Annotated in this window: 47 protein-coding genes (1 of these 47 running past the window's edge); 28 read left to right on the top strand and 19 right to left on the bottom strand. The window is 63.7% G+C overall.

The genetic code is table 11. The features are described 5' to 3' along the window. Positions 1-881, bottom strand: the 5' portion of a protein-coding gene (locus tag THIDRDRAFT_RS02625) for a chloride channel protein (protein WP_007039242.1). Its footprint begins 865 nt before the window's first position; only the first 881 of its 1746 coding nucleotides appear in the window; it begins with the start codon at positions 879-881; the stop codon falls past the left edge of the window. Between the two features lie 914 nt (positions 882-1795). Between THIDRDRAFT_RS02625 and THIDRDRAFT_RS26640 the strand changes: the two genes are divergently transcribed. The 7 genes from THIDRDRAFT_RS26640 to THIDRDRAFT_RS02590 all read left to right on the top strand — a co-directional run bounded on the left by THIDRDRAFT_RS26640 (position 1796) and on the right by THIDRDRAFT_RS02590 (position 9685). Further along, on the top strand, positions 1796-3751 hold the full coding sequence (locus tag THIDRDRAFT_RS26640) for a methanol/ethanol family PQQ-dependent dehydrogenase (protein WP_007039241.1): 1956 nt from the start codon (positions 1796-1798) through the stop codon (positions 3749-3751). Between the two features lie 71 nt (positions 3752-3822). Continuing rightward, a complete protein-coding gene (locus tag THIDRDRAFT_RS02615; protein WP_007039240.1) occupies positions 3823-4302 on the top strand; it encodes a cytochrome c family protein in 480 nt (159 codons plus the stop codon). Beyond that, positions 4280-5125 (top strand): quinoprotein dehydrogenase-associated putative ABC transporter substrate-binding protein, encoded by an 846-nt coding sequence (locus tag THIDRDRAFT_RS02610; RefSeq protein WP_007039239.1) that lies wholly within the window; start codon positions 4280-4282, stop codon positions 5123-5125. Before THIDRDRAFT_RS02615 ends, THIDRDRAFT_RS02610 begins: the two co-directional genes overlap by 23 nt. 3 nt (positions 5126-5128) lie before the next feature. Continuing rightward, positions 5129-5743 carry a PQQ-dependent catabolism-associated CXXCW motif protein gene (locus THIDRDRAFT_RS02605; protein WP_216725604.1) on the top strand — a complete coding sequence of 205 codons (615 nt, stop codon included), beginning with the start codon at positions 5129-5131 and terminating at the stop codon, positions 5741-5743. 71 nt (positions 5744-5814) lie between these two features. Beyond that, entirely contained in the window at positions 5815-7047 is a 1233-nt protein-coding gene (locus THIDRDRAFT_RS02600) for a phosphatase PAP2 family protein (RefSeq protein ID WP_007039237.1), read from the top strand. Between the two features lie 19 nt (positions 7048-7066). Then, positions 7067-8884, top strand: a complete 1818-nt coding sequence (gene asnB / locus THIDRDRAFT_RS02595; RefSeq protein ID WP_007039236.1) for an asparagine synthase (glutamine-hydrolyzing) — start codon at positions 7067-7069, stop codon at positions 8882-8884. Positions 8885-9061: 177 nt separating this feature from the next. Beyond that, positions 9062-9685 (top strand): toll/interleukin-1 receptor domain-containing protein, encoded by a 624-nt coding sequence (locus tag THIDRDRAFT_RS02590; protein WP_007039235.1) that lies wholly within the window; start codon positions 9062-9064, stop codon positions 9683-9685. A gap of 106 nt (positions 9686-9791) precedes the next feature. On the opposite strand, the gene THIDRDRAFT_RS02585 is transcribed toward THIDRDRAFT_RS02590, so the two are convergent. Further along, a complete protein-coding gene (locus THIDRDRAFT_RS02585; protein ID WP_007039234.1) occupies positions 9792-11363 on the bottom strand; it encodes a methyl-accepting chemotaxis protein in 1572 nt (523 codons plus the stop codon). A gap of 485 nt (positions 11364-11848) precedes the next feature. On the opposite strand from THIDRDRAFT_RS02585, the gene THIDRDRAFT_RS02580 reads away from it, so the two are divergent. From THIDRDRAFT_RS02580 to ubiB, 10 genes are all read left to right on the top strand, one after another. After that, positions 11849-13072, top strand: a complete 1224-nt coding sequence (locus THIDRDRAFT_RS02580; protein ID WP_007039233.1) for a quaternary amine ABC transporter ATP-binding protein — start codon at positions 11849-11851, stop codon at positions 13070-13072. Continuing rightward, positions 13069-13914 carry an ABC transporter permease gene (locus THIDRDRAFT_RS02575; protein ID WP_007039232.1) on the top strand — a complete coding sequence of 282 codons (846 nt, stop codon included), beginning with the start codon at positions 13069-13071 and terminating at the stop codon, positions 13912-13914. The genes THIDRDRAFT_RS02580 and THIDRDRAFT_RS02575 overlap by 4 nt, the downstream gene beginning before the upstream one ends. 151 nt (positions 13915-14065) lie before the next feature. Next, entirely contained in the window at positions 14066-14914 is an 849-nt protein-coding gene (locus THIDRDRAFT_RS02570; protein WP_007039231.1) for a glycine betaine ABC transporter substrate-binding protein, read from the top strand. Between the two features lie 38 nt (positions 14915-14952). Further along, positions 14953-16395, top strand: a complete 1443-nt coding sequence (locus tag THIDRDRAFT_RS02565) for a carbohydrate porin (RefSeq protein ID WP_007039230.1) — start codon at positions 14953-14955, stop codon at positions 16393-16395. Positions 16396-16579: 184 nt separating this feature from the next. Continuing rightward, entirely contained in the window at positions 16580-17125 is a 546-nt protein-coding gene (gene hslV, locus THIDRDRAFT_RS02560) for an ATP-dependent protease subunit HslV (RefSeq protein ID WP_007039229.1), read from the top strand. Positions 17126-17253: 128 nt separating this feature from the next. Continuing rightward, a complete protein-coding gene (hslU, locus tag THIDRDRAFT_RS02555; protein ID WP_007039228.1) occupies positions 17254-18585 on the top strand; it encodes an ATP-dependent protease ATPase subunit HslU in 1332 nt (443 codons plus the stop codon). 227 nt (positions 18586-18812) lie between these two features. Beyond that, entirely contained in the window at positions 18813-19178 is a 366-nt protein-coding gene (locus THIDRDRAFT_RS02550) for a gamma-butyrobetaine hydroxylase family protein (RefSeq protein WP_007039227.1), read from the top strand. Positions 19179-19257: 79 nt separating this feature from the next. Continuing rightward, on the top strand, positions 19258-20007 hold the full coding sequence (ubiE, locus tag THIDRDRAFT_RS02545) for a bifunctional demethylmenaquinone methyltransferase/2-methoxy-6-polyprenyl-1,4-benzoquinol methylase UbiE (RefSeq protein WP_007039226.1): 750 nt from the start codon (positions 19258-19260) through the stop codon (positions 20005-20007). Next, the gene (locus THIDRDRAFT_RS02540; RefSeq protein WP_007039225.1) at positions 20004-20645 is read left to right on the top strand and encodes a ubiquinone biosynthesis accessory factor UbiJ; all 642 of its coding nucleotides are present in this window, start codon (positions 20004-20006) and stop codon (positions 20643-20645) included. Before ubiE ends, THIDRDRAFT_RS02540 begins: the two co-directional genes overlap by 4 nt. Continuing rightward, positions 20642-22297, top strand: a complete 1656-nt coding sequence (gene ubiB, locus THIDRDRAFT_RS02535; RefSeq protein ID WP_007039224.1) for a ubiquinone biosynthesis regulatory protein kinase UbiB — start codon at positions 20642-20644, stop codon at positions 22295-22297. The genes THIDRDRAFT_RS02540 and ubiB overlap by 4 nt, the downstream gene beginning before the upstream one ends. Positions 22298-22432: 135 nt before the next feature. On the opposite strand, the gene THIDRDRAFT_RS02530 is transcribed toward ubiB, so the two are convergent. From THIDRDRAFT_RS02530 to THIDRDRAFT_RS02520, 3 genes are read right to left on the bottom strand one after another with little or no spacing between them, the layout of a single operon-like run. Further along, positions 22433-23485: a cyclic nucleotide-binding domain-containing protein gene (locus THIDRDRAFT_RS02530; RefSeq protein ID WP_007039223.1), complete on the bottom strand. Its 1053-nt coding sequence runs from the start codon at positions 23483-23485 to the stop codon at positions 22433-22435. A gap of 40 nt (positions 23486-23525) precedes the next feature. Further along, positions 23526-24311, bottom strand: a complete 786-nt coding sequence (locus THIDRDRAFT_RS02525) for an ABC transporter ATP-binding protein (RefSeq protein ID WP_007039222.1) — start codon at positions 24309-24311, stop codon at positions 23526-23528. Between the two features lie 11 nt (positions 24312-24322). Beyond that, on the bottom strand, positions 24323-25177 hold the full coding sequence (locus THIDRDRAFT_RS02520) for an ABC transporter permease (protein WP_007039221.1): 855 nt from the start codon (positions 25175-25177) through the stop codon (positions 24323-24325). Positions 25178-25477: 300 nt separating this feature from the next. Between THIDRDRAFT_RS02520 and THIDRDRAFT_RS02515 the strand changes: the two genes are divergently transcribed. Beyond that, entirely contained in the window at positions 25478-26848 is a 1371-nt protein-coding gene (locus THIDRDRAFT_RS02515) for a glycosyltransferase WbsX family protein (protein WP_007039220.1), read from the top strand. On the opposite strand, the gene THIDRDRAFT_RS02510 is transcribed toward THIDRDRAFT_RS02515, so the two are convergent. Together THIDRDRAFT_RS02510 and THIDRDRAFT_RS24355 are read right to left on the bottom strand one after the other, a co-directional pair. After that, a complete protein-coding gene (locus THIDRDRAFT_RS02510; protein WP_007039219.1) occupies positions 26812-28167 on the bottom strand; it encodes a glycosyltransferase in 1356 nt (451 codons plus the stop codon). The two genes, THIDRDRAFT_RS02515 and THIDRDRAFT_RS02510, sit on opposite strands and share 37 nt — an antisense overlap. 59 nt (positions 28168-28226) lie before the next feature. Beyond that, the gene (locus THIDRDRAFT_RS24355; protein ID WP_007039218.1) at positions 28227-32090 is read right to left on the bottom strand and encodes a glycoside hydrolase family 99-like domain-containing protein; all 3864 of its coding nucleotides are present in this window, start codon (positions 32088-32090) and stop codon (positions 28227-28229) included. A gap of 509 nt (positions 32091-32599) precedes the next feature. On the opposite strand from THIDRDRAFT_RS24355, the gene THIDRDRAFT_RS23515 reads away from it, so the two are divergent. Beyond that, positions 32600-34825 (top strand): glycosyltransferase, encoded by a 2226-nt coding sequence (locus THIDRDRAFT_RS23515; protein ID WP_007039217.1) that lies wholly within the window; start codon positions 32600-32602, stop codon positions 34823-34825. A 43-nt stretch (positions 34826-34868) separates the two neighbouring features. Here the strand turns inward: THIDRDRAFT_RS23515 and THIDRDRAFT_RS02495 are convergent, their stop codons facing one another. Both THIDRDRAFT_RS02495 and THIDRDRAFT_RS02490 read right to left on the bottom strand, forming a co-directional pair. Beyond that, complete coding sequence (locus THIDRDRAFT_RS02495; RefSeq protein WP_007039216.1) at positions 34869-37418, bottom strand: DNA topoisomerase 3; 2550 nt, start codon at positions 37416-37418, stop codon at positions 34869-34871. A gap of 22 nt (positions 37419-37440) precedes the next feature. Then, a complete protein-coding gene (locus THIDRDRAFT_RS02490; protein ID WP_040843738.1) occupies positions 37441-37764 on the bottom strand; it encodes a sel1 repeat family protein in 324 nt (107 codons plus the stop codon). 200 nt (positions 37765-37964) lie between these two features. On the opposite strand from THIDRDRAFT_RS02490, the gene THIDRDRAFT_RS02485 reads away from it, so the two are divergent. From THIDRDRAFT_RS02485 to THIDRDRAFT_RS02475, 3 genes are all read left to right on the top strand, one after another. Further along, positions 37965-39176, top strand: a complete 1212-nt coding sequence (locus THIDRDRAFT_RS02485) for a DUF1015 domain-containing protein (RefSeq protein WP_007039214.1) — start codon at positions 37965-37967, stop codon at positions 39174-39176. A 79-nt stretch (positions 39177-39255) separates the two neighbouring features. Continuing rightward, complete coding sequence (locus THIDRDRAFT_RS02480) at positions 39256-41472, top strand: RelA/SpoT family protein (RefSeq protein ID WP_007039213.1); 2217 nt, start codon at positions 39256-39258, stop codon at positions 41470-41472. Positions 41473-41533: 61 nt separating this feature from the next. Further along, complete coding sequence (locus THIDRDRAFT_RS02475; protein WP_007039212.1) at positions 41534-42649, top strand: phosphotransferase enzyme family protein; 1116 nt, start codon at positions 41534-41536, stop codon at positions 42647-42649. A gap of 6 nt (positions 42650-42655) precedes the next feature. On the opposite strand, the gene THIDRDRAFT_RS02470 is transcribed toward THIDRDRAFT_RS02475, so the two are convergent. After that, complete coding sequence (locus THIDRDRAFT_RS02470) at positions 42656-43309, bottom strand: PilZ domain-containing protein (protein ID WP_007039211.1); 654 nt, start codon at positions 43307-43309, stop codon at positions 42656-42658. A 289-nt stretch (positions 43310-43598) separates the two neighbouring features. Here THIDRDRAFT_RS02470 and THIDRDRAFT_RS02465 point away from each other — a divergent pair, with 289 nt between their 5' ends. The 3 genes from THIDRDRAFT_RS02465 to sdhB are packed head-to-tail and all read left to right on the top strand — an operon-like array spanning position 43599 to position 46875. Beyond that, complete coding sequence (locus tag THIDRDRAFT_RS02465; protein ID WP_007039210.1) at positions 43599-44231, top strand: succinate dehydrogenase/fumarate reductase transmembrane subunit; 633 nt, start codon at positions 43599-43601, stop codon at positions 44229-44231. Beyond that, complete coding sequence (gene sdhA, locus THIDRDRAFT_RS02460; protein WP_007039209.1) at positions 44228-46114, top strand: succinate dehydrogenase (quinone) flavoprotein subunit; 1887 nt, start codon at positions 44228-44230, stop codon at positions 46112-46114. Before THIDRDRAFT_RS02465 ends, sdhA begins: the two co-directional genes overlap by 4 nt. An 8-nt stretch (positions 46115-46122) precedes the next feature. After that, complete coding sequence (gene sdhB, locus THIDRDRAFT_RS02455) at positions 46123-46875, top strand: succinate dehydrogenase iron-sulfur subunit (RefSeq protein WP_007039208.1); 753 nt, start codon at positions 46123-46125, stop codon at positions 46873-46875. On the opposite strand, the gene THIDRDRAFT_RS02450 is transcribed toward sdhB, so the two are convergent. The 3 genes from THIDRDRAFT_RS02450 to THIDRDRAFT_RS02440 form a co-directional block, all read right to left on the bottom strand. Beyond that, positions 46858-47373 carry a bacteriohemerythrin gene (locus THIDRDRAFT_RS02450; protein WP_007039207.1) on the bottom strand — a complete coding sequence of 172 codons (516 nt, stop codon included), beginning with the start codon at positions 47371-47373 and terminating at the stop codon, positions 46858-46860. The genes sdhB and THIDRDRAFT_RS02450 overlap by 18 nt on opposite strands. Before the next feature lie 141 nt (positions 47374-47514). Further along, positions 47515-47970 (bottom strand): hypothetical protein, encoded by a 456-nt coding sequence (locus tag THIDRDRAFT_RS02445; protein ID WP_007039206.1) that lies wholly within the window; start codon positions 47968-47970, stop codon positions 47515-47517. A gap of 31 nt (positions 47971-48001) precedes the next feature. Continuing rightward, positions 48002-48304 (bottom strand): hypothetical protein, encoded by a 303-nt coding sequence (locus THIDRDRAFT_RS02440; protein ID WP_007039205.1) that lies wholly within the window; start codon positions 48302-48304, stop codon positions 48002-48004. A gap of 95 nt (positions 48305-48399) precedes the next feature. Here THIDRDRAFT_RS02440 and THIDRDRAFT_RS02435 point away from each other — a divergent pair, with 95 nt between their 5' ends. The 3 genes from THIDRDRAFT_RS02435 to THIDRDRAFT_RS02425 all read left to right on the top strand — a co-directional run bounded on the left by THIDRDRAFT_RS02435 (position 48400) and on the right by THIDRDRAFT_RS02425 (position 50725). Then, positions 48400-48996: a histidine phosphatase family protein gene (locus THIDRDRAFT_RS02435; RefSeq protein ID WP_007039204.1), complete on the top strand. Its 597-nt coding sequence runs from the start codon at positions 48400-48402 to the stop codon at positions 48994-48996. A 110-nt stretch (positions 48997-49106) separates the two neighbouring features. Next, positions 49107-50162 carry a 3-deoxy-7-phosphoheptulonate synthase gene (locus THIDRDRAFT_RS02430; RefSeq protein ID WP_007039203.1) on the top strand — a complete coding sequence of 352 codons (1056 nt, stop codon included), beginning with the start codon at positions 49107-49109 and terminating at the stop codon, positions 50160-50162. A gap of 89 nt (positions 50163-50251) precedes the next feature. Further along, positions 50252-50725, top strand: a complete 474-nt coding sequence (locus tag THIDRDRAFT_RS02425) for a DUF4124 domain-containing protein (protein WP_007039202.1) — start codon at positions 50252-50254, stop codon at positions 50723-50725. A gap of 94 nt (positions 50726-50819) precedes the next feature. On the opposite strand, the gene mtgA is transcribed toward THIDRDRAFT_RS02425, so the two are convergent. The 6 genes from mtgA to THIDRDRAFT_RS02395 form a co-directional block, all read right to left on the bottom strand. Beyond that, positions 50820-51665 (bottom strand): monofunctional biosynthetic peptidoglycan transglycosylase, encoded by an 846-nt coding sequence (gene mtgA, locus THIDRDRAFT_RS02420; RefSeq protein WP_281054753.1) that lies wholly within the window; start codon positions 51663-51665, stop codon positions 50820-50822. Positions 51666-51862: 197 nt separating this feature from the next. Beyond that, a complete protein-coding gene (locus THIDRDRAFT_RS02415; RefSeq protein ID WP_007039200.1) occupies positions 51863-53620 on the bottom strand; it encodes a BatD family protein in 1758 nt (585 codons plus the stop codon). Beyond that, entirely contained in the window at positions 53614-55254 is a 1641-nt protein-coding gene (locus THIDRDRAFT_RS02410) for a tetratricopeptide repeat protein (protein WP_007039199.1), read from the bottom strand. Before THIDRDRAFT_RS02410 ends, THIDRDRAFT_RS02415 begins: the two co-directional genes overlap by 7 nt. A gap of 56 nt (positions 55255-55310) precedes the next feature. Further along, positions 55311-56372, bottom strand: a complete 1062-nt coding sequence (locus THIDRDRAFT_RS02405) for a vWA domain-containing protein (RefSeq protein WP_007039198.1) — start codon at positions 56370-56372, stop codon at positions 55311-55313. Then, a complete protein-coding gene (locus tag THIDRDRAFT_RS02400) occupies positions 56365-57405 on the bottom strand; it encodes a VWA domain-containing protein (protein WP_007039197.1) in 1041 nt (346 codons plus the stop codon). The genes THIDRDRAFT_RS02405 and THIDRDRAFT_RS02400 overlap by 8 nt, the downstream gene beginning before the upstream one ends. Next, on the bottom strand, positions 57398-57671 hold a 274-nt coding region (locus tag THIDRDRAFT_RS02395), incomplete at its 5' end, for a DUF4381 domain-containing protein (protein WP_007039196.1). The genes THIDRDRAFT_RS02395 and THIDRDRAFT_RS02400, both read right to left, overlap by 8 nt.

The raw sequence follows: 57671 nt of genomic DNA, 5'->3' as shown, positions 1-57671 counted from the left end.
ACCAGCATCCCGCACAGCCCGGCGGCCAACCCGGCGAGAGCGATTCGCCAGAAATAGGGGAACCGCTTGCCGAATTGCGCGCAGCTCTGCAACGCCTGAATGTAGGCGGCGGACATCGCGCCCGCAGCCAACCCCAGCACCGCCACCGGCAGCAGATCGGAGAGCGACGTCAGCAGAAAGGGATGCACCCGAAAGACGGGCGCGCTGCCGAACACGGCGACCGACACCGCGTTGGCACTGACTGCGGCCAGGATGATGGGGATGAAACCGGCGATGCTGTATTCCAGCGCCAGCACCTCGAGCGCGAAGATGACGCCGGCCAGCGGGGTGTTGAAGGAGGCCGCGATCCCAGCCGCCGTGCCACAGGCCGCCATGTTGCGGATACTGTTGTTGGGCAGGGTGAGCCCCTGTCCGATCAGACTGCCGCTGGCCGCGCCCAGATAGACGTGCGGTCCCTCGCGCCCGACCGAGTGACCGCTGACGATGGCGATCGCCGCTCCGACGAACTGGAGCACCAGCCCGCGCGCTCTGAGATGCCCCTGGTGATATTCCATGCGCTCCATGACGCGCGCCACGCCGAGCACCGGGATCCCCTGGGCGAAGCGAACGAAGATCACACCGATGGCCAGCGCCCCGGCCAGGGGCAGCAGCAGACGCATCCCGAGCGACAACGCCTCGTAGTTCTCGCCATGCAGCGGCAGCATGACCGCCTGGAGCCCTTCGACCGAGAGCCGGAAACCGACGATCAGGACCCCGGTCGCCAACCCCGCGATCAGTCCCAGCAGGGCATGCCAGAAGAGCGCGTCCGGCCGCGAGAGACGCAGCCGAAGCGCCTCCAGATTCAGGCGCGGCCGATGGTGGAAAAATCTGCGAAACAGCATGGCGCGCCATCTTGCGCACCAAACAGACACTTGGCAACCGCCAAGCCCACCCAAGCACCAAAGCCGCCTGGGGGAAGCGCAGCGCGACCCAGGAACGACACCAGAATTCAGCGCCGAACCAATCCGCAAGGGGAGCAGATTGCGCTCGCGCTCCATCCGAATGACAAGCGCGGGGGATCTGCGTCGAGACACTGAAGAGGCGGTCAACAACCGTCCGACAGGCCGCACGCCTCAACAGCAAGCAGATGACCGCCACCAACCGCCAGATACTGTGTCCGAAAGGGCTCGATCGGAGGATCGAGTGAAGGCATCGAACCACCTCGCCTGAGTCGTGACCGAGGCATGGGCGGTGGCCGAAGCCACTCTCGGCATCCCCCGAAACGACGCACGGAATCACAGACGACGTCTGTAACGGGCGGACTGTCCCTCGTCTGACACATGACGGGCAGCCCAGGTACAGAACATCGCAAGCGCATCGCCCCTTTAACCGCTCGCAATCCAACACCGCCCCTTCACCACCAGCAACCGAGCCGGCGAACACGCAGGTTGACCGCAAAGGCATCGCGGCCACCCTCCTGCCGGAGCGGCGTGGCAGACCGAAACAACTCCCGCCATCTGACGCCCCTACGCCGTGCATCTCCCCCCGCAGGCACCGCAAACAGCGTATCGACGCCTCACACCGGTATGTGGTGCCCCATGGCACAGGGTTTGCTGATGGGGTTTGCCAGCATTTGCAAAATCGAGGCGACAACAGAGCGCAGAAGCAGAACTCAGGCAACGTCGCGTGCTGGCGGACATCCCTCAGACACGCCGAGTGAGTCTGCTTCATGAGCTGCGGGGCAAGCAGGTAACGCACATGACACGCCTGTTCCTTGGGCTCATCTTCATATTCCATCGAGGAGGTTCCGAGAACGATGCCAACCCCAAAGAACTCATTGCTGATCGCCTGCGCATCCGCCGCGCTCGCCTTCAGCGCTAGCAGCTTTTCGAACGAAGAGCTCTTGGAACTGCAGCAGGACCCGAATCTCTGGGTCATGCAGAACGGCGACTACGCCAGCACCCGATACAGCGAGCTCGATCAGATCAACGCCGACAACGTCAAGAATCTGCGTGTCGCCTGGACCTTCTCGACCGGAGTGCTGCGCGGTCACGAGGGTGGCCCGCTGGTGATCGGCGACATCATGTACATCCACACCCCCTTCCCCAACAAGGTGTTCGCGCTCGACCTCAACGACCAGGGTCGAATCATCTGGAAGTACGAGCCGCGCCAGGACACCAGCGTCATCCCGGTGATGTGTTGCGATACGGTCAACCGTGGCGTGGCCTACGGGGACGGCAAGATCTTCCTCTATCAGGCCGACACCACGCTGGTCGCGCTCGACGCCAAGACCGGCGAAAAGCTCTGGTCGGTGGTCAACGGCGACCCCTCCAAGGGAGGCACCGGCACCTCGGCCCCCATGGTCGTCAAGGACAAGGTCTATGTCGGCATCAGTGGCGGCGAGTTCGGTGTGCGCGGTTATCTGACCGCCTACGACACCAAGACTGGCAAGCAGGTGTGGCGCGCCTATTCGATGGGGCCTGACGCCGACACCCTGATCGATCCCGAAAAGACCACCCATCTCGGCAAACCGGTCGGCAAGGACTCGGGCATCGCCACCTGGGAAGGCGACCAGTGGAAGATCGGCGGCGGCACCACCTGGGGCTGGTATTCCTACGATCCCGAGCTGAACCTCATCTATTACGGCACCGGTAACCCGAGCACCTGGAACCCCTCGCAGCGTCCAGGCGACAACCGCTGGTCCATGACCATCTTCGCACGCGACGCCGACACGGGCGTCGCCAAATGGCTGTTCCAGATGACCCCGCACGACGAATGGGACTACGACGGCGTCAACGAGATGATCCTGGTCGACCTCCCCTTCCCCGGCTCGGCTGCGGGGTCGACCGCCCAGACCACGGCGGCAACGGCGGACACGACAGAGGCCAAGCCCGAAAAGGGCTTCAAATGGCGCTCGCTCATCCCAGGCAAGCCGGCGGCGGCCGATCCGGCTGAGGCACAGACTGCAGCGGCCGAGGAACCCGCGAACAACGTCCGCAAACTCCTGGTCCACATGGACCGCAACGGATTCGGCTACACGCTCGACCGCGTCACGGGCGAGCTGCTGGTCGCGGAGAAGTTCGACCCCGCCGTCAACTGGGCAACCCATATCGACATGAAGACCGGACGTCCGCAGGTCGTCTCCAAGTATTCCACCGACCAGAACGGCGAGGACGTCAACACCACCGGCGTCTGTCCCGCCGCCCTCGGCACCAAGGATCAGCAACCCTCATCCTTCTCGCCACGCACCGGCCTCTTCTACGTGCCGACCAATCACGTCTGCATGGACTACGAGCCCTTCCAGATCGCCTATGCGGCCGGCCAACCCTATGTCGGCGCCACGGTCAGCATGTATCCGGCGCCAGGCGGCACCAATCTGGGCAACTTCATCGCCTGGGACGCGCAGGAGGGCAAGATCGTCTGGTCCGTCCCCGAGCAGTTCTCGGTGTGGAGCGGCGCGCTGGCGACGGCCGGAGACGTGGTTTTCTACGGCACCCTGGAGGGTTATCTCAAGGCAGTCGACGCCAAGACGGGCAAGGAGCTGTACCGCTTCAAGACGCCCTCCGGGATCATCGGCAACGTCAACACCTACACCCACAAGGGTAAGCAGTACATCGCCGTCCTCTCGGGTCTCGGCGGCTGGGCCGGCATCGGCATGGCGGCGGGTCTGACCGAACCGAACGCCGGTCTCGGCGCGGTCGGCGCCTACGCCTCGCTCAGCGACTACTCCCAGCTGGGCGGACAGTTGACCGTCTTCGAACTGCCCGACTGATCCCGGCCGGGGCACGCGGACATCTGGGTCCGCGTGCCCCATCGCAACGCCCACCGAACACGAGAGACGCCATGCGCAACAGCAAGCCACTCGGTCCGCACCTGCTCGCGGCCACCCTGCTGATCGGAACCGCCCTGCCCGGATTCGCCGCCACCACAGCGGACGGCTACCTCAGCTTCAAGTTCTCGCCCGAGACACCCTATTATTTTGAAGACGGCAAGGTCGACTTCGGCACCTACAACGGATTCCGCCGTTATCACTCGGAGTGCCACGTCTGCCATGGCCCGGCGGGACTGGGCAGCTCCTACGCCCCCGCACTGATGAAATCGATGCAGGTCCTGACCTTCAACCAGTTCGTCGACGTGGTCATCCACGGACGCACCGGACTCGACGAACGCGTCATGCCCTCCTTCGCCTCGAACATGAACGTGCTGCCCTACATCAGCGACATCTACGCCTATCTCAAGGCGCGCGCCGACGGGGTCATCGGCACGGCCAGACCGGACAAATTCCCCAAGGTTACGAAAAATGCCCAAGCCGCGACGAACTAAAGGGGCGCTGATCGCCCTCTGTCTCCTGACGTTCGGCGGCAGCGGCGCGGCCCTGGCGGAACAGGGCCATGAGGCGCGCAGCGGTCGCTACCTGACCGTCTGCGCGGATCCCAATAGCCTGCCCTTCTCCAACGACCGAGGCGAGGGCTTCGAGAACCGGATTGCCGAGCTGATCGCTCAGGATCTCGGGCGCCCCATCCACTATCGCTGGTGGCCGCAGACCATCGGGTTTGTCCGCAACACGCTGCGCACCCGACTCTGCGACCTGATCACCGGAATCAGCTCGGTCAGCGAACTGGTACAGAACACCAATCCCTATTACCGATCGGTCTACAGCCTCGTCTACCGTGCCGATTCGAACCTGAAGCTCAAGACCCTCACGGCGGGAGACCCGACCCTGTCCGGTCTGCGGATCGGCGTGGTGGCCGGCACACCACCGGTCACGCTGCTGACCCGGCTCGGCCTGCTCGACCACATGCACTCCTACGAACGCACGGTCGACACCCGTCTCTATGCCCCGGCTCGCGACGCGGTGCGTGACGTGGCTCGGGGCGAGACGGATCTCGCCATCATCTGGGGACCCATCGCCGGCTATTACGCCGAGCGCCAGGAGACGCCGCTGACCCTGATGCCACTGCCGGCCCAGATCGACGGGGTTACCATGGCCTTCAACGTCTCCATGGGCATCCGTCATCGCGAAACGACCTGGAAGCACCAGATCAACCAGACGCTCGACCATCTGCAACCCCAGATCCAGGAGATTCTGCTGAGCTATGGCGTGCCGCTCTTGGACCAATCCGACCGTCCGATCCAGGCCGACTGAACCATGCGCCGAGCACCGAAACGCATGGGCCTCGGGCTCTGCGCACTGCTGCTGACCGCAACGGCCTTGGCCGATCCAGGTGGCCAGGACAATCCGAGCACCCAGGATCTCTTCGACGCGGACGGATACCGCATCGCCCGATTCCAGGCCCCGGTTCCCGAGACACCACCCGGCGCCACACGGCTCACCACGGAAGCGGCCGCGCGGATGCTCTCGACCGGCCGGGCGGTTGCGATCGACGTCCTGCCGAGTCCCGAGCGACCGGCGAACCTGCCGGATGATGCGCTCTGGCTGCCGCCGCCCCACTCCAATATTCCGGGCTCCGTCTGGCTCGCCAACGTCGGCTACGGTCGACTCTCGCCGCGCCTGGAGACCTATTTCAGAGAGCAGCTCGACCGTCTCACCGAGGAAAATCCCGACCGGGCGCTCATCTTCTACTGCAAGGCGGACTGCTGGATGTCCTGGAACGCCGCCAAACGGGCCGCCGCCTACGGCTATCGACAGGTACGCTGGTATCCACGCGGCACCGACGGCTGGACCGCGCTCGGTCTACCGCTCAGACCCAGCCAGCCCGTTCCATTAGCCCCCCCACCCGAAGGCAATCGCCCGCTCGAATAGACATCGATTGAGATCGGCGTCACGAATCGTTACCCTCACGCCTCCCTGAATCCGCCCGCAGAGCCCACCTGGTGCAAACCGCTCCAACCAATCGCCGCTACTGGCTTCCGCAGCTCATCGCCCTGATTCTGCTCGCCCTGCTCGGAACCCTGCCATTCTGGTTGAGCGACCTGGACACCCGCACTGCGGCGCTCTTCTTCCATCCAAACGCAAACGACCCCTGGCCCGAATCGCGTCAAGACATCTGGCTGTTCTTCTATCAGATCGCGCCCTTGCTGGTTGGTCTGGTAGCCCTGATCAGCCTGGCGGTGCTGGGCGCCGGCAGCCTCTGGCCGCGCTACAGACGATTCCGGCTCTACGCGGTGTTTCTGATCGCGACCGCCGTGATCGGACCCGGACTCATCGTCAACGGACTGCTCAAGGACCATTGGGGCCGGCCACGTCCGCACCAAACGGTCGAACTCGGCGGCACCCAACAGTATCTGCCACCGCTGGTCATGGGAGAGGCCGGCAAAGGCAAATCCTTCCCCTGCGGACACAGCTCGGCCGGCTTCCTGTTCAGCGCCTTCTTCATCATCTGGCTGAGACGCCGGCCACGCCTCGCCGCCCTGGCGCTGGCGGGATCCGTCGCCTTGGGGATCATGCTCGGGATCGGACGCATGACGGCCGGCGATCATTTCCTCTCGGACATCATCTGGTCGGCGGTCATCGTCCACGGCACCTCGCTCCTGCTCTATTACGGCCTATTGCGCATCCCCCAACGCGAGGACGCCGAAAACGCAGCGCCGAAGACGCCGAGCGTCCAGCAGGACAGTCCGATCCGACGTCACCCGATCGCCATTGGAACCGCCTATTGCGTGACCGCCACCGGCCTGCTCGCCGGTGTGCTGCTGTCGACTCCGGTCCATCAGAACCATTCGCAGATGGTCGTGCCGGGCGATTACGACCCGCCGCCACGCACGCTGCGGCTGATCGCCGATACGGCACAGATCCAGATCACCTGGCACCACTGGTCGGACCATTCGGCGCTCATCCTGCTGAAGGGACGCGGGTTCGGTCTACCCGGCACGCAGGTGCAGGATCGAATGACCGAGAAGGACGGCGTTCTGACCTTCAAGGTCGAACACCAGGGCGTCTTCACCGAGAAGGACACCAGACTAATCGTCGGTCTGGTAGCAAAGGACTGGGATCGCGTCGAGGTCCAAACGAAAGCCGGAAATATCCGCATCTATCCGCAGCCCCCAGACGCACCCAAGCTCGATCTACAGACCAGGGACGGGCAGATCAGACGCGATGCAGACTGATTTCACGGAGAACTGAGCCATGTGCGGCATCGCCGGATTCATCCTGCGCGAGGGGCGACGCCCGGAGCCCGAGACGCTCGCCCTCATGGGCGAACGTCTGTCCCATCGCGGCCCCGACGACCAGGGCATTCATTGCGCCGGCCCGGTCGGACTGGCCCAGACGCGGCTCTCCATCATCGGTCTAGCCACCGGGCATCAACCCATGGTGTCGGCGGACGGTCGGCTCGCGCTCGCCGCCAACGGCGAGGTCTACAACTACATCGAACTGAACGCCGAGCTGCGCGCCCAGGGTCGAACGCTCCAAACCGACTCCGACTCCGAGACCATTCTCCACGCCTATGCGATGCATGGACTCGGATTCCTACCCCGACTACGCGGCATGTACGCCTTCGCCCTGCACGACGCCGAGCGCGGTCGTCTCATCCTCGGACGCGACCGGCTCGGCATCAAGCCGCTCTTCTACGTGCGCCTACCCGACCGCATCGCCTTCGCCTCCGAGATCAAGGCCCTGCTACCCCTGCTGCCGGGGCGACCCCAACTGGTCCCAAGCGCGCTGCGCCAGTTCCTGCAAAACCAGTTCGCGAGCGGCGAGCAGACGCCGATCGCGGGCATCCAGCGCGTGCTCCCGGGCGAGGCGCTGGTGATCGACGCCCAGCTGCGGATCGAGCGCCATCGCTACTGGTCCGCGCTCGACGTAACCCCGCGCGCCATCGGATTCGAGGAGGCCCGCGCCGAACTCGACGCACTGATGCACGAGGCCATGCGCGAGCACATGCGCGCCGACGTCCCCTTCGGTCTCTTTCTCTCCGGCGGGGTCGATTCGGCGGTCCTCGCCGCCATGCTCCATGAGCAGGGTGCGGGCCGAATCAAAAGCTTCTCGGTCGGCTATCGCGGCACGCGCATGGCCCACGAGCTGGACGAGGCCGCGCGGGTTGCCGAGCACTTCGGATTCGACCACCAGCCGCTGGAGCTGGAACTGGATCAGGTCTTCGGCCGCATCCCGCACAGCATCTGGTGCGCCGACGAGCTGATGCGCGATTACGCTTGCCTGCCGACCTCCATCCTGGCCGAAACCGCCGGCCACGCGCTGAAGGTGGTGTTCTCCGGCGAGGGTGGCGACGAGGTCTTCGCCGGCTATGGCCGCTATCGGCCTCCGCCGGCCGAACGCTGGATCAAATCCATCCTCCATCCCGGCAGCGGCGGATTCCGCACCCGTGGGCAATGGTCGAGACACTGGACGAAGGCGCTCCTCGGCCCCGAGCTACGGGCGGTTGAGGCACTCGACCGTGCGCCCTTCCTGCGCGCCTGGCGCGAGACCCCGAAGCACTGGTCCGACATGCAGCGCCGCCAGTACACCGACCTGGTCACAGCCCTGCCCGACAATCTGCTGGTCAAAACCGACCGTATGCTGATGGGATTCGCACTGGAGGGACGGGTGCCGTTCCTGGATCACCGCATCGTCGAATTCGGTCTTTCCCTGCCGGACGCACTCAAGGTGCAGGGACACCAGGGCAAATGGCTGCTCAAACGCTGGGCCGAGCCGCGCCTGCCGCCGGGTCATCTGGACAGGCGCAAGCGCGGCTTCCACGTCCCGGTCGGCGACTGGCTCACCCGAGATGTCGCGGCCCAAGTCGGCGAACGCCTGGTTCGCAACCAGGGCGTGCGCGACTGGTTCCGCACCGAGTCGATCCCCGCGCTGGTCGCAGCACGCCAACGCGGACAGGGCGGCAGCCGCGAACTCTTCGGGCTCATGCAGTTCGCCATCTGGCACCGGCTCTTCATCGAACAACCAGGCGCACGTCCCACCCCGAACGAGAATCCGTTGGACTGGATCTGAGGCGCTGAGGCAACCTGTCCTCTTAAATGGACGCAAGGATCCTTGATATCAAAAGGACGGACCGCTGTGCGCTGCATAGCGCATGAGAGGCCAAGCAGCGGCACCAGACAGGTATAATGAGCGCATCGACGCATTCGACTCAACACGCTGCATTTTCCGGAACGCCAACCAAACCATATGAAAAAGAGCAAGCCGTTAAAGGCGATCGACTCGATCATCACCCTGATGATCTTGATGGCGTTCTTCTACGCGGCACTCGTTTTTCTTTCCGGGACCAATTATGCGGACCTCATCCAAGGCGTTATCGGAATACTGGCCGCATTGATTGGACTGATTATCCTATCGGCATTCTCCGACACAAGACGCAGGAAAAAACCTCGTCGAGTCTTTATTCTCTATTCTGAAGAAGACCTGGATTTTGTTTCAAAGCTATACAAAGCGCTCAAGGTGACGCCATACAGGATTCTTTGGGACAGAAAGGAAATCAAGGTCGGAGATAACGTCATCGAAACGCTGGAGCAAATGCAGAATGAAAGCGACGATTTCATATTCGTCATTTCCAAGCACAGCGTGGACTCAGAGGAGACCAAGATGTCGCTAGAAACGGCCCGCAATCAGAACAAGCGAATCCTTCCGGTCCTAATCGATGACTCAGAGCTTCCGGAAGAACTCCAGGAGATCATGTTCGCCGATTTCAGAGAGTCTTTCGACGATGGCTATTTCAGCCTCCGAGACGCGCTCAAGACCACCAATCAGCAGAACAAACCGGTCGCACCACCACGCCGCAAGGCTGCATCCTAATGCGGCTCCCGCTCATCCCGGAACGTGCACCTGAATTCTGTCGCATTCGATCGCCCGAAGACGCGGCCCGACGTCCGGGAAATATCCCGCACGCCGGGCACTCGACTCAAACCTTGTACTGATTCACCAGCCCCATCAGTCGACCGGCCAGATCCTCCAGATGGCCCGTCGCACCCACCACGTCATCCGTGCTCTGCAGGGTCTGCATCGAGAGCCCGCGAATGCTCTCGATGTTGCGGTTCATCTCCTCGACCACAGCGGTTTGCTCTTCCGCAGCCGTCGCGATCTGGGCGTTCATGTCGTTGATCCGCTCGACCGAGTGTGAGATGGAATCGAGCGAACGATCGGTCTCGTTGGCCGTCTCGACGCTCTGATCGGCCTGTTCGCGGCCCAGCTGCATGGTGGCTACGGCGCTGCGCGCACCCTCTTGCAGCCGCGAGATCATCCCCTGGATCTCCTGGGTCGACTCCTGGGTGCGTTGGGCCAACGCCCGTACCTCGTCGGCAACCACGGCGAAACCGCGTCCCTGCTCTCCGGCCCGGGCTGCCTCAATGGCGGCATTGAGCGCGAGCAGATTGGTCTGGCCGGCGATGCCTCGAATGACGTCGAGGATCTTGCCGATGTTCTCCGAATCGGCCTCCAACCGCGCGATGGTCTCGGCCGCCTCGCCGACCTGATCGGCCAGCTGATGGATCCCCGTCATGCTGGCCTGCACGACCATCCGCCCCTCGCGTGCATTGCGACTCGCTTGATCGGCTGCACCGGCTGCGGCTGCCGTATTGCCCGCGACCTCGGTCACCGTCGCGGACATCTCGTTCATGGCGGTGGCCACCATGTCGGTTTCCTGATGCTGCCCCTCCATAAGATGGTGGGTGGAATTGGTCGCGTGGGACAGCTGCTCGGCCGCCGAGGCCACCCCCGCCGCCGACTCCTGGATGTGCCCCATGACCGTCGCCAGACGCGACTGGAGCATCTTGATCGCCTGCAGCACCTCGGTCGTCTCGTTATTGCCCGAGACATGGATCGGCGAGGTGAGATCGCCAGCGGCGATCCGCTTGGCCACGCGCACGCTCTCTTCGATATGTTTGAAGATGGTCGTGGAACTGATCTGCGCCAACACGAGGCCCAGCAGTAGCGACCCCAGACCGACCCAAACGCTGCCCGACCAGCCGGCAGCGACGGCACCCGATCCGACCATGACGAAGGCGGCCGTCAGCCAGAAACGATGGCTGAACTCGGGCACCAAGGGACGGGGCAGGTCTTCGAGCTGCTTGTCGCGCACCTTCGCATAGAGCCGCTCGGCGGCCTCGATCTGCGCGCGCGTCGGCTTGGTCCGCACCGACTGGAAACCGACCAGGGTCTCGCCCTCGTAGACCGGGGTGACATAGGCATCCACCCAGTAATGGTCCCCGTTCTTGCAGCGATTCTTGACGAGGCCACGCCAGGGCTTGCCGTTCTTGACCGTACTCCAGAGATCCTTGAAGGCTGCAGGTGGCATGTCAGGATGGCGAACGACGTTGTGACTCACGCCGATCAACTCGCTCTCATCGAAACCGCTGATCTCGATGAAGGGTTTGTTGCAGTAGGTAATGATTCCCTTCGTGTTCGTGGTGGACACAATAACCAGCGAATCGGGGTAGTCGTTTTCGCGGTTAGTGACCGGCAAATTGAGCTTCATGGATGGGCCTTGGTTCAGGGAGGTGAAGGGAAGGCGGGGATCCTTTCCGCCAAGGCGTAAAAAACCGCGTATTTTATCCCAAGTTCTCGGTGAACATGGAAATAAAAGCGGCTCGCATGTCTCGTCCGCCACCCAGCGACGGAAGCGAAAGCACGCACTCGGCACCCGATCCACAGCGAAGCTGGCCGTCTCTATAAAGCTGGATTCCGGAGAAAAGCGTCGCCCCTTGATCGCAACCGCGACGCCAGCGCCTTGCGATATCGTTCACGCCCCGTTAAGGTTAAAAAGGAAGTGTCTGGCACACCGCACCCGCTTGGCCACCGACACGCCTTTACTCATTCCGACGCCCGCCGGATCTCCGGGGCACTCCCGCCGGTCGGTCGGAATACGCAGCAGCCTTCCTGGCTGCAAATCACGCTGTGGACGTTCGACACCGCACGAGCGCGCCATGCGACCGAATTCTTCCGCAAGAAATCGTTGGGGTCATGTCCGAAATACAATCCGTAAAGATCGCCGTTCGCGGCTTGACCAAAATCTTCGGCGATGCGCCCGAGGATGCCCTGGACCTCCTACACAAGGGCGAAACCAAGCAAACCATCTTTGAGCGCACCGGACAGACGGTCGGTGTAGCCGATGCCAACTTCGACGTCTACGAGGGCGAGATCCTGGTGGTCATGGGGCTCTCGGGGAGCGGCAAGTCGAGCCTGATCCGCTGTCTCAATCGGCTCAACGAACCGACCTCGGGCGAGATCCTGATCGACGGCCAGGACATCGTCGGACTGAAACACCGCGATCTGCTCCAGGTGCGGCGCCGCAAGTTCGGCATGGTGTTCCAGCATTTCGCGCTCTTTCCCCACCGCACGATCCAGCAGAACGTCGAGTACGGACTGGAGATCCAGGGCGTTGCCCCGGAGGAACGGGCCGAGAAGGCGTTGACCGCCCTGAGTCAGGTCGGCCTGGAGAGCTCGGTCGACTCCTATCCCGATCAACTCTCCGGTGGCATGCAGCAGCGCGTCGGGCTCGCCCGGGCACTGGCCGTCGAGCCGGACGTACTGCTGATGGACGAGGCGTTCTCGGCGCTGGACCCGCTGATCCGCCGCGATATGCAGCAAGAGCTGATCGCGCTGCAGAGCCGAATGCGCAAGACCATCGTCTTCATCACGCACGACCTCGACGAGGCGCTCTTTCTCGGTAATCGCATCATCCTCATGAAGGACGCCCGCATCGAGCAGGTCGGCACCGCCGAAGACATCCTCTCCAACCCCGCAACCACCTATGTCGAGCGTTTCGTGGCCGAGGTCGACAAGACCAAGTTGCTGACGGCCGGTGCCGTGATGCGCAAGACGCGCACGGTCGCCTTCGTCAACGACGGCCCACGCACCGTGTTGCGCAAGATGGAGGACGAGGATCTGAATCTGTTGTTCGTCGTCGAATCCGACTTCACGCTGCGCGGGGTCGTACGAGACGATGCCGCGCTCAAGGCAGTGCAGCGCGGTGAGCGCGGTATCCAGGAGATCATCGAAACCAGCATCGAGCCGGTCGGAATCGATACCCCAGTGCGCGAGCTCTTCGCCCCGCTGTCAGAGAGCAGCATGCCGGCGCCGGTCGTCGACGACGCGGGCAGGCTCAAGGGAATGGTGGTCCGCGCCTCGCTCCTGCAAGGGCTGGCCGACCAGAGCAGCGCCACGACCACTGAGGAAGCCGCATGATCGATATCCCACGCCTACCGCTCGCCGACTGGATCGACGAAGGACTCGACGCACTGACCGACCAGTTCGCGCCCGCCACCAAGCTGGTCTCCGATCTCGTGGAGACCGGGATCGAGAGCGCGGTCGACGGACTCATGTGGCTGCCGCCCTGGTTGACCATCCTGCTCGTCAGCGCGCTCGCCTGGCGCCTGGCCGGACGACGCACGGCGCTGCTGTCGCTGTTCGGATTCGCTCTGCTGTGGAATCTCGGTCTCTGGGAACCGACCCTCCAGACCCTGGTCCTGGTCCTCATCGCAACCCTGGTGGCGGTGGCCATCGGTGCCCCCTTGGGCATTCTCGCGGCCATCTCGGGCGGGGTCTATCGGGTACTGTTCCCGATCCTCGATTTCATGCAGACGATGCCCGCCTTCGTCTATCTGATTCCGGCCATCCCATTCTTCGGCCTGGGTCCGGTGGCGGCGGTCTTTTCGACCGTCATCTTCGCCATGCCTCCGGCGATCCGGCTCACCACGCTCGGCATCCGGCAGGTGCCGGCCGATCTGGTCGAGGCTGCCGACGCCTTCGGCTCGACCAAGTGGCAGAAGCTGGTGAAGGTCCAGCTGCCGCTGGCGATCCCGACTATCATGGCCGGCATCAACCAAACCATCATGCTTGCGCTCTCGATGGTCGTAATCGCTGCCATGATCGGCGCGCAGGGTCTCGGCGGCGAGGTCTGGCGCGCGATCCAGCGCAACGAGGCCGGCATGGGATTCGAGGCCGGCCTCGCCGTGGTGGTACTCGCCATGGTCCTGGATCGCATCACCCAGGGCATCATCCGCAATCGACGCAGCCCCGCAAACTGATTCCTGCAGTCCATCCCCCTCGTTTTGCCCTGCGGGCGGCGAGGGTGACTTTTCGGCCCGCCCCGCATGGGCCGACTCCCTTGAAGCAAGGCCGAACCGCGTCATCCGGACGCGCGAGGTCGAACGCCACATCTCAGAGGAACTCATCGTCATGATGCAGAAAACCGCCATAGCAATCGCCGCAACAGCCATGCTGTCCATCGGCTCCACCGCGCTCGCCGCCGACAAGGGCGAGGTGGAGCTAGCCTATGTCGAATGGTCGAGCGAGGTCGCCAGCACCAACGTCGTCAAGGCGGTGCTGGAGGACATGGGCTACGACGTCAAGATCACCGCGGTCTCGGCCGCCGCCATGTGGCAGGCGGTCGGCACAGGCGACGTCGATGGCATCGTCGCCGCCTGGCTGCCGACCACCCACAAACACTATCTGGAGAAGGTCGCCGACAAGGTCGAAGATCTGGGTCCGAACCTGGACGGCACCCGCATCGGTCTGGTGGTTCCGGACTATGTCGAGATCGACTCCATCGAACAGCTGAACGCCGCCGCGGACAAGTTCGACGACAAGATCATCGGCATCGATCCGGGCGCCGGCCTCATGAGCAAGACCGAACAGGTCATCAAGGACTACGGACTGGACGACATGAAGCTGGTCGAGGGCACCGGCCCCATCATGACCGCCGTCCTGGGCGACGCCATCGAGGATAAGGAATGGGTCGTGGTCACCGGCTGGACCCCGCACTGGATGTTCGCCAAGTGGGATCTCAAATATCTGGACGACCCCAAGGGCGTCTATGGCGGCGAGGAACAGATCCACACCGTGGTGCGCAAGGGGCTGAAGGAGGACATGCCGGAGGTCTACAAGGTGCTCGACAACTTCAGCTGGACGCCCGACCAGATGGCCGAGCTGATGATCTGGAACCAGGAGAAGCACGCCGATCCCTACGCCAACGCTCAGCGCTGGGTGAAAGAGCACGCCGACACTGTGTCGTCCTGGAAGCCCTGACCGACGTCTAACGTCGCATCAAGCAAGTGAGTAAGCGCATGACCCTGAACCCACCGTCTCACGTAAACAAGACCTCCGCCCTCGTCCTCATGGGGGCCATCGCCATGCTGCCAGGCTTGGCTGCAGCCGCGACCACCAGCGACCTGGAGCAGCGGGTCGCCAACCTCAAACGCCAGCTCGCCGAGGCCGAACAGGCGTTGGCCCAGTCCAAAGGACTGCCCATGCAAGCCGAGCCGGCTCCAGTGGCGGACGCCCCGCAGGAAACGGAAACGGCCAGCGCAGAGGCCGAAGAGGATAGCGGCTTCCATGTCGGCCCGGTGCAGATCAACGGCACCATTCGCGCCAACTATGTCCTCGGCAGCTACGAGGGCTACGACAACGGCCCGAACCGTGGCGGCAACGGCGGCAACGTGGAGCTGGACACGCTCAGTCTCAGACTGGCGCTCGATTACAACAACATCATCGGCGCGCTCGACTACCGCTGGTATCCGGCCGGCAACGGGACCAACTACAGCTTCCTGCACACCGCCTGGCTCGGCTACCGCTTCGCGGACGACAGCCAGGTCCAAGTCGGCGTCAACCGCGTGCCCTTCGGTCCCACAGCCTACGGAGTCTCGCAGAGCTGGTTCTTCGATCAGCATTACTACGTGGGCCTCTCCGACGACATGGATCTGGGTATCAAATACACCACCTCCATCGACAACTGGACGTTCGACTTCGGCTATTACGCCGCCAGCGAGGGCAGCTATCTGGGACGCAGCCTGAACAGCGCGCGCTACAGCTACGACGCGGTGCGCTGGACCGAGTCCGTGGACGAGAACGGCAACGTCATCTACGGCGGTGCGCACAACGGCTACGATGAACGCAATCAGTTCAACGTCCGCGCCATCTACAGCTTCGAGGACGTAGCCGTTCCGACCGATGTCGGCGTCTCGCTGCAGTACGGCCAGCTCAAGGGACAGCGCACGGACGACGGCAGCCATTGGGCCGCCTCGGCGCACATGATCAACCGTTACGACAACTGGACCCTGGCGACCCAGCTGACGCGCTACGAGTACGACATCGATAGCGACAATCCCTGGGGCACGGACACCCTGGTGCCCATGGGCGCCTACGACTTCGCCTGGCCGGTTGCCGCCAAGGCCTGGATCCCGGCCGTCTCGCTCAGCTACAAATACGAGACGCCCAAGATCGCCTGGCTCGACTACGTCCTGCCCTATGTGGAGTACAGCAGCATCGTCAAGGACGAGGACGACTTCAACAACAGCGACATGTTCGTGGTCGGCGCGGCCTGGGCGAGCGGCGGCTGGTACATCTACAGCGATCTCGCCTATTCCAACGGCAACTACTTCGTCGGCAACGAGGGCCCGCATGGCAGCGCCGACGACTATGGCAGCATCTATGGCGTGGGCGATTTCGGTGCCAACGGCAACGATGAGTGGAATTACCGGCTCAATCTGAATCTCGGCTACTACTTCTGATCTGAAGGTTCCCATCCCTAGGGAGAGCAACTCCGCGCCTCTCCCGGCCCTCTCCCTCTCAATGGGGAGAGGGCTCCCACCGCTCGAATCCATCGCATCCCCGGTCCAGACGACCTCCCTGACGAGTCAAGACCTGCGGATCGTTATAGAATCCCCCTTCTACAATCGCTAACGAAGTCTGATCATGGAAAACTTTCGCGGCACGACGATCCTCTCGGTCCGACGCAATGGCAAGGTCGTAATCGGCGGCGACGGTCAGGTCTCGCTGGGCTCGACAGTGATGAAGGGCAACGCGCGCAAGGTGCGCCGTCTCTACAAGGGGCAGGTGCTGGCCGGATTCGCGGGCGCGACGGCCGATGCATTCACCCTGTTCGAACGCTTCGAGGGCAAACTTGAAAAGCATCAGGGCCACCTGACACGCTCGGCCGTCGAGCTGGCGAAGGACTGGCGAACAGACCGCATGCTGCGCCGGCTCGAAGCGCTGCTCTGCATCGCCGACGCCAAAACCTCGCTGATGATCTCGGGCACGGGCGACGTGGTCGAGCCGGAGCAGGACCTGATGGCGATCGGCTCGGGCGGCTCGTTCGCACTCTCGGCCGCACGCGCATTGTTCGAGAACACCGAACTCGACGCGCACCAGATTGTCGAGAAGGGTTTGCACATCGCTGCCGACATCTGTATCTACACCAATCACAATCTGATCATCGAGGAGCTGGACGCGGAGTCCTGAGAGACCCGCCGACCCGCCACCTTGCAGAAACGGCGCGCCAACCGCAGCTACCGCCTTACGGCGCCCAATCTATTGAGCTAGGTTCCCCCGCCGCCCGTCGTGGGCGGCCCATTCGACGGACAGTCATCATGTCTGAAATCACCCCCCTACGTATCGTCGCCGAGCTCGACAAGCACATCGTCGGTCAGCACGATGCCAAGCGCGCCGTGGCGATCGCACTGCGCAACCGCTGGCGCCGCGCGCAGATCCCCGAACCGATGCGCTCGGAGATCACACCCAAAAATATCCTCATGATCGGCCCGACCGGCGTCGGCAAGACCGAGATCGCACGCCGCCTGGCTAAGCTGGCCAACGCGCCCTTCCTCAAGATCGAGGCGACCAAGTTCACCGAGGTCGGCTACGTCGGGCGCGACGTCGAGTCGATCGTCCGCGACCTGGCCGACATCGCCGTCAAGATGGCGCGCGAGCAGGAGATGGATAAGCAGACCGACCAGGCCGAGGCGGCCGCCGAGGAACGCATCCTCGACGCGCTGCTGCCACCGCCTGGCGGCTTCGAGGAGGAGAGTCGTTCGACCGCCAGCAAGGCCACCCGCGAGAAGCTGCGCGAGAAGCTGCGCTCGGGCGAACTCGACGACCGCGAGATCGAGATCCAGGTCTCCACGAGCCCGCTCGGCGTCGAGATCATGGCCCCGCCCGGCATGGAAGAGATGTCCAGCCAGCTCCAGGGGTTGTTCAAGAACCTCGGCCAGGATCGCACCAAGCGACGCAAACTGCACATCCGCGACGCACGCCAGATCCTCAAGGAGGAAGAGGCCGCGAAGCGGGTCAACGACGAGGAACTCAAGCTGCGCGCGATCGAAAACGTCGAGCAGAACGGCATCGTCTTCATCGACGAACTGGATAAGGTCGCCAAGCGCGGCGAGGGCATGGCGGGCGCGGACGTCTCGCGCGAGGGCGTACAGCGCGACCTGCTGCCGCTGGTCGAGGGCAGCACGGTCTCGACCAAGCATGGCGTGGTGCGCACCGATCACATCCTCTTCATCGCCTCGGGCGCCTTCCACCTGTCCAAGCCCTCAGACCTGATTCCCGAGCTCCAGGGCCGTCTGCCGATCCGCGTCGAGCTGAAGGCACTGACCACCGAGGACTTCGTGCGCATTCTCACCGAGCCCGACGCCTCGCTAACCGACCAGTACCGCGAGCTGCTGGCGACCGAGGGCGTGAGCCTGGAGTTCACCGAGGACGGCATCAGCCGCATCGCCGAGATCGCCTGGCAGGTCAACGAGCGTACCGAGAACATCGGCGCGCGTCGTCTGCATACCGTGATGGAGCGCCTGCTGGAGGACATCTCCTATAACGCCTCCGAACTGGACCGGGTGACCGTGACCATCAACGCCAACTATGTCGACCAGAACATGGCCGGCCTCGCGGCGGACGAGGATCTGTCGCGCTACATCCTTTGAGTGTCACCAGCGAATCCAGCCACCGAGGATGCTCGACCTGGACAACGAGAGGGTCGCGTGACGGCTGGCAGGGGTGTCGACAGCAGGGATGCTGTCATCAAGCCTACAGGGATGTATTTACGGCGTCCCCAGCCAGCCGTTACCCGACCCGAGAGCAACCAGCTCATCGTTCGGGCTGGGGAACACACATCTCAAACCTCTAACGACCATCGCCGATTCTGACCATCATGACGACAGTACCCACCGAACTGAATCTGCACCGCCAGTCGCGCGTGCTGGAAATCGCCTACCCGGACGGCAGCCGCTATTCGCTGCCCTGCGAGTATCTGCGCGTCTATTCGCCCTCGGCCGAGGTCCAGGGTCACGGCCCGGGACAGGAGGTCCTCCAGGTCGGCAAGGAGGACGTGGGCATCGACCGCATCGAACCCGTCGGCAATTATGCGGTCTGTTTGCATTTCGACGACGAGCACAATACCGGGATCTATTCCTGGGACCATCTGTACCGGCTCTGCACCCAGCAGGAGCAGCTTTGGCAGACCTATCTGGACCATCTGGAACAGACGGGCTACCAGCGCAAGTCGCGGTCGTCCTGACGCATTGATGTAAACTAAGCTGTCACGCGCCGGGCGCCAGAAGGCGCCCCGCCCTCATTTCCGCTATCAGGCCCACAGCATGTCAGACCAGAAAACCACCCATTTCGGCTACCGACAGGTACCGGTCGGCGAAAAGGCCGCGCGAGTGCGCGAGGTCTTCGACTCGGTCGCGTCCCGTTACGACCTGATGAACGACCTGATGTCGCTCGGTATCCATCGTCTCTGGAAGCGTCACGCCATCGAGCTGGCCGGCGTACGGCGCGGACAGCAGGTGCTGGATCTCGCCTCCGGAACCGGCGACCTCGCCGACCGTTTCGCCGGGATCGTCGGCCCCGACGGTCTGGTCGTGATGTCCGACATCAATGCCGCCATGCTCGGCGAAGGACGCGAGCGCATGCTCGATCGCGGTCGCGTCGGCAACCTGCAATACAGCCTCATCAACGCCGAGAAGATCCCCTTCGGCGAGGATCGCTTCGACTGCGTCACCATCAGCTTCGGCCTGCGCAACGTCACCGACAAGCAGGCGGCCCTGAACGAGATGTTCCGCGTCCTGCGTCCGGGCGGCAAGGCGCTGATCCTGGAGTTCTCGCACCCGCTCACCAAACCGTTGAGCAAGGCTTACGACGTCTATTCATTCTCGGTGCTGCCGACGCTTGGCAAGCTGATCGTCAACGACTCGGGTAGTTATCGCTATCTGGCCGAATCCATCCGTATGCATCCAGACCAGGAAACGCTGCGCTCCATGATGGAGACGGCAGGCTTCGAGCGCTGCGAATACTTCAATCACACGGGCGGCATCGTCGCCATCCACCGAGGTTACAAGCTGTGAGCGAGGGCATTCAGATCCCCGATGCCTTGCTGGCGGTCGTCGAGCAGGCGCTCAACCGCTACATCGAACTGGACCCGGAGGGCTCCGCCGCCTTCGCCGCGCTCGCCGGACGCATCATCGGGATCGAACTCAAGGGGTTCGGCACCCGGGTGACCGTCATCCCCAGCGCGCGCCGTCTACAGGTATTCGGAACCTACGAGTCCGAACCGGACTGTCTCATTCGCGGCTCGCTACTCGGGCTCGCCCGCATGGGCATGGCCGAACGCAAGGAGACCCAGCTGATCTCGGGCGAGGTCGTGATCGAGGGCGACACGGCGCTCGCGCAGGACTTCAGCGCCGCACTCGCCGCACTCCAGATCGACTGGGAGGAGCAGCTCGCCCGCGTCATCGGCGACCCCTTCGCCCGTCAGGTCGGCAACCAGGTGCGCTCTGCCGAACGCTGGGGTCAGCGGACCTCGGACTCCATGACCGACAATTTGCGCGAGTATCTGCAGGAAGAGCGCCGGCTGCTGCCGACCCGCTACGAGGTCGATGCCTTCCTGAGCCAGGTCGACAGTCTGCGCGATGACGTGGAGCGGCTCGCCGCCCGCATCGAACGGCTCGCCCCGAATACCACGGAGTCCGGCAACCAGCCATGATCGGTCCCCGTCAGGCACTGCGCCTTCTGCGCATCAACTGGGTTCTGCTGCGTCACGGCCTCGACGAAGTCGTCCTCGCGACCCATCTGTTCCGACCGCTGCGCTGGGTCAAATATTTCCTGCCCTGGCACTGGGTGAAGCGCGACTTGCCGTCCTATCCGGCGCGGGTGCGTATGGCGCTGGAGGACCTGGGGCCGATCTTCGTCAAGTTCGGCCAGATTCTCTCGACCCGACGCGATCTGCTGCCGGACAACCTGGCGGTCGAGCTCGCCAAGCTCCAGGACCGGGTCCCGCCCTTCGGCGGCGCCGAGGCGCGAGCGCTGATCGAAAAGGCCTGGGGCTGCTCGGTCGACGAGGTACTGGACCAGTTCGACCCGATTCCCTTGGCCTCGGCCTCCATCGCCCAGGTCCACACCGGTCGTCTCAAGGACGGCACCGAGGTCGTGGTCAAGGTGCTGCGCCCCGGCATCGAGCGCACCATTCGACAGGACTTGGGGCTCATGTACACCGTCGCCCATCTGGCCGACCGTTACTGGAAAGACGGCCGCCGGCTGCGTCCGATCGAGGTGGTGCGCGAGTACGAAAAGACTATCTACGACGAGCTCGACCTACAGCGCGAGGCCGCCAACGCCTCGCAGATCCGCCGCAACTGGATCAACAGCGAGATGCTCTACATCCCGGAGGTCTACTGGGACTGGACCCGCTCCAACGTCATGGTGATGGAGCGCGTCTACGGCACCCCGGTGAGCGACGTCGAAACCCTCAAGGCCCAGGGCGTGAGCATGAAGCAGCTCGGCGAACGCGGGGTGGAGATATTCTTCACTCAGGTGTTCCGCGACAACTTCTTCCATGCCGACATGCATCCGGGCAACATCTTCGTCGAACCCTCCGGGCGCTACATCTCGATCGACTTCGGCATCGTCGGCACCCTGACGACCGAGGACCAGCGCTATCTGGCCGAGAACCTGCTCGCCTTCTTCGAGCGCGACTACCGCCGCGTGGCCGAGCTGCACGTCGAGTCCGGCTGGGTCCCGCCCGGCACCCGGGTCGACGAGTTCGAGTCGGCCATCCGCACCGTCAGCGAGCCCATCTTCGAGAAGCCGCTGGCCGAGATCTCGTTCGGACATTTCCTAGTCCGGCTGTTCCAGACCGCACGGCGCTTCAACATGGAGATCCAGCCGCAGCTGGTGCTGCTGGAGAAGACCCTGCTCAATATCGAGGGACTGGGACGTCAGCTCTATCCCGAACTGGATCTCTGGACCACGGCCAAGCCCTACATGGAGCGCTGGATGAAGGATCAGGTCGGTCTCAAGGGGCTGTTCGACCGCACCAAGCGCAACCTCTATTCGGTCGCCGACCAGGCACCCGAGCTACCGCTGATCGCCTATCGCATGCTGATGACCTACGACAAGCGTCTGCGAGCCGCCGAGCATGCGTACCGAAGTCACCAACCTTCGCACGAGAGCCAATCCCTCGGCGCGTCTGGATCGGCCCGGCTGATCGGTGGGGCCACCCTGCTCGTCTGCGGCACATTGGTGCTGCTGCTGGGGCCGGGACAATGGTTGCAAGACTCGGTCGGAGCGGCACTGGTCGCCTTCAGCTACCTGATCGGGGCCTGGCTGTTCGTCTCCGCAGCGCGTAGCGGCGCCTGATGTGCGAATGAATGCGCCCTACGACCTGGACGCGACGCCAGGTCGTAGAGACATGCCTGCACAAGCCAGCCCATGTCCAAGTGCGCGGGACTCCCGGACACTCTCAGCTGAAAGCTGGCAGCTGACTCTCCCCAATCACTCCACCGGTTCGGTCAGCGGATCGCTCCAGGCGAGGACGCCGCCGGCCATGCTGACCACGTCGAAACCGAGCTGACTCAACTGGAAGGCGGCCACGGAGCTGCGCCGGCCGCTGCGGCAATAGGCGACGTAACGGGCGGCGCGATCGAGTTCCTCGACACGCTTGCGCAGTTGCGAGAGTGGTATGAGCAGTGAACCCGGAATGTGCCCCTCGTCGAACTCCTCCTCCAAACGCACGTCCAGTGCGACATAGTCGTGCTCGATCATGGCCTTCGCTACGGGAACATCGACCTCGCGCACCAGCGGCTGGGCCATAAGCGAGGAGAAGTCGTCGCGGAGCAGTTGAAGCAAGACGCCGTCCTCCAGCATACGCACGGTCACCGAGCTGGTCTTGCCGGTCAACAGGCTCTCCTCGCCGAAGGCGTCGCCGCGCTCCAGTTCGGCCGCCTTCATCGGAATCCCCTCCTCATCGTCGATCTGCCACAGCTCGGCACGACCGGCGACCAGGACGTAGAAGGCATCGGTCTCCTTGCCCATGCGCACGATCTCCTCACCCGCCTGAACCCGACGCTCACGCAGGCTGGTCAGGGCGCGCTCGGCGTTCTCCAGCGGAATACGGCGGAAAGTCGCCGTGTCGCGCACCAGACGAAGATGGTGGTCGCGATTGGAATCGGGCGCGGCGAGACTCTCGGCGACCTCCTCCAGCGTGAGGAGATAATCGGCGAGCGCGGTGTCGATGTGACAGAGATAGGCGTCCTCCAATGCCTCCACCCCGAGCGTCGCGGGCAAGGTCGGCAGCAAGACATACCCCAGATCGTCTGCGGCAATCTCCTTGCGATCTCCATCGACCCCGATGATCGCCACGCGGCCAACGGCGACATAGAGCCGGTCTGGCAGTTCGCTGCCGGTGAGCTGCAAACGCTCACCCTCGTGCAGCTCGAACAGACGGAAGATCTGCAGGGATTCGAGCAGTGCGCGTTCCGAGATGCCGGGAAAGGCATGAAAGCGCTCGCGTAGAATCCGGATCAGGTGAGTGGTCTTGATGCTCATGACAGTCTCCGTCAACTGGAACGCGCAGGATATTCAGTCGTTATGGGGCCTGTTTGGATCGGTCTTTCGCGTTTTCGCGCTGCGCCTCATACACCTGCAACACCTCCTCCGTCGGTCCGCATTCGACGATGCGGCCATGCTCCATCAGGATCGCCTTGTTGCACATGTTGCGAACGAGATCGTTCGCATGGGACGAGAGGACGATGATGGAGACCTGCTCGGTGAAGCGGTGCAAACGGGCGCGGGCCTTGTCGAGAAACGAGGCATCGCCGGCACCGATGCCCTCGTCGAGCAGCAGGATGTCAGGCACCACCGAGGTGGACACGGCAAAGGCGAGGCGCATCTGCATGCCGGCCGAATAGGTGCGGATCGGCAAATTGAGGAAGTCTCCGAGCTCGGTGAACTCGGCGATATCGTCTATGCGCTCCTTGATCTGACGACGTGTGAGACCGAGAAAGAGTCCGCGCAGGACGATGTTCTCATAGCCCGTGCTCTCCTGGTCCATGCCGAGCGCGATGTCGAACAGCGGCACGGTGGCCCCCTCGACGTTGACTTGACCGCAGTTGGGCTCGTAGATACCGCCGAGCACGCGCAACAGGGTGGTCTTGCCGGCACCGTTGTGTCCAACCAATCCCAGCCGATCGCCGTTTTCGAGCTTCAGATTGATGTCCTGCAACGCCTCGACCACCGAGATACGCTGCGAGACCGTATCGGCCCGAATCTGACCCCCGGTCGCACTCTGGATGAGCCGATTCTTAAGCGAACGGTTGGAGGCGCTGTAGACCGGAAAGGAAACGGAGACGTTTTCCAGCTGGATGAATGCCATGTGTGCGCCCCTCAGACCCAGTAGGCGATACGCCAACGATAGGCGGAATAGAAGAACAGGGTGACGGCCCATCCGACCAAGCCGAGCAGCAACACGGCCAGCCAGTGCTCCAGACCGGGGGGCTGCCCCAACATAGGCGCACGAACGATCTCGACCATGTGATAGAAGGGATTGAGGTCGAGCAGCAAGGCGCGATCAGGCAGCATCGCGGGGTGCCAGATGACCGGAGTGATGAAGAAAAACACCTGCACCACACTGCCGATGATGAGCGGGACATCCCTGAATCGCGCGCTGAGCAGACCGAAGAAGAGCGACATCCAGAGACCGTTTGCGACCAGCACCAGAAGCGCGACTGGAACCCACAACAGATTCCAATTCAGATCGATGCCATACCAGAGCGCAACGCCGAAGAAGATCCAGATGTTGTGGGCGAAGATGATGAGGTTAGACCAGATACACTTGTAGGCATAGATGGAAATGGGCGCATTGAGCTGCCGAATCATGCCGTCCGAAACGATGAATGCCTCACAGCCATCGATGATCATGGTCGAGACCAGACCCCAGATGACGAATCCGGCCGCCAGGAAGGGTAGATATTCGTGCAGATCTTGGCGGAAGATCTGACCGTAGAGCAGGCCCAATGCCATCACCATGATACCCATGGAGATGGTGATCCAGAAGGGCCCCAGCTTGGAGCGTCGATAACGGCGACGAATGTCCTGGAACGCCAGGGTCATCCAAAGCTCGCGACGCGCCCATCCATCGCGAATGTCGCGAATGGCCTTGTCGAACTGATCGCGTCGCAAACCGTGTCGAAATTGGAGCAGAAGAGGCGATTCGCCTCCGTGGGGAGCAGTGGTTGACATCTAACCCTTCCGAGAAAAAACGGCGATCAGGTGTCGGGGGTCGATACGCCCATGGCGGAATCCTGATCGGTTCATTCCAGCCTTCGACATCGAAGAACGCATCCGAGACACCCCTCATGAAGCCAAGCCCAGAAAAACTCGGCCCACAGGCGGTTTCCAATCAAGGCCGACAGGCGGTTTTCTGATAGGCTGCGCACTATACCGTCTTGCCTCCCGTAACGCGATGACAACCAGGATAGGTGTCATCCCCCGCACAGCGGAATACGGGGGATGCGGCCAACAGAATCCACTGAGGGGAACATGATCGTCGATCTGTTGCGTCCACTATGGCGTCTTCTGCCGCTCGATATCCCGATGCGGCAGCGCATCCAGCAACAGCTCTTTCGTGCCGCCCCCTTTTTTTTCAGGTCGCACCCTGGGCTCAAGGCCTATCGCCATACACAGCGCGGCGCGCTCCAATCGATCAGGGCGCGCCTGATCGGTGGTTGTCAGGAGGAGCGCAGGGTCGAACTGCTCGACGCCGAGCCACCGGTCGATCCACCAGCGCGGCTCATCGCCTTCTATCTGCCTCAGTTCCACCCCATCGCGGAGAACGACGCCTGGTGGGGCAAGGGCTTCACCGAATGGACCAACGTGGTCCGAGGACGCCCCCAGTTCCCCGGACACTACCAGCCCCATCTGCCGGACGAACTCGGTTTCTACGACCTGCGGGTCCCCGAGGTCATGGAGCGACAGGTCGAGCTGGCCAGACTCTACGGCATCGGCGGCTTCGCCTTTTATCACTACTGGTTCAACGGCCGGCGTCTGCTCGAACGTCCGATCGAGTCCTATCTACGGAGCAGTATCGATCTCCCATTCTGCATCTGCTGGGCGAACGAAAGCTGGAGCCGACGCTGGGACGGACGGGCCAACGAGATCCTGATCGCTCAGGAGCACACGCCCGAGGACGACATCGCCTTCATTGCCGCCACCGCCGACTATCTGCGCGACCCCAGATACATCCGTGTCCAGGGGCGGCCGCTGCTGCTGATCTACCGGCCCGAACTCTTCCCCAACCCGATCGAGACTGCGGAGCGTTGGCGGGAATGGTGTCTGCGCAACGGCGTGGGCGATCTCTATCTGGCCTACACCCAATCGTTCGAATCGGTCGATCCGGCACGCTACGGATTCGACGCCGCCATCGAGTTCCCGCCCAACAACTCGCACCCGGTCGCCATCACCCGGCGAATCGAGCGCCGCAACCGCGACTTCAGAGGCATGATCTACGACTGGACGGTCTACTTGGAGCAAAGCCGTCATTACGGTCCCTGCGACTACCCTCTCTTTCGCGGCGTAAATCCGTCCTGGGACAACGAGGCCCGCCGCCCTGGGCGCGGGGCCGTCTTCCTGGGATCCAGTCCCGCCGGTTACCGCGAATGGCTGGAGAACGCCATCCATGACACGGTGAAGCGTTTCGAGGAACCGAGCGAGCGGCTCGTCTTCATCAATGCCTGGAACGAATGGGCCGAGGGCGCCCACCTGGAGCCCGACCAGCGACATGGCTATGCCTATCTCCAGGCGACCCGCGATGCGCTGGAGCGCACGGCCCAGAATGTCGCCGAGACAAGATCCGGCTCAGGCATCCGTCTGGACGCTCAGATCAAGTCGAGCACTCCCAGCCGCGCCGCATAACGCCGACCGACGGCGGCGGCGCTGTTGAATTCTCGGATAGAGCACGCCCCCGCGCCCGCGATTCGCTCCGCGAACGCCCGATCCGAAACCAGACGCCGCATGTACCAGCTCGCCTGATCGACATCGGCCTCGGCCCAGATCTGGCCCTCGCCGTGCGGATACTCCCCCTCGCCGACCGCGACCAAGGTGTGGTCGACCACACAGGCGTTCAGCTCGTTGCAGAAATCGAGGTTGCCCGAATAGCCGGTGACGATGACCGGCTTGCCGTAATACATGGCCTCGGCCGGTCCGCGCCCGAATCCCTCCGAGCGATGCAGCGACACGAAGGCGTCGCACCTGCTCATCAAGCCCCGAATCTCCAGATCGCTCAGGACCTGGTCGATGACCCAAACACCAGGACGCCGAATCGACGCCTGCTCCAGAAAGTCGCGATAGTCGTCGGGTCGCAGCTGTCCGCCGTTGAGCTTGATCACCAGACCGACGCCATCGCGTTCGGCCTCGGGGAAGGCGCGCTCGAATGCCTCGATCGCCGCCCAGGGATTCTTGCGCGCGACGAACGAGCTGAAGTCGAAGAAGAAGAGGAACAGGAAGCGATCCTCGGGAAGACCGAAATGGGATCGGGGCATATCGCTCGGCTCGGGATCCACCACCAGTGGCATGCGGATGACCGGACGTCCGGTCTTCTCGGCGACTGCCTGCTGAATGAAACGCGAGGGTGCCCAGATCTCGTCGACCAGATCGAGTGCCGGCGACCAGGCATCCGGGAACCGACTCAGCTCCCAGGCCCAGTAGCCGATACGATAACCGGCGTCGAAGAACTCCGACCCCAGATGATTGCGGGCCGGGATCATCTCGTCGGCATTGAGTACAAAGAGACTGGCGCGATGGTGCGCCGTGCGGCTCAGACGATCGAAATGGGCAAAGCGCGCGAGCCGAGGGCGATTCTCCTCGCCGGCATCGAAGGTGTTGCGGATATGGAAAGGGATGCCGGTCGCAGCCAAGGCGTTCGCTGCCATACGCACGTCCTCCCCGCGCCCCGAGATCAGATAGGGATGCCCCACGAGCAATACACCCGGCGGCTGTTGCAGCCAGACAGGGTCGCGCGGCGGCGTCTCGCTCAGCAGCGGAACCGGGCTCTCGGGCACCGAGCTGGCTGGAGGCGCTTCGACTCCGGGACGCGCACCAAGGCGCCGCAACAGCGCGCCCGCACCGCGCTCGCGCGCGAAGCGCCAGACCGCCTTGACCAGCGGACGCAGACCGCCGTGACGACGACGCGCATCGCGGATGCGGGAGACCAATGAGGGAATGGATCGAGTCACTTCTTTACCTCAGGGATGCCAAGCAACGGATTTTCGATACCTGCTCGATGAACGTCGGGTCAACCTCTGGGTCTCGGGGCGACGACGGCATCGAGCGCGCGCCGAGTCGCTTCGAGATACGCGTTGCCGAACTGGCTATCGGGCTCCAGATGATTGCCCTCGGCCCACTCGTTCCAGGCGTTGACGAAGACCAGACGCTCGTCGCCGAACTTGAGATCGCGCGTCTCGGCGATGACTCGGGTCAACCAGGATTCGTAGATCTCGGGCGAGGCGCCGAGGAAGATGTCGCCTGCGTCCTGGCGACGCGCCGTATTGTCCCAACCCGGCATGACGCCCCGGAAGACCTTGCGATCGAGATAATTCAGCTCGGCGAAGGTGCGGGCCGTGGCGGCATAGTCGTAGAAGCGCCCCTGAAAATCCGGGTTGAACATACCCTCTGGATTCACGGTCTGCACCGAGCGACCGTGCGGCGGAAATTCGACCGCCGCCTCGAAACCGGCCGGCGCGGCCTCGCCCTCGCGGAAACTGTGGACACAGGCCAAATAAGGCTCGGGCAGACCGGCACGAACGCATTCCTCGCGCCAGCGATCGGTGGTCGCGCGCGAATCGGGCAGCAGACTGGCGCGGTAGACGAGGAGCAGCGGCCGTCCGCCGATGCGGATATAGCGCGGATCGGATAGCGTCGGGAAGAGCGCGCGGATGAAATCGACGTCGTCCTCGGGCGAATACTGCTGTTCCATGAGCAGATCCTGCTCGCGCCCGTCCCAGCGCCGCGACCAGTTTTCGTTCGCCCAGCAGACGCAGAAGGGGAAGTCCGGCTCGCCGCTCGCCACCACCTCGTCGAGAGGACGGTGCAGCAGTCGCCGACCGTTGAACCAGTAGTAGTAATAGCAGAAGCCGTGGATGCCGTGCTCGCGCGCCAGTTCGGCCTGTCTGCGACGCGTCTCGGCGAGCCGCAGGTCGTAGAAGCCCAGTTCGCCCGGCAGATGCGGCTGATAGTGCCCCGCAAAGTTGGGACGGGCACGGGTGACGTTGGTCCACTCGGTGAAGCCCCTGCCCCACCAGGCATCGTTCTCCGGGATCGGATGGAATTGGGGCAGATAGAAGGCGATGAGCCGCACCTGGTCCAACTCGGACAGTTGCTCGTGCCATTTGTCGACGAACTTGGCGCGATTGGCCTCGATCCGGGCCAACTTGTCGCCAGCGGCCCCGGTGGTGACGCTCAGATGGTGGACGACCTCGGAGGCCGGCTGATAGAGGATACGGCGTCCGAGTCCGCGCACCTGGAAGGCCAGGTCGGCGTCCTCGAAATAGGCCGGCGCATAGCGGTCGTCGAAGCCGCCGACACGCTCGAACAGGTCGCGGTCGATCATGAAAGAGGCGCCGGAGCAATAATCGACCTCGCGCGGCTGGTTGAACTCGGGCGCTGACGGATCGCCGTTCAGCCCCACCAGCCGAGCCGAGCCGTCCGATTTCATGCTGACACCCGCCTCCTGCAGATGGCCGCTCGGATAGAGCAGCTTGGATCCCGTCATGCCGATACTGGAATCGGCGAAGGGTTCCAACAACCGATCCAACCAACCCGGACGCACCTGGGTGTCGTTGTTGAGGAACAGCAAGTAACGGCCACGAGCGGTCATGGCCGCCTTGTTGCAGGAACGCAGAAATCCGAGATTGGTCTCGTTCTCGATCAGCCGGATCCCGCGCACCGCGCGCAGCAGTGCGCGGGTCTCCGGGTCCGAGCCGTCGTCGATCAGGATCAGCTCGAAGGCGACGAGCGGCGGATACTGAACGATCGAGCTGAGACACTCCAGGGTGTAGGCCGGCTGCTTGAAGACCGGCATCACCACCGAGACCCGGGGCGACTCGGAGGTCGGCAGGACCAGTGTCTCGGCACTGGACATCAGGCGTTTCGGCGAGAGACGCAGAATGGACAGCAGGCTCGCATTGAAGGGCGTGCCGCTCTCGAAGGGAGGAACGCGCGGCGTCTCCTCAGAGACCGCCTGCGGCCGCGACACGACCTGGGACAGGGCGGGCGTCAGATGCCGACGCACGGCCAGCGGCAGGACGCCGCGATAGATCAGACGCGCCAGGCGCAACCCCGACCGATAGACAGCACCCACCCAGCACCGTGTCGCACCGATCGCCCGCCGCAACGCCCGGACTGGAACGGTCAGACGCCAGGAGGTGGAGGCATGGAGCTCGTCGAGCCGCTGTCGCAGCAGATCGCGCTCGATCGACACCTCGCCGATTCGCTGCTCGTAGTGACACTGACGTTCAGCGAAATGGGCCTGCATCTCGTCGCGGACCCGGGTCTCGGCCGTCAGAAGCTGCGCCTCCAGAACCTGCTTGCGCTCGTGCAGTCGTCCCAGCTGATCGTTGGACTCGGCCAGGCGCGCATTCAGCGTTCGATTGTAGTCGCCGAGCTGGTCCCTCTGGCCTTCGGTCAGACGCACCTGGCGCTGCATCACGGCGATGCCCTGGGCCGAGCGCGCCCGCTCGACCACCCGCATCCATTCATCGTCGGTCCAATGGCGGCGCCATTTGGCAAAGAAGCGCGCAAGCCCCGATTCAACCTCCGCCTGGGCGGCCGAGACACCGAACCCGGTTCCGGCGGCCAACCGATAGACGGCGGACAGACTCGGCTCATGCAGCATGGGGGTGAGACGGCAGACCTGCACCCAGAAGTCCCAGTCCTCGTAGACATCCAGATCCTCGTCGAAGCGGCAGCCCTCCTCGAACAGCGAGCGATGGAAGAGCACCGCGTGGATGGGGACGAAGTTGTCGACCAACAGACGATTCGCGTCGAAGGGATCGTTGAAGAGATGACTCTCCTCCCAGCCATCGCCATCGGGCCGCACGCAACGCACGCCGGAATAGGCCGCCCGTTCGGGAACCCCATCCAACCGCCGCGCCAGCAAGGACAGATGCTCGGGCAGCCACCAGTCGTCGTCGTCGAGGAAGGCGAGATAGGTTCCACGGGCCTCGCTCAGCCCCAGATTGGCGGCACGACTGCGGTGCAGGGCCTCACCCGTGCGCGCCAGTCGCAGCTCGGCCGCACCAACCCGCTCGGGGAGCCTCAAGGGCGCCCCTGCATTGGCCTGAACCACCACGACCTCCAGATTCGGATAGGTCTGGACCGCAATCGCATTGAGCGCGTCGGCCAGCTCAGGCCGCCCGGTGGTGCGCACGATGATCGAAATCAGAGGCGGCGACAGCGGCTGTTCCAAGGCATCTGGACCGGACAGGACCGAGACCAGCGGAGCGATCGGCCCGCCCGGCCGCAAGGCCCGCAGCTCCTCGCCCTCGATGAGGCGATAGCCCTCGACATCGGCGCCATCCGCCAACCGTTTGCGATAGTTCTCGCGCGCCCGAACGAGATCCATCTGTCGCGCGCGATCGCCAGCGCCGTCGAGTGCGTCGCGGGCCGAAGCGATGGCGTCGACGAAGGACCCGATCTCCAGCAAGCGATTGGGCCTCAGCTCGGCCTCCAGCTCGAAATAGACCAGCCGGCACTCATGCCCGCAGCGACGCACCGCCTCAGTGACGGCGAGCGACAGCTGACGCGCCGCGAAGGCGGGTTCGGCAGGCGAGCACACGTAAACGAACTCGGCCCCAATATCTTGGATCCGCTCCCGGATGCGCTTGATGAGCGTCTCGGAGTAGAAGATCGCCTCATGGGACAGGCCCAGAAGCCGAGGAAGACCCGTTCCGAGCACACCTAGAGCGCCGCCCCTTTCCACGCCCGCAGTCCCGGACTCGGCAGCAAGAACCGAAACCGCGTCGCCCTGCCCCATATGGGCAAGAATGGCGCCAGCGCATCCGATGGTCTCCTCTCCGAGACATCGCACTACGACCAATGCCCGACCCGCCCCGATGCGTTCGACTCTCGATGGCGGTTCCATGGCGTACTCACTGTGCATTGTTCAACCAATCATCTCGTTATAGGTCCCGCGCACGGATTGCAGCAGGTTTTCTGATACCCTTCGCGCGATGGCGAACCTTTCGCTCCAACCCGCGAGTGCTCGCGAACGCCCCACGAACGGTTTGCCATTCGCCTCACAACGAACGAAGGAACCAAGGGCCAGGCACTATACCATGTGCCTTTGATAGGAATTTTGGTGTTCTAAAGCCGAACAATGCGACAGCCTGGTGTCTCATGCATCGCCCTCGAGCGCCGACTACGCCAGCCCATACCGGATTCGCCACCGAAATGAAAGGTTTTGGATTGTCAGCATGCGGATTGTCTCGATCTATTCATCTTCACGGCTCTCCGGCCAGTGAAAGACCATGACGCGCATCCACTTTCAGATAAACCATCCCAAACCGCCAGCCATGACCAACATGGATCAATCGTCTAATTTTTCGCATCGACGGGCTTGCGCGAACCGAATGGCCCTATCGCCCTGAATCCATCCGTATGAATCAGTCCATGAACTCAGTCTTTGGAAGACATGGCGGCATTGCGCGCATAACCCGACGCGCCTGGCGCATTCTACCGCTCGCCTTCCCCGCCAAGCAGCGACTCAGGCGTTTCATTCTCGATCGGATGGCGGATGGCTATCGACTCTTTCATCGCAACAATCAGATCGCATTTCAGCCAACAACACGCCATCTATCCAATGCAGCCGAATTCACGCCCAAGGTCACCATCGCAGTTCCCAATTACAATCATGCCTCTTTCTTGCGCCGGCGACTGGATAGCATCTATCGCCAGACCTATCGTCACTTCCAGGTCATTCTCCTCGACGACGCCTCCACCGACGATAGCCTGACCATTCTGAACGAATACGCCGAGCGCTATCCGAAGATCACCACCAGGATCTTCAATAGAATCAATTCTGGAAGCGTCTTTCGCCAATGGAAGCGTGCGATCGAAACGGCCGACACGGACCTCATCTGGATCGCCGAAAGCGACGACTATTGCGAACCCGACTTCCTGGAGACCCTGATCCCCTATTTCATGGACGACGCGGTCAAGCTAGCCTACGCCCATTCCGTCTTCGTCACCGAAAATGGAACCCCCCACGACTTCCGCTTCGACGACTATCTCGACGAACTTTCGCGAACCCGCTGGAAATTCAACTACGTGGAGACGGCACATCGCGAGGTCGCCGATTTCCTCGGACGCAAGAACAGCATTCCGAACGTCAGCTCTGCGGTATTTCGAAAATTCGATCTCAATGGAATGCTCGCGGAAAACGACTGGCTAGCCATGCGGGTCTGCGGGGACTGGATCTTCTATCTCCATGCCATTCGCGGGGGGAAGGTCGCCTATTCGGCCGACGTGCGGAACTACTATCGCTTCCACACCGGCAATTCGTCGGCGCGCACCTACGACACGCCCGCCTATTACGAAGAGCATGCCCAGGTCGCACACGAAATCGCGCGTCTCTATAAGGTACCCCGGGAAACACTGGAGGCGCATCACGCCTACATCGAACGCTTCTTTGCCCAGCAGGCGAAGACGCTCGCCGCCCAGGGAAAGGAACTGCGCCATTTCTATGACCTCAAGGAGGTGTGGACCGCCGCTAGCAGGCGGCTGCCCAACGTTCTGATCGCCGCATTCGCCTTCGCCTCCGGCGGCGGGGAGATCTTCCCGATTCGACTCGCCAATGCACTGGCGGATCGGGGATACGCGGTCACCTTCTTCGACTTCCGGGGCGAGCCCCCGAACGCGCTGGTTCGTGAGATGCTCGGACCAGGCATTCCCGTCGTCGAATTGAGCAACCGCTTTCTGGAGAGTGAGGACATCGTCGAGGCATTCGGGATCGAGGTGGTTCACACCCACCATGCGATCGTCGATCAGTTCTTCGTGTCGCAGAAGCGTCCCGGCGACTCTGCGGCGCACGTCGTCACCATGCACGGCATGTATGACCTCATGCAACCCAACATGTTCGAGAACGCGCTCGATGGCCTAGACTCAGAGGTCGCGGCCTGGGTCTATATCTCGAACAAGAACGTCGCGCCCTTCAGGACGCGGGGTTTCTATCGAAACGACCGCTTCTTCAAGATTCCCAACGGCATGGCCGTGCCAGAGATTCGGCCCGTCTCTCGCCGCGCGCTCGGCATCGACGAGGCGGCGTTCGTTCTCTGTGTCGCGAGTCGAGCCATCCCCGAGAAGGGCTGGCACGAGTCCATCCAGGCCGTGACCGAGGCGCGCTCCATCTCCGGTCGGGATATCCATCTGCTGCTGCTCGGCGACGGCCCGCTCCACGACAGCCTCCGGCATGAGTCACTGCCCGAGTTCGTGCATCTGTTGGGATTCGTCAAAAACGCCGTGGACTACTATGCCTCGGCCGACGCCGGACTGCTCCTGACGACCTTCGGAGGCGAGAGCTTTCCGCTGACCCTGATCGAATGTCTCATGACCGGACGCCCCATGATCGCAAGCGACATCGGCGAGATCGCCGAGATGCTCACCGACGAACAGGGCGAAGTCGCCGGAGCGCTGGTCGACATCTCGGATGGACGGATTCCCGTCGGCGCAACCGCGCGCCAGATCGCCGCGTTGGCCAGCGACGACGCACTCCAGGCGCGCAAGCGCGCCATCGCACTGAAGATCCGTCCGCGCTTCGATCTCGACCGCGTGATCCAGATGTACGCAGAGGTTTACCGTCAGGCGCTCGCGACCGTGCAGAGTCGAGCGAGCGTCTGAAACGCCGGTGCAGCCCAGGGCGAGGTCGTCCGGAGCTCATCCCTCAGGGCACCCGATCCGCAACCGGTTCGACCAGGGTCCCCCACTGCTCATCGAGCTTCAGCCGCACCATGCGGTGACCGCCAACCTCCGCGTCACACGGCAGGACAATCGGCGCCGTCTCGCCACGAGAGACCAGTTCACGCAGCATAGGCTCGGACAGCACCAGATCCTCGATCCGTTTCCAGACCACGAAGTCGCAGCCCTCGCGATAGCGATTGCATCCATAGCCGCGTCGCCCCTCGATGATCTGGCCCTGGCCACATTTGGGACAGAGCAAGGGATGCCGACGCAGATCTGGCGCGGTCGGCCCGGACTCGGCCGCCACCCCCGAGAGATCGTGCGCGGCGTCGGGGACGGCCGACTTCGCGGTTTCGAAGTCCATGACCACCTTGCCAGTGCCGTCGAGACGCAGCACGGCGGCAAAAGATCGTCCGGCCTTGGAACGAAACCCATCGATCCGATCCGTAAAGCCGCGCTCGATCAGGGCGCGCGCCTGGTCCTCGGACAGGGTCACGCCCGCCACCTGCCGCCAGATGGTGAAGCCGCAGCCCGAGCGATAGCGGCTGCAGCCATAGGCACGCGCGCTCTCGGTGATTTCGCCTTGCTTGCAGATCGGGCACGAGCCCAACCCGGCCGAGCGCGACTGAGCAGTCTTGACGCCGCCCTTTGCGCCGCGACGACCTCCACGCTGGCGCGACGGTATCCCCTGACGCACCGCATCCCTCTGTTCCGGACTCAGCGCCGGCCCCTGACCGATCGCCGGAACCAGTTCGCGCACGAAGGACTCGATGTCGCGGCCGAAGTCGCTCGCCGCCTCCCGGCCCAACTCGATCTCCTTGAGGCGCCGCTCCCATTCGGCGGTCAGCTCGGGACTGCGCAACTGGGCGGCGATCAGGGGCATCAGCGCCTGGCCCTTGGGCGTGGCGCGGATCTGTTTGCGCTGGCGCTCCACATAGCCGGCACGGATGAGCTTCTCGATGGTCTCGGCTCGGGTCGCCGGGGTTCCCAGACCGGAGTCCGCCATGACCGAGGCCAGTGCGTCGTCCTCGATCGTCCGCCCGGCGTTCTTCATCGATACCAGCAGGGTAGCGTCATCGAACGGCTTCGGCGGCTTGGTCTCCTTCTCGACCACCTCCAAACCGCGTACGCGTAGCACCTGCCCGGGCTCCAGCGGCGGAAGGGGGGCCTTGGTCCCGTCCACCTTGGAGTCGCCCTCCGCCGACTTGGTCCGCGTGTGACGCTCCGGTCTCAGTTCCGCCCGCTTCCATCCCGGATCCAGGACCAGCGAGCCGCGCGCGAGAAAGGTCGCATCGCCAATGAGAATCTCGACCCGAGTCTCCTCCACCTGCTGATCGGGCAGGAAGACCGCGACGAAACGGGTCGCGACCAGATCGTAGATCCGCCGCAGGTGCGCCGGCAGGGTCGCGGGCGGCACCCTGCCGGTCGGCAGGATGGCGTGATGATCGGTCAGTTTGGTGCGATCCACATAGGCCTTGCCAAGCTGATGGCCCGATTCCAGCCGCTGGAGCGCCTCGGCGGCCAGCGGGTGCTCCAGATTGCGCAGGATTCCGGGCAACTGCGGCAGCATGTCCTCCGAGATATGACGGCTCTCGGTGCGCGGATAGCTGATGAGCTTGTGGGTCTCGTAGAGCGATTGGGCGTGCTCCAGGACCTGGGCGGCAGTTAAACCGAAGCGGCGGTTGGCGTCGCGCTGTAGATTGGTCAGGTCATAGAGCGGCGGCGGACGGTTGCGCCGGACCTTCTTCTCGACCTTGCTGACGGTCCCGGTCTCGTGCGGGCTCAGCTCGCGCAGCAGTCGCTCGGCCCGTTCCTTCTCGTCAATTCGGGTCTCGCCCTGTTCGGCATAGCGGGCATCGAAACCCTCGGCGAAATGGGCGACCAGTTCGTAGAAATAGGCCTTGGTGAAGCTGGCAATCTCGGCGTCGCGCGCCACGATCATGGCCAGGGTCGGGGTCTGGACTCGACCGATGGTACAGAGCACCCGGTTGTGCACCGTGTAGGCACGGGTCAGGTTCATGCCCACGAGCCAGTCCGCCTGGGCGCGGGCACGCGCGGCGGCGGCGAGCGGATCGAATGCTGAACCCGGCTGGAGCCCCGCGAACCCGGCGCGGATCGCCTCGTCGGTCAGGCTGGAGACCCAGAGCCGGTCGAACGGCTTGCGACAGCGCGCATGCTCGTAGATGAGCCGGAAGATATGCTCGCCCTCGCGCCCGGCATCGGTCGCGCAGACGATGCGCTCGGTCTCGGGTGCATTGATCAGCGATTTGACCAGTTTGAAATGTTTGGCCGTCGACGTGCCGACCTTCAGCCTCCAGCGCTCCGGGATCATCGGCAGCTGATCCAGCGACCAGCGTCCGGACCAGACATCGCCATAGGCATCCGGCTCGGCGAACTGGATCAGATGGCCCAAGGCCCAGGTCACCCGATAGCCGTTGCCTTCGAGGAACCCATCGCCCTTGCGACTGGCACCGAGGACCCGCGCGATGTCGCGGGCGACGCTGGGCTTCTCGGCCACAACGAGTTTGGTCATACGCTCCCCATCGATCTAGCCCTCAATGCCGCCGATCGGACGACAGCATCCCCAAGGTGCCTGCCGCTCGCAACCGCTTGGCCACGGCATATTCCTCATCGCTCATCTGGCTGCCGACGATCTCGCGCAGCCGCACGGCATCCCGATCGCCGCGCTCGATCGCCAGGGACAGCCAGTAGTGCGCCTGAGCCAGATCGACGCTCACCCCACGTCCCTCGGCGCAGATCAGCCCCATGGCGTAGAGTGCATCCAGCTCGCCGCGCTCGGCCGCTGCACGGATGGTCTCGACCTTGGACGGATCGTTACGCAATAGGATCAGATCCTTCAGATAGCTGTTGTCGCTCATCAGGGAAACCGGGAACTCGATGGGGGTAAATGGGGACAGTATAGGGTCAATGGATAGCGTTACTGGGTTTCGCACGGTTTCGGCCTTGCTGCTACCATGAATGCGCTCGGCGCCCCTGCCGAAACCGGCACTCCCGTGCCCCGTAAGCTCCACGACAGCACTCAGCCCAGTCCGCAGCCACCCACCCAGCGAGACCGCTCATGTCACTGATTACACCCTTCGCCGGCCTGAGACCCGCACCCGAACATGCCGCCGAGGTTGCCGCCCCGCCCTACGACGTCATGAGCACGCCCGAGGCACGACGCATGGTAGAGGGCCGACCCTGGAGCTTCCTGCACATCTCGCGCGCCGAGGTGGACCTGCCCGAGGGCACGGATCCCTATGCGCCCGAGGTCTACGCCAAGGCCCGCGAGAATCTCGACCGCATGCTCGACGCCGGAGTGCTCATGCGCGACACGGTGCCCTGCTATTCCGTCTATCGGCTCACCATGGGTGAGCATCGCCAGATCGGACTGGTCGCCTCGGCTTCGGTCGCCGCCTACGACGCCGGACGCATCAAGAGGCACGAGTTCACCCGCCCGGCCAAGGAGGACGACCGGGTGCGTCAGATCGAGGCACTGTCGGCACAGACCGGACCGGTTTTTCTCGTCTATCGGGCGACGTCGGTCATCGACGACCTGCTCGCCGAGGTCGGGGCCACCCGGCCCGAGGTGGATGTCACCGCCACCGATGGGGTACGTCACGAGCTCTGGACCCTGACCGACCCGGCACGCATCGCACAACTGACCGAGGCCTTCGAGGCGCTCGACGCGCTCTACATCGCCGACGGCCACCACCGCTCGGCCGCCGCCGCACGCGTCGCCGCATCACGCTCCTCGGACACGGGCTTTTTGTCGGTCATCTTCCCGCACGATCAGATGCGGATCCTGGACTACAACCGCGTGATCCGCGATCTCAACGGACAGGGGCCGGAAGACCTCCTGGAGCGGCTCGCCGCGAGCTTCCAGGTCGAGCCGAGCGCCGAGCCGGTCAAACCGGCCCGACCTGGCGAATTCGGCCTGTACATGGACAGCCGCTGGTATCGTCTGACGCTCGACCCGAACCTGATCCCAAGCGACGACCCGGTCGCTCGACTCGACGTCAGCCTGCTGCAGAACCATCTGATCGGCCCCATGCTCGGCATCCAGGATCCGCGACGCGACGACCGCATCGAATTCGTCGGTGGGATCCGAGGACTGGGCGAGCTGGTCAAACGCGTCGATTCGGGCGAAATGGCGATCGCACTTGCGCTCCACCCAACCAGCATGGACGACCTCATGGCGGTGGCCGATGCGGGCCATGTGATGCCGCCCAAATCCACCTGGTTCGAGCCCAAGCTCGCGGACGGACTGGTTAGCCTCGTTCTGGACTGAACCGCCCCTTTCGCACACGGACAAGGACCCGCGCACGACATCATTCCGGCGCGGGCCGCGCCTATGGAGGCGATCCATCATGGTCAAACCCGTCTACAACCTTCCCGATTCGAATACCGATGACGCAACGGCAATGCGGCATTGGCTCGACACCCTGACACAACATTATCCAGGCGAAGAGCACGCACAGATCGCACGAGCCTGCGAGGCGCTCGCACGTTACCGAGGCGATCACCGCATCGAGACCGGCGAGACCCAGGTCAGGCACGTCCTCTCGACGGCCGACATCCTGGCCGGGCTGCGCATGGACTACGAGACGCTGGTCGCCGCCCTCCTCAACGGGTGTCTCAACCAGACCGGCCTGACCGAAGCCCAGATGCAGGAGCAATTCGGCCACAACGTCGCCCACATGGTCGGCGATCTGGCGCGGATCGGACAGATCGCCAACGTAAACGCCATCATCGCCGCCAAGGATCAGCCCCAGCACGAGGAGAATCTGCGCCGACTCCTGCTCGGCATCGCCGAGGACGTGCGCGTGGTGCTGGTGGTGCTGGCCGAGCGCGTCCATCTGATGCGTGCCATCAAGGACCTGGAGCCCGAACGCCGCACCAAGATCGCCCGCGACACCCAACGGGTCTACGCACCGTTGGCCAACCGTCTCGGCATCTGGCAGATCAAGTGGGAGCTCGAGGACCTCTCGCTGCGCTATCTGCAGCCGGACGAATACAAACGCATCGCCAAACTGATCGCCGAACGGCGCGAGGAGCGCGAACAGTACATCGCGACGGTCATGCAAACCCTGCGCGAGGCCTTCGAGCAAGCGGGTATCAAGGCCGAGATCACGGGCCGTCCCAAGCACATCTACAGCATCTGGAAGAAGATGCGGCGCAAGGGCGTGGATATCGCGGAGATCTTCGATCTGCGCGCGGTGCGCATCATGGTGGAGACGGTCGCCGACTGCTACGCCGCGCTCGGCCTGGTGCACGGACTCTGGAGGCACATCCCCAAGGAGTTCGACGACTACATCGCCACACCCAAGGGCAACATGTACCGCTCGCTGCATACGGCGGTGATCGGCCCGGAGGACAAGTCGCTGGAGGTGCAGATCCGCACCTACGAGATGCACCGTCACTCCGAGTTCGGTGTCGCCGCGCACTGGGCCTACAAGGAGGCCAAAGGGCATGACGCCGAGTTCCAGCGCCGTCTGGTCTGGATGCGCAACTGGCTGGAGCTCAAGAACGAAAGCGACGACTCCAGCGATTTTCTGGAGCGCTTCAAGGCCGAGTTCGAACCGGTGCACATCTATGTGCTCACACCTCAAGCCAAGGTAATCGAGCTGCCCAGGGGCGCGACGGCGCTCGACTTCGCCTATGCCATCCATTCCGAGGTCGGCAACCGCTGCCGAGGGGCACGGGTCAACGAGCGCATCGTTCCGCTCAATCAGGCACTCAACAGCGGCGACACGGTCGAGATCCTGACCCAGAAAAATGCCGTCCCCAGCCGCGACTGGCTGAGCCCGCACCATGGGTATCTCACCACGGCCCGGGCGCGCAACCGGGTGCGCCAGTGGTTCAAGCAGCAGAACCTGGAGCACGACCTGCACGAGGGTCGCATCGCCCTGGAGCGCGAGATCGCTCGGCTGGGAATCGTCGAGAAGCCGCATCCGGACGATCTCGCGCCCAAATTCAACTTCAAGCGCGGCGAGGATCTGCTGGCCGCGATCGGACGCGGCGATCTCGCGGTCGGGCAGGTGGCACGCCAGGTCGGCGAACCCAAGGCGGAAGAGCCCAAGGACAGCGAACCCAAGATCAAGGCGCCGCCGAAGCACAAGACGACCCAATCCAGTAGTGCGGTCGTTGTGGAGGGGGTCGACGACCTCATGACCCAGATGGCCCAATGCTGCAAGCCGGTGCCCTACGACGAGATCGTGGGCTTCGTCACCCGTGGCCGGGGCGTCACCATCCATCGCCGGAGCTGTTCCAACATACGCCATCTGCCCACCGACGAGGCCGAGCGACTCATCCAGGTCCGCTGGGCGGACCAACCCGCCAAGGTCGCCTATCCGGTCGATCTACTCGTCATTGCGGGCGACCGCAAGGGGCTGCTGCGCGACATCTCATCGACCTTCTCCGACGCGGACATCGACGTCATCGGGGTCAACACCCATTCGGAGCGGAGCACCGACACCGCCTCCATGCGCTTCACGGCCGAGATCCAGGACGTGGGGCAATTGGACCGCCTGATCGCCAAGCTCCAGCAGATCCCAGAGGTGCTGGAGGTCCGTCGTTCCTATTGACGCCAAGAAGGGACGCGCCGGGCGCCAATACCTCATGTCCACCCAATCGGGACGATCGACCATGCAGAGTCAGTCGGAGAATCGGGACGCGATCCGCCACGACGGGACGTCACTGCGCGCCATCGCCGCCAAGTTCGACGTTTCAGGCCCTATCGACACCCTCGGGCGCTTGGGCCAAGGACTCATCAACGACACCTTTCGGCTCGATACGGGCGGACTGAGCTACATCCTGCAACGCATCAATGGTGCCGTATTCCCGCAACCCGAGCAGATCATGGCGAATCTGCTGACGCTCTCCGAGTTCCTGCGCAAGCGCGGAACCACAGAGCCACGCTTGCCCACACTCATCCTCGCCCGAGATGGACGGCCCTTCGTCCGGGATGGGGACGGCCATGTCTGGCGGCTGATGGAATTCATCGCTGGGACACGCACATTGAGCCGGATTGCGCATCCAGATCAGGCCTCCGAGGTCGGGCGCATTCTTGGCGGCTTCCACGGCACCCTGTCCGAACTACCAACGGAGCGGCTCGGCATCTCGCTCCCCGGCTTCCATGACACACCGGGTTATCTGAAACGCTTCACGGAGATCTCGGACCGGCGGCGCGACATCCCTCTCGACGCCGATCTCGAAGAGGCGTACAGCTTCGTCGCGGCACGGCATACGTTGGCCAATGTTCTAGAGCGGGCGCGCGATCAGGGGCGTCTGCCGACGCGCATCACGCACGGCGATCCCAAGCTCGACAACATCCTTTTCTCGGCCGACGAACGCGCGTCCGTCGCACTGATCGACCTGGACACGGTCCAACCGGGCCTGGTCCTTCACGATCTGGGCGACTGTCTGCGCTCATGCTGCAACCGACACGGCGAGGGAATACGCGAGGCGGAGACGGCCGAATTCGATCTAGGAATCTGTGCGCGAATCCTGGCCGGCTATGCCGAGGGATCTGGACCTCTGTTGCGGCGGGAAGAGGTGGGCCTGCTGTATGAGGCCGTCCGACTGGTACCGTTCGAGCTGGGTCTACGCTTTCTGACTGATCACCTGGAAGGGGATCGCTATTTTCGCGTGGATGAACCGGGACGGAATCTGCTCAAGGCGCAGGTGCAATTCGCGCTGGTGCGCAGCATCGAGCGACAGGAACGCGAGATCCGCGCCGCGATCGAGGAGGCATTCGGCTGAGCCCCCTCAATCGACCTCGCAGCCGACCGTCTCGCCGTCGTCCGCCTCCTGCAATTCCTTATGGCGACTCAAGATGTAACGTCCGAGCAACTCGCGCGCGTTCTCTTCCAATGGATCGAAACGAATCCCCAACTGGACGTGTTCGTCATCGAGCTGGCTATGGCGCACCACGTAGCCGAGCAGACGCACGTATTCGACCTGCCCGGGCAGAATGAGCTCAAGACCCTTCAGCTGCCCCTCGATGCTCGGCAATTGATCCGCGCGCTGTTCGATCGCCATCCCCGTATAGGACAGATTGACCACGCGCGGCTGATCCAGAAGACCGCTGCTGTCGCGAATCCGTATCTCCTCGCTTGGAGGAACACGCCAGCTGCGCGAACGCTCGCCGCCCTCCAGAATCTCGGGGACGCCGATATCCAACGTCAACTCGCCATTTCCGACGCGGTTGCCCAATTTGAGCGGAAACCGCAGACGATGCCCCTTCCAGCCGGCTTGCAGCTCGATACGCGGGCTCTCCGAAAACGCATCCAAGAGACCGGCTGCGTCCTTTGGAACACGCAGCCAACCACCCACCTCTTCGTCCGATTCCGAATCGGCATAGAGCTGGCGGATGTACTCCAGTTCGTCGGATGACAGAATATCCTGGTCGGATGAAGACACTGCTGATTACCCAAAAGGCGTTCCAAGACATTGAACGCAAATGATATTCGACGACTCGATTCGAGACCGCATCACCCCATTGCCTAGGACGAAAAACACCCAGACATGGAAGCGATATAGATTTCAGACAATTATCCCTTTCACGGGTTCGCGTCAGTTGACGCGAATCAACTGATCGTCACGGGCCAGGCAGCGTATCGGTGGCTTTCGCCTCGAAATGCGCCCGATCAGTGCCAGTCGCATCGAGCAAACCTATGCTTGACGCCGAAACCAGCTATTCGGGTCAGCCATGAACGCCTCGCTCGATCATATCCATTTTCTGCTGCGACGGCTCCATTCGCTGTTCGGATTGATCCCGATCGGGGCCTTCCTGACCTTCCATCTCTGGGAGAACTCCCAATCCCGCTTCGGTGCCGATCATTACAACCTTGAGGTCGTCTCCGCGCTACAGGAGATGAACTACCTCCCCTTCATCGAACTCTTCGTCATCGCACTGCCCCTACTCTTGCACGCCGCCTATGGCCTGGCCATCAGCGGCCAAATGCGGGCCGAACTCTCTCGCTATCCCTATGCACGCAACCGTTTCTATTGGCTGCAGCGCATCTCGGGAATCGGCATTCTCGCCTTTCTGCTGTTCCATGTCGGCACGACACGCATCCAGGGACTCTGGCAGCCAGCCGTCCGGGACGATCTCTACGGACACATGCAGACTCTGCTGACCGACCCGCTGGTCTTCGGACTCTATACGCTGGGCCTGCTACTGTCGGTCTTTCATCTGGTCAACGGCCTCTCGACCATGGCAATCGTCTGGGGTCTGACCACCTCGGCCCAGGCACAGCGGTTGTTCGGCTATCTCTGCATCGGCTTGGGTCTTCTGCTCGGGGCGATCGGCATCCACGGGCTGCTAGGCTTCCTGCCATGAAGATCCCACTACAGGCCATCGTCATCGGGGGCGGGCTCGGTGGACTCTGGGCCGCACTGCGAATCGCCGACGCCGGATTCCCGCTGCAGCTGTTCTCGCTGTTCGAGGTCAAGCGCAGCCACTCGGTGTGCGCCCAGGGCGGTATCAACGCGGTGCTCGACACCAAGGGCGAACGCGACTCGGTCCGCCAGCACATCATCGACACCATCAAGGGCGGCGAGTATCTCGCCAATCAGCCCCCGATCAAGAGCCTGTGCGAGCACGCCCCTGGACTGATCCGAACCTTCGAGCGCATGGGCGTCACCTTTTCACGCACCTCGGAAGGCATTCTCGATCAGCGTCTCTTCGGCGGAGTCAAGAACAGACGCACCTGTTTCGCGGGCGCCAGCACCGGTCAGCAGCTTCTGTACGGGGTCGATCAACAGGTTCGACGGCTGGAATCGCTGGGACGAATCGAAAAATTCGAGTGGTGGGAGTTTCTCTCGCTGCTCCAGGACGCCGACGGAACCTGTCGCGGTATCGTCGCCATGGATCTTCGAAGCCTGGAGGTGCGGGCCTTCCCCGCCGAGGTGGTCGTCCTGGCAACTGGCGGTTTCGGCCAACTCTACGCCCCCAAGACCACGACCTCGACCAACTGCACCGGCGCCGCCGCGAGCCGCTGCTATCAGCAGGGTGCCCGATTCGCCAACGCCGAGTTCTTCCAATTCCACCCGACGGCAATGCTCGGCAACGACAAGACCCGGCTCATGAGCGAGGCCGCACGCGGCGAGGGTGGACGCATCTGGGTGCCGCGCAATCCGGGCGAGCATCGTCCACCGCGCTCGATCCCCGAGGGCGAGCGCTTCTATTTCCTGGAGGAGTTTTTCCCCGCCTACGGCAACACGGTCGCCCGTGACGAGGCGGCGCGCGCCATCTGGCGCGTCACCCGCCAGATGGGGCTCGGCATCGGCGGCTCGGACCGGGTCTATCTGGACCTGACCCATCTCGATCGCGGGTTCGTCTCGAAACGTCTGGGCGCCATCCTCGATATTTATCGCAAATTCGCCGGAACCGATCCGCTGAACGCACCGATGGAAATCTTCCCTGCCGCCCACTATCCCATGGGCGGTCTCTGGGTCGACTTCGAGCGCGACGCATCGGGCGGCATGCGCCCAGGCAGTCCGAGCAATCAGGCCACCAACATTCCCGGACTCTACGCCTGCGGAGAATGCGACTATGCCTACCATGGCGCCAACCGCCTGGGCGCCAACTCGCTCCTGTCGGCGAGCTTCTCAGGCCGGGTCGCCGGCGAGTCGGCGGTCAGCTATCTGAAAGGGTTAGTGCGCGACTCGGCGGTGCCGAGCGAAAGGATGCTGCGTGCCGAAGTCGAGCGTCAGACCGCTATCAACCAGGCATTCATGGAATCGGATGGACCAGAAAACCCCTACCGTCTCCACCGCGAGTTGGGCGAACTCATGACGTCCAAGGTCGGTGTGGTACGCACCAATCCCGACCTGGAGATGGCGCTCGAAGAGCTGCAGAGGCTGCGCGAACGGCTGAGATCGGTGCACCTTGGAGACAGTCGGACCTGGGCCAATCAGACACTCGCATTCACCCGCCAATTGCGCGACATGATCGAGCTGGCCATGGCGGTCGCCCGCAGCGCCTTGGAACGCGACGAATGCCGGGGCGCCCATTACAAGGCCGCGTTCAAGATCCCGATCCCGGACGGCACGTTTCCCGGCGACCCGGAGTACGAGGACTATCGGATGCGCTGGAAGACGAACAACGATCGCTGGCTGAAGACGAGCGTTGCGGAATGGACTCCGGACGGCCCCAGAATCCGCTACGAGGAGGTGGATCTCAGCGTCTATCCGCCAACGGATCCACGCGACTATCGGTGAGGCCCAAGATGAAGGAGTGGATACATCTCAGAATCCGCCGCCAGGATGGACCCGAAACGCCACCCTATTGGCAGACGTTCAGGCTGCCCTATGCGCCAGACCAGAATGTCGTCTCGGTACTGATGTGTCTGCGAGAGAATCCGATGACGACCGACGGCCGCCAGGTCGAACCGGTGGCCTGGGATCACAACTGCATGGAGGAGGTGTGCGGGTCCTGCGCCATGTCGATCAACGGGGTGCCGCGCCCGTCCTGCTCGGCGCTGATCGACGATCTGGAGCAGCCCATCGTGCTGGAGCCGCTACCCAAGTTCCCGGTGGTGCGCGATCTGCTGGTGGACCGCGCGCGCATGGATGCAGGACTGCGCCGGGTGAAGGCATGGATCGAGATCGACGGCATCTGGGACATCCATGAGGGCGCGCCCCGTATCTCGCCGGCCGAATGGTCCGCCAGCTATCTCTACAGCCGCTGCATGAGCTGCGGCTGTTGCATGGCGGCCTGCCCTCAATTCGGCCCCCAATCGGATTTCATCGGACCCGCGCCTCTAGCCCAGGTCCGACTCATGAACGCCCATCCCACCGGTCGCTACGACAAGACCGAACGGCTGCATCGCATCATGGCCTCAGGCGGACTGAGCGATTGCGGCAACGCCCAGAATTGCGTGAGGGTTTGCCCCAAGGAGATCCCTCTGACGACTGCAATCGGCGAATTGGGTCGTCAGACCACGCTTCAGTCGTTGAAGGACCTATTTGGCCAAGGTTGAGCGAAGACCGGAGCGGTAGCTGGATTGCAGCTGTCTCAGCGCCCGTGGCTCCTGATCGTTCGAGACATCCTTGCCACACAGACGAAAATAGACGTCAGCGAACTCCCGGTCGGCGCCAAGAATATGTGCGAGCAGCCAATCGGAAAGAATGCACTGGATCGACTCGTCGAAGACGTGCAGCCCCTCCGCCCGCCATTCCCGCAGCAAGGCGGTGAACTCGGCCAACAACAGGGCATGCTCGCTCTGATGTTCGCCAACACCCTCGTAGTCGAACGCGCGCATGAACTCTTCCTCGCGCTGCAGATGCTGACGCATCTCGTCGCCCAGTTGGCTCAAGGCATCCAGCAATGCCATCGCATCGCCGGAACGTCCGGCCGAGGCCTCGGGACAGAATCGCACGCAGATATCGCTCAGCCTTTCGATCAGGGCGCGATGGTCTTTATCCAGGACATCGATGTGCAGTGACCACTCATCGCGCCAGGTTAAAAGTTTTGACATAGAATCCTCCATCTCTCGGGCCGGTCGACCCGATCGTTATAGATGGCGCCGAAGCGCCGAACTGACGTGGCTTCTGGGACGGCGGACGTCCCAAACGGCTCCCTGTCTTGCTTGAGCGATCGCAGTGACTTCGCCGAGTCTTCAGCGAGCAACAGGAAAAGGCAGGATCCGCCCTTCCCAAACCCCGCCCTCTTCCACGAGCCGCCGCTCAAGCGTCTTAGCGACCTCCGATGCCAGGTCGGACAAGAGTCGCCGCTGAATGTCCTTTAGGCCACTAAAATAGTAGATCACTTCGCAGGAAACGGGAGTGGAAAGCAAGTCCCGTCGGACGACCGGACGCCAGGCGATCCGAATCAATCGCCCGCCCTCACCATTGCGATGGGCATAACCCCCGACAGCGTCGACGAAGACCACCTCGTCGCGATCGATGACGGCCAGATACTGCATCGAACGAATAGGCACGAAGACGCCCTTGTCACCCGCATCCCGACGCAGCGATGCCAGCGCGCCATAGAGACTGGCCGGAATACGGGTCTGCTCGCGGGCGACCTCGCGATCGGGTCGAAAGAAGGTCTCGCGCACGAAATAGCTGGACATGAACCCCTCCAGCGCTGGGACGCCAGGCGCCTCAATCGCCCTCGTCGAGTTCGGGATTCCACCCGGCCGCGCGGGCCTGGGCGATGGCCGCGTCGTAGATGCGCGCATGACGCTCGCGCAACTCCGGCGGCAGATTGGAAGCCAGATGGCCATAGGGCTCCCATGCCGCACTCACCTTGTCGTAGAGTGCGTCGATGCCCTGGATGGTCCAGCCCTCGCAGGTCTCCTCCTCGGGCAGCAGGCCGAAGACCCAGGCGTCGCGAATGATATTGGCCGTTGGAGTCATCCCGCCCTGTTCTTGTTGATGAATGCCTTCGTAGATCTTGGATTTCATGATGTCATCTCTCGCATTGAATCTGGCCCGTCGCCCCATCCCGCTACATCGCGGCACATCCCCCTTTTCACCAAGCACTCCGAAGAGGAGCCAGCATGACTGACACCCTGATCGACCTCATCCGTCACGGCGAACCCGAGGGAGGACAACGCTATCGCGGCGGTGGAACGGACGATCCGCTCTCCGAATTGGGCTGGGACCAGATGCGCGATGCACTGGGAGAATCGGCCCCCTGGGATCGCATCATCACCTCGCCCATGATCCGCTGCCAGCACTTCGCAACCGAGCTGGCCGAACGACATGGCCTGCCGCTCGCGATCGAGCCCGCCTTTCGCGAGGTCGGCATGGGCGTCTGGGAGGGCCGCGCGCATGCCGAAGTCGCCGAAAGCGAACCGGAAGCATACGCCGCCTTTTATCGCGACCCGGTCGGCTCCCGTCCAGCAGGGGCCGAGCCGCTGGACCGTTTCTGCGCGCGCGTGGCCGAAGCCTTCGATCGCCTACTGGAGACCGACGCCGACCGGCATGTGCTGATCGTCTGTCACGCGGGGGTCTCTCGGGCTGTCGCCGGACATGTGCTCCACATGGAAGCGGAACGCTGGTACGGCATCAACATCGACTATGCCGGCATCAGTCGTGTCCGCTCGGGACGCTTCGGCCCCGTCGTGGACTTCATCAACCGCCACCGGCTATAGGCCAATCCTGCAGATCACCGGAAAACAGCGTCAGGACAAGGCTTTGAGCCGACTGCGGAGCACTTCTGGGTTTATACTTGAGCGTTTTCCGAATCATCGCAACGCCCACAATGCACCGTACCGACGATCTGCGCATCCGCGAAATCACCCAAGTCCGCTCCCCGAACGAACTGCATCAGGAATACCAGCTCACCGAGAAGGCAGCGGACACCGTCTACAATACGCGCCACGAAATCCAGCGCATCCTCCACGGCAACGACGACCGCCTGCTAGTCGTGGTCGGCCCCTGCTCCGTGCACGATCCAGAAGCCGCGCTCGAATACGCCCGGCGTCTCCTGCCGCTGCGCACCGAGCTCGCCGAAAACCTGTTGCTGGTGATGCGCGTCTATTTCGAGAAGCCGCGCACCACCGTCGGCTGGAAGGGACTCATCAACGACCCGAACCTCGACGGCAGCTTCGAGATCAACAAGGGGCTCGGTATCGCCCGCAAACTGCTGCTCGATCTAAACGAGATGGGCATCCCTGCGGGCACCGAGTTCTTGGATCTCATCAGCCCCCAATACATCGCCGACCAGGTGAGTTGGGGCGCGATCGGCGCCCGCACCACCGAGAGCCAGGGCCATCGCGAACTGACCTCGGGTCTCTCCTGCCCAATCGGATTCAAAAACGCCACCAACGGCGACGTCCGCGTCGCCATCGACGCCATCCATGCCGCCGCGCGTCCGCACGTCTTCATGTCGGTGACCAAGGAAGGCCAGTCGGCCATCTTCAACACCACCGGCAACGTCGACACCCACATCATCTTGCGCGGTGGCCAGCGCCCGAACTACGACACCGAGAGCGTCAGCATCGCCTCCGAGAAGATCCTCGAATCCGGGCTGACGCCCAAAATCATGATCGACTTCAGCCACGCCAACAGCAACAAGCGCCCCGAGAAGCAGATCAGCATCTGTCAGGACGTTTCGGGGCAGATCGGCCGTGGCGACCGTCGCATCATAGGCGTCATGATCGAGAGCCATCTGGTCGGCGGGCGACAGAACGTGGGGCCGAACACGGACCTCATCTTCGGTCAGAGCATCACCGACGCCTGCGTCAGCTGGGACGACACCCTACCCATGCTGCACGAACTCGCCGAGGCGGTCGCGAAACGCCGTAGCTGCTGCTAATCCATCGGCCCCGTCAATGCGGGGCCTATTGAACACCTTTCGTCTACTGCTGTAAGGTCCCCTCTCGAACTGAGAAGGGGACCCAATCCATGCACTATGCGCCCCGTAACGCCCTGCGCCTCGTAGGTATCGGACTCCTGCTCGCCGGCACGGCCGCTCAGGCCGAGCTTTACAAGTGCAGGGGAACAAACGGGCACACGACCTACCAGCAAACGGCCTGTGAGGCGACCGCCCAATCCGCCGACCTCTCCGTCGACACACAGGCCCCCAAGAACGCCCCATTGGCCGAGGACTACTCGGTCGGGAAACAGCTCGAATCCATGCGCGACGCGCGCACAAAACGTGCCCTGGCGCGCGAACAGGCCCGCCACGCCGAAGAGACGGAACGTGCTCGACGCACTGACACGAACCGCTTCGACGCCGCCAAGTGTGCCAGACACCGCAGCGAGGTTGCGAAGTGGCACCAGAAGGTGCTGAACGGCTACCGCACCCGCAGCGAAAAGGACTTCAACCAGAACAAACTCGCCTACCACCAGGCACTGGTGGAACGCTATTGCGAATGAGGGACCGACTCCACCCCGTAACCCGGATGGAGCGAGAGCACAATCCGGGCACCCTCGCCGACTGGCGCGGCGGTGAATTCGACGAACGGTGTCGTCACAGTCGATTCAGATAGCGCTTTCCACCCAGCCGACGGCTCTGATCCAGAATCCAGTCGGCGCGCCATCGCAACCGCTCCGACGGCCGGTCGAGCTGATAGATTCCGGGCGCGGGCAGCACTCCGATCAGCAAGGCAGACTCTTCAGGCGTGAGTTCGGTGGCGGAGTGGTGGAAATAGCGCCGGCTGGTAGCCTCGATCCCGTAGGTACTGGGGCTGAACTGGGCGATGTTGAGATAGACCTCCAGGATGCGCTCCTTCGGCCAAAGCGATTCCACCGCCAGCGTGAACCAGGTCTCCACCAACTTGCGCCACCAGCCCGAGCCCGGCCAGAGAAAGAGATTCTTCACCGTCTGCTGGCTGATGGTGCTGGCGCCGCGCAGACGACCGCCTTGAACATAATCGGTCACCGCATGACGGATCTCAATCAGATCGAACCCCAAATGATCCGGAAAACGCTGATCCTCCCCCGCGATGGCGGCCAAACGCATGCTGGCCGGAATACGCTCCCATGGAATCCAGACATGCTGGTAATAGGGCGGGTGCTGGTCGAGGCGCCAAACGTTATAGGCATGCCGCAGCATGAAGGCCGAAGCGGGCGGATCCACCCAGCGCAGGATGCCGACCAGCAGCAAGCTGGACAGCATGAGAAACACGAGCATCGCGACCGCCCCACGCCAGATCCAAACCAATAGACGCGCCCAGAGGCCGAGACGTCCCGCCAGGATTCCATCACCTCGCTCGGGCAATGGGTCCGACGCCATCTCCGGCTCGGGATCGGCAACCGCCGCCTCCGTGGACAATTCGCCCAGGGGGACACCCTCGCCTTCGATCGACTCGGGCAAATCGACAGGTTCGAGGGTCTCCGACAGGGGATCGGAGCCGTCGCGACAAGCGGAGGGCGGGTCATGGATTGGCACGGGAGAGCAAGGATAGCGGCTGGTCCGGAAGGCGTTCCAGAAACGAGTCGAATACGGACCAGAAAATGGACGATCCCGCGCGCCCTCTCAAGTCGTACGCATCGTCTCCCGGTTCGAACCGATTAGCGGGGATTCAGCTCGGGCAGCGCGGCCCAGCGCACGCGACCGACTGCACGCCGGCCATGCAGCAACGCGGCCCGACGCCCAACCTGTCCCATCAGCTCGCGCTTCCAACGACCGAAGTCGAGCGGCCGGTGAGCGAAACGCGCCGCGTCCATCTGGTCCATGAGCCGCTTCAGCACCGCCGGATCGGCACCTGGACGATAGAGCCGGATCTGACGCATCAGCGACGATTGGGTGAGATCGCCATGCGCGGACAGACAGACGCGCGACTCGGCCTCGAACAGACGGCACCATTCGGCCGCTGTCTCGGCCCGGTTGGCGCGACGCACGCAATGCAGGAAGCGACTGCTCGGGCTCATCGACCGGTACCAGGCCGATCGCACTGCCTCCCGCAGGGACCCCAGCGTCCAGCCGCCCAGATAGCGTCGTAACAGCACAACGATCAGACCCAACCCGACGACCAGGCCGCGCCACCCGAGTTTCAACAGATCCGCCCCGGCCTGGAGCGGACGACCGCGATAGAGCACGCCGACCCAATAACCGGCCACCAGCAGCATGAGCGCACCGACCGGCAGCCAGACCTTGAGCCAAACCGAAGCGGAGAAGGCGCCCGCGGACAGACCGAACGGCCCGCCACCGCGCACGTTCAGGGTCTTGAGCGGCAACCGCGTCACCTCGCGCACGCCCCGCTCGACGTTCCACCAGGCGATGCTCATCTCGGGCAGGGTGATCCGACCGCCGGTTTGGGGCACCAGGGTGTAATACTCGGTGCGGCGCGCGAGCAGACGACGTTTGTCGGAGGAGAGCTGGGTGTCGGTCAGGGTCTGCTCGCGATAGACGCGGAAGCCTTCGCCGCGCAACTGACTTTCAAGACTCGGCAGCTGGACCGCCGTGGCACCGGCAGCCGAGATGTCCAGGGTCAGGGTCACCGGCTGACCCGGCTCCAGCATGCCCTCGCGATCCAGCGTCGACTTGAGACTCAGCGACTCCAGCGGCAACCAGGGCTGCACCGATGACATGGAGGGCCGCACCTGCAGCCGCACCGGACGTTCGGTCTCGGCCTCGAAGCGCTGGCCGTTGGCCCAACGCCCCAGCGCACGAATCGGCGGCAATTCGAGCTCACCCGTGCGCAACGAAACCAGTGTGGCGACGAAGCTGTTGACCACCTCGCGCCGGCCATCGATCTGGCGCGAATCGGTCGTCGGTCCCTCCAGCGTTTTCATCAGCACATCGTTGGTCGACGGCAATTCCAGATCCAGCGTGCTCGGACTGCTCTGACTCACGAGTTCGAGCGTCAAGACCACCGGCTGTTGGAGATAGGGTGCGGATTCGACGAGCGACCAGCTCAAACTGGGCGCAGCCGGACCCGACGAACGCCCAGAGGGCGGAGCATAGGACGACGGCCAACCCGAGGGATAACCAGGCGCGCCATAGGACGGCTGACTCGGTGCGGACGGCGGATAGGTCGGCGGCACACCCTGGGCATTGCTCGGCGACAAGGGACGATACTGGGGCGTCGCGGGCTGAGCGGGCGCGCCCGTGCTGGGTGCCTGTCCTTGGGGATTGGGGGCTTGACCATAGCCCGGCGGCTGGCCGTAATAGTGCGGCGCATAGTAGCCCCGACCTGGATAGGGCTGCATCGGGTAGGGCTGGCCGTAATAGGGCTGAGCCTGGGCAGCGCCCAACAGACAGCACAACATCAGGCCAATCAGCCAAGGCCATCGCCCGCTCCAGGAATCGGCGGATGTCCTCACCACGGCCTCACCTCCCGCCAGCCACCCGTCATACCCTGTATCTGGCGCATCTCATCGAGTCGGAACTGGTTGCGAATCAAAAGGCTCGAGTCTCCCTGAATCTGTCGGAGACGCTGTTCCATGACCGCCATGCCCGGACCGCCCATCGCCCGCATCCCCTCAAGCGAGGGCATCTGGCCCTCATTGGTCTGGGCGTCCATATCGACACCGGGCTGACGACCGAGCTGGTCGAACCGATCGACCGCACTGGCATCGCGCGCGTCGAGCGACGCTGGAAGACGCATGCTCTCAGCGCCGGCCGGTCCAGGACCGCCACCGCGCCGCTCGCTCGCCGGACGATTCGGGTCCGAGCGTCCCCCATCGCCTTCCTCCGACTTGGGCCGATCGCCGCCTTCGCCCTCCTCGCCCCGATCGCGATCCGAGCGGCCCTTGGAGCCCTCGCCATCCTCGCCCTTACCCGGCCCCTGCTCGCGGGGCTCGTCGCCGCCCGCGCCCTGGTCCTCGGCGTCGCGCTCGGAAGACTCGCGCCGACCGCGCTCATCGCCCTTCTCTCCGCGCCCCGACTCCTCGCTCGTCGAATCATCGCGACGGCTCTGAGCGTCCCGTTTCGCATCCTCGCCACGGTCTCCGCGCGCATCGCTGCTCGACTCACGCTCGCCCGACTCACCGTCCGCATCGAGACGCTCACCGCCCTTGCCACGCGCATCGCGGTCCGCGTTCCGCCGATCACCGTTGGCCCGATCCTGATCCTCGCCCCGATCGCCGCTTCCATCGGTGGTCTCGCGACTGGAGGCCCCGTCCTGGCCGCTCGACGCATCGCCCTGGCCGGAATCCCCTTGCTCGGCCGTCGACTCTCCGCCCGATTGATCCCCGGAACCACCTCCCTGACCGCTCTCGCCGGATGAACCCTCTCCGGACTGCTCCTGCTGCTCCGATCCGGATGAATCGGACGGCTGAGGCTCGCCATCGCCCGACTGCTGTTGCTGATTGTCCTGCTGCTTCTCGTCCTGTTTCTGACCGGACTTCTGCTGCTGGGATTGGGAGTCCCGCGACTGCTCCGACTCCTGCTTCTGGCCCTGCTGGGATCGTTCCTGCTCAGACCGCGTCTCCTCGGACGATGTCTGTTTGGACGCATCCTTGCGTTGCTCGTCTGTCGAGCGGTCGCCGGACTGAGCGTCCGCCGCCTTATTGAGTTCTTTCTTGGGGGTATCGGTCCGGTCGCGGAACTGCTCCTGTTCGAGCCTGGCCAGCATGGAGCGCGTCAATGCCAGATTGAAGGCCGCATCCTCGTGGGAAGGATTTCCGGCCAGCACGTCCTCGTAGGCCTCGGCCGCACCCATGTAATCGCCGAGCTTGAAGCGGGCATTGCCCTGGTCGTAGCGGGCCGACTCGCGGAAGGCGCCCGAATCCACCGCGCCGAATGCACGCTCGGCCTCGGCATACCGCCCGGCCCGATAGAGCGCGACACCACGCCGATAGGGATCCTGGAAAGACTCGGCGGCCTCGGCGTAATCGCCTGAGCGATAGGTCTCGTAGGCCCGCTGCGCGTCGGTCTCGAACCAGCCCGCGTGCGCGGGCGAAACCGTCAGATAGAAAACGGGAACCGCAAAGGCGCAAAGGACGCGAAGACAAATCATCGAGACCCTTTGCGCTCTTCGTGTCCTTTGCGGTTCAAAAATTCTTGCTCGAATCATCATTGAGCATCCTCGGTCTGACGGGCCGGACGGCGTCGGCGTGACGGCAGACTGCGGAACTGCGGGATCAGCAGCACGGCCAGAAGCAGCACGGGCAGCCAATAGCGCTCGTTCCAGATCCGGGTGCGGGCGTCGCTCGCCTCGGGCGGAAGTCGGCTGGTGGCGGCGGCCTCGAGGATCTGCTGGGTATCCGCGTCGCGGAAATCGGCGCGCAGATAGAGCCCCTTGCCCCGCGCCGCCAGGGATTCGAGCAGCGGCTCGTTCAATGCGGAACGCACCGGCGCGCGGTTCGGATCGCGCGGATCCACCACCACGCCGCCCTGGGGCGCCGGGACGGTCGCGCCCTCAGGCGTGCCGACGCCCAGCACGTGCAGCCTCACACCCTGGTCCGCAAGACGCCCCACCTGATCCGCAAGCCCCGGCTCCTCGAAGTCGCCGTCGGAGATGAGCAGAATGGAGCGTGCGCTGTCCTCGGGCAGACCGGCGAGCAAGCTCTCGGCGCGGGTGAGCGCGCGGGTCGGACTGCTGCCCTGCAGGTTGGGACTGGCCAGATCGGCCGAGAGCGCCGGCAGGGCGTTGAGGATGCTGCCGATGTCCTCGGTAATGGGCGAGAGCACGTGCGGCACGCTGGCGAAGACGATCAGCCCCAGCCGTACCTGCCGGTCCTGGACGATGAGATCCTGCAGCTCCTGGCGGGCGCGGCCGAGCCGGTTCGGGCTCACGTCCTCGGCCAGCATGGAGCGCGAGATGTCCAGCAGCACCAGCAGGTTGTTTCCCGGATGGAAGAGGCGGATGTCGCGATAGTCCCAGCGCGGCCCGGCCATGGCCGTCAGCAGCAGGGTCCAGAGCAGACACCAGCGCAGAAAGCGGCCCCAGCGCTCGGAGGTCTTGAGATCGCGCGTGCCGGTCAGATAGGGCAGCAGATGGGGATCGGCATAGCGATGGATGGCGCCCTGGGCCGCCTTGGCCGCGCTGCGGGCCAGCCAGACGGCGACCGGCAGGATCAGCAGCAGGCCGAGGAACCAGAGCGGCTGGTCGAAATGGAAGCCCGTGTCAGTCACTGGCGAACCTGCGTACGAAGCGCTTGCGTCCCTCGGGGAAGAGCCCCAGGCCGAGCAGGGCCAGGAGCGCCATCCCCAGGGGCCAGCGGTAGAGTGGTCGAGGCAGATAGGCGGTGCGCGCCTGGGCCTCGGTCTTTTCGAGCTGTCCGATGCGCGAGGAGATCTCCTCCAGGGCACGGGTGTCGGTGGCGCGGAAATAGCCGCCGCCGGTCAGGTTGGCGATCTCGCGCAGGGTGTCCTCGTCCATGGTGAGATCCTCGCGGTAGCGCACGCTGCCGTCCTCGAAGATGGGGATGCTGGTCTGGTTGCTGCCCACCCCCACCACATAGATGCGCACCCCGGCCGCGCGGGCCAGCATGGCCGCCTCCTTGGGCGCGAAGCTGCCGGCGTTGTTGTCGCCGTCGGCGATCACGATCATGACCCGCGAGCCCTCGGGCCGCTCGCGCAGTTTCTTGACGCCGAGCGCGATGGCGTCGCCCAGCGCGGTCGCCGGACCGGCGATGCCGGGCACCACGCCGTCGAGCAGCTGACGCACCGCATGCCGGTCGAGACTCAGCGGCGAGAGGATGAACGCCTGGCTGCCGAAGAGGATGAGCCCGACCCGGTCGCCATCACGCGCGTCGATGAAGCGCCCCATGACGCCCTTGACCACCGCCATGCGGTTGACCTGACGGCCCTCGACGCTGAAGTCGAGCGCCTCCATCGAATGCGAGGCGTCGACCGCGATCATGAGGTCGTAGCCGGGCGTGCTGATCTCGGTGTAGGGGGTCAGCCACTGAGGACCCATCAGGGCCAGGACCAGACCGAGCCACAACAGATAGAGGAGTGCGCGATGCAACCAGCCGGCGAGCTGCAGACGCGGACGGCGCGCGTTGAAGGCGGTTCGCAGCTCCTCCAGCGCCGGATGCAGCAAGGTGTCGCGGCGCCCTTCCAGCCCCCCCTCCGGCTGGACGCGCCGATCGGGCCAGAAGCGGGCGATCAGCAAGGGCAGCGGAAGCAGCAGGGCGGCCCAGGGCCATTGGAACTCAAACATGACCGCCCTCCCCCGTCGGCGAGACGGCACGACGCCGGCCCGGCAGTCGAAGCCGACGACCCGAGCCCGACTTGGGCTTGGGGGCGCTCACCCAGCCGTCGGCGGCATCGATCAGTTCCTCCAGCCCGGCGGCCATCGCCCCGGATGGCGCATAGGGCGCGACCAGCAGCGACCGGCCGCGCTCGCGCCAGGGAAAGCCGTTGGGATCCTGCTCCGCCAGCCAGCCGAGCCAGTCCTCGCCGGTCAGCCCGGCGCAGGCGGGCCGG

This window comes from Thiorhodococcus drewsii AZ1 (assembly GCF_000224065.1).
Taxonomy (GTDB): Bacteria; Pseudomonadota; Gammaproteobacteria; order Chromatiales; family Chromatiaceae; genus Imhoffiella; species Imhoffiella drewsii.
This window is presented reverse-complemented; position numbering and strand designations above follow the sequence as displayed.

Bases quoted from the DNA above. Each gene is read 5' to 3' on its own strand.
- THIDRDRAFT_RS02590 (WP_007039235.1), top strand. From the start codon at position 9,062: ATGAAAAAGAGCAAGCCGTTAAAGGCGATCGACTCGATCATCACCCTG.
- THIDRDRAFT_RS02610 (WP_007039239.1), top strand. From the start codon at position 4,280: ATGCCCAAGCCGCGACGAACTAAAGGGGCGCTGATCGCCCTCTGTCTC.
- THIDRDRAFT_RS02570 (WP_007039231.1), top strand. From the start codon at position 14,066: ATGATGCAGAAAACCGCCATAGCAATCGCCGCAACAGCCATGCTGTCC.
- hslV (WP_007039229.1), top strand. From the start codon at position 16,580: ATGGAAAACTTTCGCGGCACGACGATCCTCTCGGTCCGACGCAATGGC.
- THIDRDRAFT_RS26640 (WP_007039241.1), top strand. From the start codon at position 1,796: ATGCCAACCCCAAAGAACTCATTGCTGATCGCCTGCGCATCCGCCGCG.
- sdhA (WP_007039209.1), top strand. From the start codon at position 44,228: ATGAAGATCCCACTACAGGCCATCGTCATCGGGGGCGGGCTCGGTGGA.
- ubiB (WP_007039224.1), top strand. From the start codon at position 20,642: ATGATCGGTCCCCGTCAGGCACTGCGCCTTCTGCGCATCAACTGGGTT.
- THIDRDRAFT_RS02525 (WP_007039222.1), bottom strand. From the start codon at position 24,311: ATGGCATTCATCCAGCTGGAAAACGTCTCCGTTTCCTTTCCGGTCTAC.
- THIDRDRAFT_RS02450 (WP_007039207.1), bottom strand. From the start codon at position 47,373: ATGTCAAAACTTTTAACCTGGCGCGATGAGTGGTCACTGCACATCGAT.
- THIDRDRAFT_RS02515 (WP_007039220.1), top strand. From the start codon at position 25,478: ATGATCGTCGATCTGTTGCGTCCACTATGGCGTCTTCTGCCGCTCGAT.
- THIDRDRAFT_RS02565 (WP_007039230.1), top strand. From the start codon at position 14,953: ATGACCCTGAACCCACCGTCTCACGTAAACAAGACCTCCGCCCTCGTC.
- THIDRDRAFT_RS02520 (WP_007039221.1), bottom strand. From the start codon at position 25,177: ATGTCAACCACTGCTCCCCACGGAGGCGAATCGCCTCTTCTGCTCCAA.
- THIDRDRAFT_RS02580 (WP_007039233.1), top strand. From the start codon at position 11,849: ATGTCCGAAATACAATCCGTAAAGATCGCCGTTCGCGGCTTGACCAAA.
- THIDRDRAFT_RS02495 (WP_007039216.1), bottom strand. From the start codon at position 37,418: ATGACCAAACTCGTTGTGGCCGAGAAGCCCAGCGTCGCCCGCGACATC.
- THIDRDRAFT_RS02435 (WP_007039204.1), top strand. From the start codon at position 48,400: ATGACTGACACCCTGATCGACCTCATCCGTCACGGCGAACCCGAGGGA.
- THIDRDRAFT_RS02530 (WP_007039223.1), bottom strand. From the start codon at position 23,485: ATGAGCATCAAGACCACTCACCTGATCCGGATTCTACGCGAGCGCTTT.
- THIDRDRAFT_RS02475 (WP_007039212.1), top strand. From the start codon at position 41,534: ATGCAGAGTCAGTCGGAGAATCGGGACGCGATCCGCCACGACGGGACG.
- sdhB (WP_007039208.1), top strand. From the start codon at position 46,123: ATGAAGGAGTGGATACATCTCAGAATCCGCCGCCAGGATGGACCCGAA.
- THIDRDRAFT_RS02410 (WP_007039199.1), bottom strand. From the start codon at position 55,254: ATGATTTGTCTTCGCGTCCTTTGCGCCTTTGCGGTTCCCGTTTTCTAT.
- THIDRDRAFT_RS02615 (WP_007039240.1), top strand. From the start codon at position 3,823: ATGCGCAACAGCAAGCCACTCGGTCCGCACCTGCTCGCGGCCACCCTG.
- THIDRDRAFT_RS02550 (WP_007039227.1), top strand. From the start codon at position 18,813: ATGACGACAGTACCCACCGAACTGAATCTGCACCGCCAGTCGCGCGTG.
- THIDRDRAFT_RS02490 (WP_040843738.1), bottom strand. From the start codon at position 37,764: ATGAGCGACAACAGCTATCTGAAGGATCTGATCCTATTGCGTAACGAT.
- hslU (WP_007039228.1), top strand. From the start codon at position 17,254: ATGTCTGAAATCACCCCCCTACGTATCGTCGCCGAGCTCGACAAGCAC.
- THIDRDRAFT_RS02575 (WP_007039232.1), top strand. From the start codon at position 13,069: ATGATCGATATCCCACGCCTACCGCTCGCCGACTGGATCGACGAAGGA.
- THIDRDRAFT_RS23515 (WP_007039217.1), top strand. From the start codon at position 32,600: ATGAACTCAGTCTTTGGAAGACATGGCGGCATTGCGCGCATAACCCGA.
- THIDRDRAFT_RS02445 (WP_007039206.1), bottom strand. From the start codon at position 47,970: ATGTCCAGCTATTTCGTGCGCGAGACCTTCTTTCGACCCGATCGCGAG.
- THIDRDRAFT_RS02400 (WP_007039197.1), bottom strand. From the start codon at position 57,405: ATGTTTGAGTTCCAATGGCCCTGGGCCGCCCTGCTGCTTCCGCTGCCC.
- THIDRDRAFT_RS02605 (WP_216725604.1), top strand. From the start codon at position 5,129: ATGCGCCGAGCACCGAAACGCATGGGCCTCGGGCTCTGCGCACTGCTG.
- THIDRDRAFT_RS02465 (WP_007039210.1), top strand. From the start codon at position 43,599: ATGAACGCCTCGCTCGATCATATCCATTTTCTGCTGCGACGGCTCCAT.
- THIDRDRAFT_RS02425 (WP_007039202.1), top strand. From the start codon at position 50,252: ATGCACTATGCGCCCCGTAACGCCCTGCGCCTCGTAGGTATCGGACTC.
- THIDRDRAFT_RS02430 (WP_007039203.1), top strand. From the start codon at position 49,107: ATGCACCGTACCGACGATCTGCGCATCCGCGAAATCACCCAAGTCCGC.
- asnB (WP_007039236.1), top strand. From the start codon at position 7,067: ATGTGCGGCATCGCCGGATTCATCCTGCGCGAGGGGCGACGCCCGGAG.
- THIDRDRAFT_RS02485 (WP_007039214.1), top strand. From the start codon at position 37,965: ATGTCACTGATTACACCCTTCGCCGGCCTGAGACCCGCACCCGAACAT.
- THIDRDRAFT_RS02480 (WP_007039213.1), top strand. From the start codon at position 39,256: ATGGTCAAACCCGTCTACAACCTTCCCGATTCGAATACCGATGACGCA.
- ubiE (WP_007039226.1), top strand. From the start codon at position 19,258: ATGTCAGACCAGAAAACCACCCATTTCGGCTACCGACAGGTACCGGTC.
- THIDRDRAFT_RS02440 (WP_007039205.1), bottom strand. From the start codon at position 48,304: ATGAAATCCAAGATCTACGAAGGCATTCATCAACAAGAACAGGGCGGG.
- THIDRDRAFT_RS02585 (WP_007039234.1), bottom strand. From the start codon at position 11,363: ATGAAGCTCAATTTGCCGGTCACTAACCGCGAAAACGACTACCCCGAT.
- THIDRDRAFT_RS24355 (WP_007039218.1), bottom strand. From the start codon at position 32,090: ATGCACAGTGAGTACGCCATGGAACCGCCATCGAGAGTCGAACGCATC.